General features: G+C 63.4%; 51 protein-coding genes (2 of these 51 cut by a window edge). 23 read left to right on the top strand and 28 right to left on the bottom strand.

All coding sequences use genetic code 11. The features are described 5' to 3' along the window. Positions 1-514, bottom strand: partial view of a helix-turn-helix domain-containing protein gene (locus ACMGG8_RS29565; protein ID WP_414158884.1) — the 5' portion only. It extends 380 nt beyond the left edge of the window; 514 of the gene's 894 nt are visible here — the first part of the coding sequence; its start codon is at positions 512-514; its stop codon lies beyond the left edge, outside the window. Positions 515-670: 156 nt separating this feature from the next. Between ACMGG8_RS29565 and ACMGG8_RS29560 the strand changes: the two genes are divergently transcribed. Next, the gene (locus ACMGG8_RS29560; protein ID WP_414158883.1) at positions 671-1,618 is read left to right on the top strand and encodes a DMT family transporter; all 948 of its coding nucleotides are present in this window, start codon (positions 671-673) and stop codon (positions 1,616-1,618) included. A 90-nt stretch (positions 1,619-1,708) separates the two neighbouring features. Here ACMGG8_RS29560 and ACMGG8_RS29555 read toward each other — a convergent pair whose 3' ends face one another. Next, positions 1,709-2,683: a 2-hydroxyacid dehydrogenase gene (locus ACMGG8_RS29555; RefSeq protein WP_414158882.1), complete on the bottom strand. Its 975-nt coding sequence runs from the start codon at positions 2,681-2,683 to the stop codon at positions 1,709-1,711. Between the two features lie 312 nt (positions 2,684-2,995). Next, positions 2,996-3,964: a LysR family transcriptional regulator gene (locus tag ACMGG8_RS29550; protein ID WP_060837620.1), complete on the bottom strand. Its 969-nt coding sequence runs from the start codon at positions 3,962-3,964 to the stop codon at positions 2,996-2,998. A gap of 265 nt (positions 3,965-4,229) precedes the next feature. Here ACMGG8_RS29550 and ACMGG8_RS29545 point away from each other — a divergent pair, with 265 nt between their 5' ends. The 4 genes from ACMGG8_RS29545 to ACMGG8_RS29530 are packed head-to-tail and all read left to right on the top strand — an operon-like array spanning position 4,230 to position 9,021. Then, positions 4,230-5,741, top strand: coding sequence for an efflux transporter outer membrane subunit (locus tag ACMGG8_RS29545; protein ID WP_060837621.1), 1,512 nt, complete (start codon positions 4,230-4,232; stop codon positions 5,739-5,741). An 11-nt stretch (positions 5,742-5,752) separates the two neighbouring features. Continuing rightward, positions 5,753-7,960: an FUSC family protein gene (locus ACMGG8_RS29540; protein ID WP_414158881.1), complete on the top strand. Its 2,208-nt coding sequence runs from the start codon at positions 5,753-5,755 to the stop codon at positions 7,958-7,960. After that, positions 7,950-8,150 carry a DUF1656 domain-containing protein gene (locus tag ACMGG8_RS29535; protein WP_007930063.1) on the top strand — a complete coding sequence of 67 codons (201 nt, stop codon included), beginning with the start codon at positions 7,950-7,952 and terminating at the stop codon, positions 8,148-8,150. Before ACMGG8_RS29540 ends, ACMGG8_RS29535 begins: the two co-directional genes overlap by 11 nt. Positions 8,151-8,160: 10 nt before the next feature. Then, positions 8,161-9,021, top strand: a complete 861-nt coding sequence (locus ACMGG8_RS29530) for an efflux RND transporter periplasmic adaptor subunit (RefSeq protein ID WP_414158880.1) — start codon at positions 8,161-8,163, stop codon at positions 9,019-9,021. Between the two features lie 881 nt (positions 9,022-9,902). On the opposite strand, the gene ACMGG8_RS29525 is transcribed toward ACMGG8_RS29530, so the two are convergent. The 4 genes from ACMGG8_RS29525 to ACMGG8_RS29510 form a co-directional block, all read right to left on the bottom strand. Further along, the gene (locus ACMGG8_RS29525) at positions 9,903-10,928 is read right to left on the bottom strand and encodes a sel1 repeat family protein (RefSeq protein WP_232513201.1); all 1,026 of its coding nucleotides are present in this window, start codon (positions 10,926-10,928) and stop codon (positions 9,903-9,905) included. Positions 10,929-11,199: 271 nt separating this feature from the next. Then, positions 11,200-12,228, bottom strand: a complete 1,029-nt coding sequence (locus ACMGG8_RS29520) for a sel1 repeat family protein (RefSeq protein ID WP_414158879.1) — start codon at positions 12,226-12,228, stop codon at positions 11,200-11,202. A 177-nt stretch (positions 12,229-12,405) separates the two neighbouring features. Beyond that, a complete protein-coding gene (locus tag ACMGG8_RS29515; protein WP_060842529.1) occupies positions 12,406-13,230 on the bottom strand; it encodes an SDR family oxidoreductase in 825 nt (274 codons plus the stop codon). 36 nt (positions 13,231-13,266) lie between these two features. Continuing rightward, positions 13,267-13,731 (bottom strand): hypothetical protein, encoded by a 465-nt coding sequence (locus ACMGG8_RS29510; protein WP_060837626.1) that lies wholly within the window; start codon positions 13,729-13,731, stop codon positions 13,267-13,269. 424 nt (positions 13,732-14,155) lie between these two features. Here ACMGG8_RS29510 and ACMGG8_RS29505 point away from each other — a divergent pair, with 424 nt between their 5' ends. From ACMGG8_RS29505 to ACMGG8_RS29495, 3 genes are all read left to right on the top strand, one after another. Beyond that, positions 14,156-14,635 (top strand): YhfG family protein, encoded by a 480-nt coding sequence (locus ACMGG8_RS29505; RefSeq protein ID WP_108544890.1) that lies wholly within the window; start codon positions 14,156-14,158, stop codon positions 14,633-14,635. Further along, positions 14,628-15,212: a putative adenosine monophosphate-protein transferase Fic gene (locus ACMGG8_RS29500; RefSeq protein WP_108544357.1), complete on the top strand. Its 585-nt coding sequence runs from the start codon at positions 14,628-14,630 to the stop codon at positions 15,210-15,212. The genes ACMGG8_RS29505 and ACMGG8_RS29500 overlap by 8 nt, the downstream gene beginning before the upstream one ends. Positions 15,213-15,600: 388 nt before the next feature. Then, the gene (locus ACMGG8_RS29495) at positions 15,601-15,873 is read left to right on the top strand and encodes a DUF3077 domain-containing protein (RefSeq protein ID WP_108544359.1); all 273 of its coding nucleotides are present in this window, start codon (positions 15,601-15,603) and stop codon (positions 15,871-15,873) included. A gap of 567 nt (positions 15,874-16,440) precedes the next feature. On the opposite strand, the gene ACMGG8_RS29490 is transcribed toward ACMGG8_RS29495, so the two are convergent. The 13 genes from ACMGG8_RS29490 to yaaA all read right to left on the bottom strand — a co-directional run bounded on the left by ACMGG8_RS29490 (position 16,441) and on the right by yaaA (position 34,791). Continuing rightward, positions 16,441-17,892, bottom strand: a complete 1,452-nt coding sequence (locus ACMGG8_RS29490) for a mannose-1-phosphate guanylyltransferase/mannose-6-phosphate isomerase (RefSeq protein ID WP_414158878.1) — start codon at positions 17,890-17,892, stop codon at positions 16,441-16,443. Between the two features lie 211 nt (positions 17,893-18,103). Beyond that, positions 18,104-18,760: an alginate O-acetyltransferase AlgF gene (locus ACMGG8_RS29485; RefSeq protein ID WP_047301872.1), complete on the bottom strand. Its 657-nt coding sequence runs from the start codon at positions 18,758-18,760 to the stop codon at positions 18,104-18,106. Between the two features lie 16 nt (positions 18,761-18,776). Then, positions 18,777-19,952: an alginate O-acetyltransferase gene (locus ACMGG8_RS29480; protein WP_414158877.1), complete on the bottom strand. Its 1,176-nt coding sequence runs from the start codon at positions 19,950-19,952 to the stop codon at positions 18,777-18,779. Positions 19,953-19,963: 11 nt separating this feature from the next. Beyond that, the gene (locus ACMGG8_RS29475) at positions 19,964-21,529 is read right to left on the bottom strand and encodes an MBOAT family O-acyltransferase (RefSeq protein ID WP_414158876.1); all 1,566 of its coding nucleotides are present in this window, start codon (positions 21,527-21,529) and stop codon (positions 19,964-19,966) included. Between the two features lie 211 nt (positions 21,530-21,740). Continuing rightward, entirely contained in the window at positions 21,741-22,865 is a 1,125-nt protein-coding gene (locus ACMGG8_RS29470) for a mannuronate-specific alginate lyase (RefSeq protein ID WP_414158875.1), read from the bottom strand. 8 nt (positions 22,866-22,873) lie between these two features. Further along, a complete protein-coding gene (locus tag ACMGG8_RS29465) occupies positions 22,874-24,334 on the bottom strand; it encodes an alginate O-acetyltransferase (protein ID WP_129405413.1) in 1,461 nt (486 codons plus the stop codon). Between the two features lie 11 nt (positions 24,335-24,345). Further along, positions 24,346-25,920, bottom strand: a complete 1,575-nt coding sequence (algG, locus tag ACMGG8_RS29460) for a mannuronan 5-epimerase AlgG (RefSeq protein WP_414159993.1) — start codon at positions 25,918-25,920, stop codon at positions 24,346-24,348. Between the two features lie 41 nt (positions 25,921-25,961). Continuing rightward, positions 25,962-27,416, bottom strand: coding sequence for an alginate export family protein (locus ACMGG8_RS29455; protein WP_414159992.1), 1,455 nt, complete (start codon positions 27,414-27,416; stop codon positions 25,962-25,964). A 161-nt stretch (positions 27,417-27,577) separates the two neighbouring features. Further along, entirely contained in the window at positions 27,578-29,017 is a 1,440-nt protein-coding gene (gene algK, locus ACMGG8_RS29450) for an alginate biosynthesis TPR repeat lipoprotein AlgK (RefSeq protein ID WP_414159991.1), read from the bottom strand. An 83-nt stretch (positions 29,018-29,100) separates the two neighbouring features. Then, complete coding sequence (locus ACMGG8_RS29445; protein WP_060837634.1) at positions 29,101-30,270, bottom strand: alginate biosynthesis protein Alg44; 1,170 nt, start codon at positions 30,268-30,270, stop codon at positions 29,101-29,103. A 35-nt stretch (positions 30,271-30,305) separates the two neighbouring features. Further along, entirely contained in the window at positions 30,306-31,787 is a 1,482-nt protein-coding gene (gene alg8 / locus ACMGG8_RS29440; RefSeq protein ID WP_375136246.1) for a mannuronan synthase, read from the bottom strand. A gap of 94 nt (positions 31,788-31,881) precedes the next feature. Then, positions 31,882-33,198, bottom strand: a complete 1,317-nt coding sequence (locus ACMGG8_RS29435; protein ID WP_060837636.1) for a nucleotide sugar dehydrogenase — start codon at positions 33,196-33,198, stop codon at positions 31,882-31,884. Between the two features lie 813 nt (positions 33,199-34,011). Beyond that, on the bottom strand, positions 34,012-34,791 hold the full coding sequence (gene yaaA / locus ACMGG8_RS29430) for a peroxide stress protein YaaA (protein ID WP_060837637.1): 780 nt from the start codon (positions 34,789-34,791) through the stop codon (positions 34,012-34,014). A gap of 211 nt (positions 34,792-35,002) precedes the next feature. Between yaaA and ACMGG8_RS29425 the strand changes: the two genes are divergently transcribed. The 3 genes from ACMGG8_RS29425 to ACMGG8_RS29415 all read left to right on the top strand — a co-directional run bounded on the left by ACMGG8_RS29425 (position 35,003) and on the right by ACMGG8_RS29415 (position 38,900). After that, positions 35,003-36,127: a polysaccharide deacetylase family protein gene (locus tag ACMGG8_RS29425; RefSeq protein ID WP_060837638.1), complete on the top strand. Its 1,125-nt coding sequence runs from the start codon at positions 35,003-35,005 to the stop codon at positions 36,125-36,127. Between the two features lie 346 nt (positions 36,128-36,473). Next, entirely contained in the window at positions 36,474-37,868 is a 1,395-nt protein-coding gene (locus ACMGG8_RS29420; protein WP_060837639.1) for a PhoH family protein, read from the top strand. Positions 37,869-37,982: 114 nt separating this feature from the next. After that, positions 37,983-38,900, top strand: a complete 918-nt coding sequence (locus tag ACMGG8_RS29415; protein WP_414158874.1) for a LysR family transcriptional regulator — start codon at positions 37,983-37,985, stop codon at positions 38,898-38,900. Positions 38,901-38,909: 9 nt separating this feature from the next. Here ACMGG8_RS29415 and ACMGG8_RS29410 read toward each other — a convergent pair whose 3' ends face one another. Next, positions 38,910-39,356, bottom strand: a complete 447-nt coding sequence (locus ACMGG8_RS29410) for a DMT family transporter (RefSeq protein ID WP_102878460.1) — start codon at positions 39,354-39,356, stop codon at positions 38,910-38,912. Positions 39,357-39,535: 179 nt separating this feature from the next. Between ACMGG8_RS29410 and moaC the strand changes: the two genes are divergently transcribed. The 4 genes from moaC to ACMGG8_RS29390 all read left to right on the top strand — a co-directional run bounded on the left by moaC (position 39,536) and on the right by ACMGG8_RS29390 (position 41,697). Continuing rightward, positions 39,536-40,009, top strand: coding sequence for a cyclic pyranopterin monophosphate synthase MoaC (gene moaC / locus ACMGG8_RS29405; protein ID WP_060837641.1), 474 nt, complete (start codon positions 39,536-39,538; stop codon positions 40,007-40,009). Next, entirely contained in the window at positions 40,006-40,248 is a 243-nt protein-coding gene (locus ACMGG8_RS29400) for a MoaD/ThiS family protein (protein WP_060837642.1), read from the top strand. Before moaC ends, ACMGG8_RS29400 begins: the two co-directional genes overlap by 4 nt. Position 40,249: 1 nt before the next feature. Continuing rightward, positions 40,250-40,702, top strand: a complete 453-nt coding sequence (gene moaE / locus ACMGG8_RS29395; RefSeq protein ID WP_414158873.1) for a molybdopterin synthase catalytic subunit MoaE — start codon at positions 40,250-40,252, stop codon at positions 40,700-40,702. Positions 40,703-40,920: 218 nt separating this feature from the next. Next, the gene (locus tag ACMGG8_RS29390; RefSeq protein WP_108544380.1) at positions 40,921-41,697 is read left to right on the top strand and encodes an ABC transporter substrate-binding protein; all 777 of its coding nucleotides are present in this window, start codon (positions 40,921-40,923) and stop codon (positions 41,695-41,697) included. A gap of 94 nt (positions 41,698-41,791) precedes the next feature. Here ACMGG8_RS29390 and ACMGG8_RS29385 read toward each other — a convergent pair whose 3' ends face one another. The 5 genes from ACMGG8_RS29385 to ACMGG8_RS29365 form a co-directional block, all read right to left on the bottom strand. Further along, positions 41,792-42,421, bottom strand: a complete 630-nt coding sequence (locus ACMGG8_RS29385; protein WP_060837645.1) for a transcriptional regulator — start codon at positions 42,419-42,421, stop codon at positions 41,792-41,794. An 88-nt stretch (positions 42,422-42,509) separates the two neighbouring features. Further along, complete coding sequence (locus ACMGG8_RS29380) at positions 42,510-43,637, bottom strand: NAD(P)/FAD-dependent oxidoreductase (protein ID WP_414158872.1); 1,128 nt, start codon at positions 43,635-43,637, stop codon at positions 42,510-42,512. A gap of 34 nt (positions 43,638-43,671) precedes the next feature. Beyond that, a complete protein-coding gene (locus tag ACMGG8_RS29375) occupies positions 43,672-44,625 on the bottom strand; it encodes an ornithine cyclodeaminase family protein (RefSeq protein WP_060842544.1) in 954 nt (317 codons plus the stop codon). A gap of 121 nt (positions 44,626-44,746) precedes the next feature. Continuing rightward, complete coding sequence (gene rhlB, locus ACMGG8_RS29370; protein ID WP_060837648.1) at positions 44,747-46,243, bottom strand: ATP-dependent RNA helicase RhlB; 1,497 nt, start codon at positions 46,241-46,243, stop codon at positions 44,747-44,749. Positions 46,244-46,340: 97 nt separating this feature from the next. Further along, positions 46,341-46,997: an alpha/beta hydrolase gene (locus tag ACMGG8_RS29365; RefSeq protein ID WP_060837649.1), complete on the bottom strand. Its 657-nt coding sequence runs from the start codon at positions 46,995-46,997 to the stop codon at positions 46,341-46,343. A gap of 476 nt (positions 46,998-47,473) precedes the next feature. On the opposite strand from ACMGG8_RS29365, the gene ACMGG8_RS29360 reads away from it, so the two are divergent. The 4 genes from ACMGG8_RS29360 to ACMGG8_RS29345 all read left to right on the top strand — a co-directional run bounded on the left by ACMGG8_RS29360 (position 47,474) and on the right by ACMGG8_RS29345 (position 51,632). Beyond that, positions 47,474-48,502, top strand: a complete 1,029-nt coding sequence (locus tag ACMGG8_RS29360; RefSeq protein WP_016965200.1) for an amino acid ABC transporter substrate-binding protein — start codon at positions 47,474-47,476, stop codon at positions 48,500-48,502. Between the two features lie 65 nt (positions 48,503-48,567). Beyond that, positions 48,568-49,749 (top strand): amino acid ABC transporter permease, encoded by a 1,182-nt coding sequence (locus ACMGG8_RS29355; RefSeq protein ID WP_060837650.1) that lies wholly within the window; start codon positions 48,568-48,570, stop codon positions 49,747-49,749. A 10-nt stretch (positions 49,750-49,759) separates the two neighbouring features. Next, a complete protein-coding gene (locus ACMGG8_RS29350; RefSeq protein ID WP_060837651.1) occupies positions 49,760-50,857 on the top strand; it encodes an amino acid ABC transporter permease in 1,098 nt (365 codons plus the stop codon). Between the two features lie 10 nt (positions 50,858-50,867). Further along, positions 50,868-51,632, top strand: coding sequence for an amino acid ABC transporter ATP-binding protein (locus tag ACMGG8_RS29345; RefSeq protein WP_016965197.1), 765 nt, complete (start codon positions 50,868-50,870; stop codon positions 51,630-51,632). Positions 51,633-51,697: 65 nt separating this feature from the next. Here ACMGG8_RS29345 and ACMGG8_RS29340 read toward each other — a convergent pair whose 3' ends face one another. Together ACMGG8_RS29340 and ACMGG8_RS29335 are read right to left on the bottom strand one after the other, a co-directional pair. Then, the gene (locus tag ACMGG8_RS29340) at positions 51,698-52,180 is read right to left on the bottom strand and encodes a type II toxin-antitoxin system MqsA family antitoxin (RefSeq protein WP_414158871.1); all 483 of its coding nucleotides are present in this window, start codon (positions 52,178-52,180) and stop codon (positions 51,698-51,700) included. Beyond that, positions 52,177-52,488 carry a type II toxin-antitoxin system MqsR family toxin gene (locus ACMGG8_RS29335; RefSeq protein ID WP_129405417.1) on the bottom strand — a complete coding sequence of 104 codons (312 nt, stop codon included), beginning with the start codon at positions 52,486-52,488 and terminating at the stop codon, positions 52,177-52,179. The genes ACMGG8_RS29340 and ACMGG8_RS29335 overlap by 4 nt, the downstream gene beginning before the upstream one ends. Before the next feature lie 165 nt (positions 52,489-52,653). Here ACMGG8_RS29335 and ACMGG8_RS29330 point away from each other — a divergent pair, with 165 nt between their 5' ends. The 4 genes from ACMGG8_RS29330 to ACMGG8_RS29315 form a co-directional block, all read left to right on the top strand. Beyond that, the gene (locus ACMGG8_RS29330) at positions 52,654-53,313 is read left to right on the top strand and encodes a FadR/GntR family transcriptional regulator (protein ID WP_060842546.1); all 660 of its coding nucleotides are present in this window, start codon (positions 52,654-52,656) and stop codon (positions 53,311-53,313) included. A 13-nt stretch (positions 53,314-53,326) separates the two neighbouring features. Continuing rightward, positions 53,327-54,619, top strand: coding sequence for a CynX/NimT family MFS transporter (locus ACMGG8_RS29325; RefSeq protein WP_414158870.1), 1,293 nt, complete (start codon positions 53,327-53,329; stop codon positions 54,617-54,619). A 99-nt stretch (positions 54,620-54,718) separates the two neighbouring features. After that, on the top strand, positions 54,719-55,189 hold the full coding sequence (locus tag ACMGG8_RS29320) for a nuclear transport factor 2 family protein (RefSeq protein ID WP_060837655.1): 471 nt from the start codon (positions 54,719-54,721) through the stop codon (positions 55,187-55,189). A gap of 54 nt (positions 55,190-55,243) precedes the next feature. After that, positions 55,244-55,342: the 5' portion of a GIY-YIG nuclease family protein gene (locus ACMGG8_RS29315; RefSeq protein ID WP_060842547.1), read on the top strand. Its footprint extends 222 nt past the window's final position; only the first 99 of its 321 coding nucleotides appear in the window; the start codon lies at positions 55,244-55,246; its stop codon lies beyond the right edge, outside the window.

Below are 55,342 nucleotides of genomic sequence, written 5' to 3'. Positions count from 1 at the left end.
CTTGATTGAGCAGGGCGTGGCTGAGCATCTCGTGGGCCAGGCTGCTGGTCAGCAGGCGCTCGCCGGGCTCGTCCCAGTTCAGGCGCACCAACTGCGCGAAGCGCCGGGTCTGCTCGGGGTCGTCGACGAAGGTGCTCTCGCGCAGGTGCATGTCCCGGGGCTCGCGGTCCAGCAGGGTGACGCAGCCGAGGGCGAACTGCTCGGGGCTGAAATACACGTGGGCCAGGCGGATATCGCCGTTGATCACCCAGGCCGACTGGTGCTCGGCGGGCAGGATGCACAGCTTGCCCGGGGCGCCCTTGCTGCTCGGCTGATCGCGGCGAAAGGTGCCGGTGCCGCCGGCCAGGTAGCAAGACAGGGTGTGGTGGCCGGGCGCCTGATATTCCTGGGCGTCGTGATGGTTGCTCCACAAGGCCGCGGACAAGCCGTCACCGAGCTCGGCACTGTGCTCCAGGCGAGCATGGGGCGAGCGGTTCAAGGCTTGGAAGACTTGCAGGGTATCCAGTGCGGGCATGGTGGGGGCGTCAATCAAAGGTCCGTTTGCCGGTGTTTCGCATGCTACTCCGTCGCCCCTGCGCTGCCAGCCCCGGGCTGATAAAAAGCGCAAGTTTGTGCAAGCGCCCCTGATCTGCCGGGCATGACACTGCACACCTTATAAAGGAGTCGTGCCATGAACCTATCGCTGTACCTGTTGACCGTGCTGATCTGGGGCACCACCTGGATCGCCCTGAAACTGCAACTGGGGGTGGTGGCGATACCGGTGTCCATCGTCTATCGCTTCGCCCTGGCGGCCTTGGTGCTGTTCGTCCTGCTGTTGCTCAGCCGCAAGCTGCAGCCGATGAACCGCCGTGGCCACCTGATCTGCCTGGCCCAGGGCCTGTGCCTGTTCTGCATCAACTTCATGTGCTTCCTGCACGCCAGCCAGTGGATTCCCAGTGGCCTGGTGGCGGTGGTGTTTTCCACCGCGACCTTGTGGAACGCCCTGAATGCGCGAGTGTTCTTCGGCCAGAAGATCGCCCGCAACGTGTTGCTCGGCGGCGGCCTGGGGCTGCTCGGGCTGGGGCTGCTGTTCTGGCCCGAACTGGCGGGCCACAGCGCCAGCCCGCAAACCCTGCTGGGCCTGGGCTTGGCCCTGCTCGGCACCCTGTGTTTCTCGGCGGGCAACATGCTCTCCAGCCTGCAGCAGAAAGCCGGGCTCAAGCCGCTGACCACCAATGCCTGGGGCATGGCTTACGGCGCGACGATGCTGGCGGTGTATTGCCTGGCCCAGGGCATTGCCTTCGACCTGGAGTGGAGCACCCGCTACATCGGCTCGCTGCTGTACCTGGTGATACCGGGTTCGGTGATCGGCTTCACCGCCTACCTGACCCTGGTGGGGCGCATGGGCCCGGAGCGGGCGGCGTACTGCACCGTGCTGTTCCCGGTGGTGGCGCTGAACGTCTCGGCCTTTGCCGAAGGCTATCAGTGGACCGCCCCGGCATTGGCCGGACTGGTGCTGGTGATGCTGGGCAACGTGCTGGTGTTCCGTAAACCCAAGGCTGTGCCAGCCTCTGTAGCCGCTGCCGAGCTCGCGAGGCTGCGAACGGCGGCGCAGCCGTCGCAAAACCAGGCGACCTGATGCTGCCGGGCTATCGCTGAAGGTCCTGCGGACCTTTTCGCAGCCTCGCGGGCTCGGCAGCGGCTACAGGGAGTGATAGGCAGTGGGTGGTCAGCCCTTCCACACTTGCGGGTTGACCAGGTCCTGCGGGCGTTCGCCCAAAAGGGCGCTGCGCAGGTTGCCCATGGCGCGTTCGGCCATGGCGTCACGGGTTTCATGGGTGGCCGAGCCGATGTGCGGCAGGGTCAGCGCGTTCTTCAGCTGGAACAGCGGCGATTCTGCCAACGGCTCTTTCTCGTACACATCCAGGCCGGCGCCACGGATCTGGCCCTTTTGCAAGGCGTCGATCAACGCCGGCTCATCCACCACCGGCCCGCGGGAAATGTTCACCAGGATCGCGCTGGGTTTCATCAGGGCCAGTTCACGGTGGCTGATCAGGTGCCGGGTCTGTTCGCTCAACGGCACCACCAGGCAGACGAAATCCGCCTCGGCCAAGAGTTGCTCCAGGCTGCGGAACTGTGCGCCCAGTTCCTGCTCCAGGGCCGCCTTGCGGCTGTTGCCGCTGTAGAGGATCGGCATGCCGAAGCCCAAACGCCCACGGCGGGCGATGGCCGCGCCAATGTTGCCCATGCCGACGATCCCCAGGGTCTTGCCGTGCACATCGCAACCGAACAGCGCCGGGCCGACGCTGGCCTGCCATTGCCCGGCCTTGGTCCAGGCATCCAGCTCGGCCACCCGGCGAGCGCTGCCCATGAGCAGGGCGAAGGCCAGGTCGGCGGTGCTTTCGGTGAGCACGTCCGGGGTGTTGGTGAGCATCAGCCCGCGTTCGTTGAAATAGGCCAGGTCATAGTTGTCGTAACCCACCGAGATGCTCGACACCACTTCCAGCTGCGCGGCGTTTTCCAGCTGCGCGCGCCCCAGCTTGCGGCCGACGCCGATCAGGCCGTGGGCCCGTGGCAGGGCTTCATTGAACTGCGCGGCGATGTCCCCCAGCTTGGGGTTGGGGACGATGACCTCGAAGTCCTGTTGCAGGCGTTCGGTCATCTCGGGGGTGATGCGGCTGAAGGCAAGTACCGTCTTTTTCATTGCGGGAAGACTCGTCAGGCGGGAGAGAATGCCAAGCAAGCTAACATTTTTGCCGCCGCCGCCAAAGCCTGCCGGCGCTGGCCTGTGTAGGCGCTGGCTTGCCAGCGAAATCGGTTTCCAGATTTGCGCAGAACTTGCGGGCCTCTTCGCCGATGAGCCGGCTCCTACGGGGGGCGGGCGTCGTTCGTGGGAGCCGCGTACATCCTGTAGGAGCTGGCTGGCCAGCGAAGGCGGTGCTGAGGCTGGCGGGCCTCTTTGCCGGCAAGCCGGCTCCTACAGGTGGGGACGGTGGTTTGGGGAGTGCCCCGGCGGTCAATTGGCCAGGCGTGCGCCGGTGAGGCTGCCGCTCAGTTCATAGGCCGCCAGTTCCGCCTGGTGCGCGGCAAGGATCTCCGGCAGGGAGCCGCGCAGGTATTCGACCCAGGTCTTGATCTTGGCGTCCAGGTACTGGCGCGACGGGTAGATGGCGTACAGGTTCAGCTCCTGGGAGCGGTACTGGGGCATCACGCGCACCAGGGTGCCGTTGCGCAAACCTTCGATGGCGGCGTACACCGGCAGCACGCCAATGCCCATGCCGCTGATGATCGCGGTCTTCATCGCGTCGGCGGAGTTCACCAGGAACGGCGAGCTGTTGATGGTGACCATTTCCTGGCCTTCCGGGCCGTCGAAGGCCCATTTCTCCAGGGGAATCACCGGGCTCACCAGGCGCAGGCAGGCGTGGTTCAGCAGGTCGCTGGGTTTGTGCGGGCAGCCGTTGGCTTTCACGTAGGCCGGGGAGGCGCAGACGATGCTGTAGGTGATCCCCAGGCGCTGGGAGACGAACCCCGAGTCCGGCAGCTCGCTGGCCAGGACGATGGACACGTCGTAGCCCTCGTCCAGAAGGTCCGGCACGCGGTTGGCCATGGTCAGGTCGAAGGTCACGTCCGGGTGCGATTTGCGGTAGCGGGCGATGGCGTCGATCACGAAGTGCTGGCCGATGCCGGTCATGGTGTGCACTTTCAACTGGCCGGCGGGGCGGGCGTGGGCGTCGCTGGCCTCGGCCTCGGCTTCTTCGACGTAGGCCAGGATCTGCTCGCAGCGCAGCAGGTAGCGCTTGCCGGCTTCGGTCAGGGCGATACGGCGGGTGGTACGGTTGAGCAGGCGGGTTTGCAGGTGAGCCTCAAGATTGGAGACTGCGCGCGAGACGTTGGCCGTGGTGGTATCCAGTTGCACTGCCGCGGCGGTGAAACTGCCGGCTTCGGCCACACAACTGAAGGCGCGCATGTTTTGCAAAGTGTCCATGGGGTGCTCTCTGGGGAGATGGCAAATTGTGACACGAAGTTACGGGGGCTTGGATAGGCGACCAAGGGATTATCGCGTTTACGGTAACAAAGATTCACAGGAATCCCAGCTTATCGCCGCCCCGGCCGCCCCCTAGAATTGCGCCGATCCGTAGGAGTCGGCTTGCCGGCGATCCGCGCAACGCGGTGTAGCAGGCGTATCGCTGCGCTGGCCGGCCGACTTCCACGAGAGAAATACTCCCCCCGATCTTCAGGAATTCGCAGCAGTGCCGCGTCGCATCAGCAGAGGGTTCAAGACCCTCAGTGTTTGGGCTTTATCGTTAGCAATCAGCGGCTGCATCGGAACCGGAGGCATTGCCCCACAAGGCAAGACACTTCCCGCTAATACACTGGCCACCGACGAGGCGATCCAGAGCGCCGCGCAAGAGGCCCACTGGCCCAGTGCCCAGTGGTGGCAGGCCTACGGCGACCCGCAGTTGAACCGCTGGATCAGCCTCGCCGTGCAAGGCAGCCCGAGCCTGGCCATGGCCGCCGCCCGGGTGCGCCAGGCCAAGGCCCTGGCCGGTATCGCCGAGTCGGCCGAGTCGCTGCAGATCAAGGGCGACGCCACCCTCAAGCGCCACAATTGGCCCACCGATCAGTTCTACGGCCCCGGTGCCCTGGCCAACACCACCACCTGGGACAACAACGCCGCCCTGGGCTTGAGTTATGCCCTGGACCTCTGGGGCCGCGAGAGCAACAACACCGAGCGCGCCGTCGACCTGGCCCACATGAGCGTGGCCGAAGCCCGCCAGGCCCAGCTGGAACTGGTGAACAACGTGGTGCGCAGCTATATCCAGCTGTCCTTGCACTTCGCCCAGCGCGATATCGTCGCCGCCACCCTGAAGCAGCAGCAACAGATTCTCGAACTGGCGCAACGGCGCCTGGACGGCGGCCTGGGCACCCATTTCGAAGTCAGCCAGGCCGAGGCGCCGCTGCCGGAAACCCATCGCCAGCTGGACGCCCTGGACGAAGAAATCGCCCTGACCCGCAACCAGCTGGCGGCCCTGGCTGGCAAGGGCCCGGGAGAGGGCGCGCAACTGCAGCGGCCGAGCCTGTCCCTGGGCGCCGCGCTGAAACTGCCCTCGGCCCTGCCCGCCGAACTGCTGGGGCAGCGCCCCGACGTGGTCGCCAGCCGCTGGCAAGTGGCAGCCCAGGCCCGAGGCATCGATGTGGCCCACGCCGGCTTCTACCCCAACGTCGACCTGGTGGGCAGCATCGGTTTCATGGCCACTGGCGGCGGCGCCCTGGAGTTCCTCACCGGCAAGAAGCTCAACTACAGCGTCGGCCCGGCCATCAGCCTGCCGATCTTCGACGGCGGCCGCCTGCGCTCGGAGCTGGGCGAAGCCGCGGCCGGCTACGACATGGCCGTGGCCAAGTACAACCAGACCCTGGTGGACGCGCTGAAAAGCATTTCTGACCAGCTGATCCGCCGCGAGTCCATGGACAAGCAGCAAGTCTTTGCCGCCGAGTCGGTGGCCGCGGCGCAGAAGACCTACGACATCGCCACCGTGGCCTTCCAGCGCGGCCTGACCGACTACCTGAATGTGCTCAACGCCCAGAGCCTGCTGTTTCACCAGCAGCAGATCCAGCAGCAGGTGCAGGCCGCGCGCCTGACCGCCCAGGCGGACCTGGTGACGGCCCTGGGCGGCGGGCTGGAAGCCGGCCGCGACGTCCCCGCGGAAAACCGCACCCAGGCACCCAAGACCCCCGCGGCCCTGGCCGTGTTCGACCACTGAAGCAGGCTCCCATGACTTCCTTGCCCGCCCCTTTGCGCTGGCTGTACTCCCTTGAATGGCGCCGGGGTTTCTTCGACTGGGCACGCAGCGACGGCGTGACCTGGGTCTACATCTTCAAGGTGCTGGCCGCCGCGTTCCTCACCCTGTGGCTGGCCATGCGCCTGGAGTTGCCGCAACCGCGCACGGCGATGATCACCGTGTTCATCGTCATGCAGCCGCAGAGCGGCCAGGTGTTCGCCAAGAGCTTCTACCGCTTTCTCGGCACCCTGACCGGCTCGGCGGTGATGGTGGCGCTGATCGCCCTGTTCGCCCAGAACACCGAGCTGTTCCTCGGCTCGCTGGCGATCTGGGTCGGCATCTGCTCGGCCGGTGCCGCGCGCTGCCGCAACTTTCGCGCCTACGGTTTCGTCCTCGCCGGCTACACCGCGGCGATGGTCGGCCTGCCGGCCCTGGCCCATCCGGAAGGCGCCTTCATGGCGGCGGTGTGGCGGGTGCTGGAGATCTCCCTGGGGATTCTCTGCTCGACCCTGGTCAGCGCCGCGATCCTGCCGCAGACCGCCAGCGCTGCGATGCGCAACGCCCTGTACCAGCGCTTTGGGGTGTTCGCCCTGTTCGTCACCGACGGCCTGCGCGGGCGCAGCCAGCGCGACAGTTTTGAAAGCAGCAACGTGCGTTTCATTGCCGAGGCCGTGGGCCTGGAAGGGCTGCGCAGCGTTACCGTGTTCGAAGACCCGCACATGCGTCGGCGCAACGGCCGCCTGAGCCGCCTGAACAGCGAGTTCATGGGCATCACCACGCGCTTCAACGCCCTGCACCAGTTGCTCGAACGCCTGCGCAGCAGCGGCGCCGACCATGTGGTGGCGGCGATCAAGCCGGGCCTGCAGGACCTGGCGGAACTGCTGGACGGTTTCTCCGGTCGGGCCCTCACCAGCCCCGACGCGGCGCGCCTGGCCACGGCCCTGGCGGCCTACAAGAGCGAGCTGCCGGCGCGGGTGCGCAGCCTGCGCGCGGCCTTCCAGGAGAGCGGCCCGAGCGACGCCGAGCAGCTGGATTTCCACACCGCCTACGAGCTGCTGTACCGCTTCGTCGACGAGATGCACAGCTACGCCCAGACCCACGCGTCCCTGGCCGACCACAGCCACGAACGCGAGCGCTGGGACGAGCCCTACACCCCGCAGACCAACTGGCTGGCCAGTGCCGCTTCGGGCATTCGCGCGGCCTTCGTGCTGCTGGTGCTGGGCAGTTACTGGGTGGCCACCGCCTGGCCCAGCGGCGCCACCATGACCCTGATCGCCGCCGCCACCATCGGCCTGTCCGCCGCCACGCCGAACCCCAAGCGCATGGCCTTCCAGATGGCCTGCGGGACCTTTATCGGCGCCCTGGTGGGCTTCGTCGAAATGTTCTTCGTGTTCCCCTGGATCGACGGCTTCCCGCTGCTGTGCCTGATGCTGGCGCCGGTGATCGTGCTCGGCTCATTCCTCGCCTCGCGGCCCAAGTACGCCGGGGTCGGCCTGGGCCTGCTGATCTTCTTCAGCACCGGCTCGGTGCCGGACAACCTGACGGTCTACAACCCCTACACCTTCATCAACGACTACATCGCCATGGTCATGGGCATGCTGGTCTGCGCCGCGGCCGGGGCGATCATCCTGCCGCCCAACAGCCGCTGGCTGTGGCGGCGCCTGGAGCAGGACCTGCGCGGCCAGGTGGTGTACGCCATCAGCGGCAAGCTCAAGGGTCTGGCGTCGAGCTTCGAAAGCCGCACCCGCGACCTGCTGCACCAGGCCTATGGCCTGGCGGTGGGCCAGCCCAAGGTGCAGAGCGAACTGCTGCGCTGGATGTTCGTGGTGCTGGAAGTCGGCCACGCCATCATCGAGCTGCGCAAGGAGCAGGCGATCCTCCCGGTGCACCCGGCCTATGCCGAATCCCAGCCCTGGCGCCAGGCGATCCGGGTCATGGGCCGCTCATTGGTGCGGCTGTTCCTGCAACCGAGCCAGAGCAACCTGGAACGCGGGCTGATCGCCGTGGACCACGCCATCAGCCGGGTCCAGGCCACCGACGAGCCCTTTGCCCCGCACTTCGACACCTCGGCCCTGCGCCGGGTCAAGAGCTACCTGCACTTCATCCGCACTTCACTGCTCGACCCGCAATCGCCGCTGGCGGCCTATGCCGTGGCCAAGCCGGCAGCGCCTGCACCCCAAGGACTTGACCATGCCTCGTGAAATCGCCTTCCACGGCGTTTACATGCCCACCATGACCCTGATGTTCTTCATCGCCGCGGCCCTGGCCTGGGCCCTGGACCGGTTCATCTCCGGCTATGACCTGTATCGCTTCTTCTGGCACCCGGCGCTGCTGCGCCTGAGCCTGTTCTGCTGTCTGTTCGGCGCCATGGCGCTCACTGTCTACCGTTGAGACCCCCGCAATGAAAAAGTTTTTCAGCCTGCTCGCCACCCTGCTCGTGCTGGCCCTGGCCCTGTGGATCGGCCGCACCCTGTGGGAGCACTACATGTACACCCCCTGGACCCGTGACGGCCGGGTGCGGGCGGACATCATCAACGTCGCCGCCGACGTCACCGGTGAAGTGGTGGACGTGCCGGTCAAGGACAACCAGCTGGTGCACAAGGGCGATCTGCTGATGCAGATCGACCCCGAGCACTACCAGATCGCGGTCAAGCAGGCGCAATCGCTGGTGGCCTCGAAGAAGGCCACCTGGGAGATGCGCAAGGTCAACGCCAAGCGCCGCGCCGACATGGACAACCTGGTGATCTCCAAGGAAAACCGCGACGACGCCGGCAACATCGCCGACTCGGCCCTGGCCGATTACCAGCACGCCCAGGCCCAGCTGGAAGCGGCGGAACTCAACCTCAAACGCACCCAGGTGCGGGCGGCGGTGGACGGCTACGTCACCAACCTCAACGTGCACCGCGGCGACTACGCGCGCATTGGCGAAGCGAAGATGGCGGTGGTCGACATGAACTCGTTCTGGGTCTACGGCTTCTTCGAGGAAACCAAGCTGCCCCGCGTGCGCGTGGGGGATAAAGCGGACATGCAACTGATGAGCGGTGAAGTGCTCAAGGGGCATGTGGAAAGCATTTCCCGCGGCATCTACGACCGCGACAACCCGGAAAGCCGCGAACTGATCGCCGACGTCAACCCGACCTTCAACTGGGTGCGCCTGGCCCAGCGCGTGCCGGTGCGCATCCACATCGATGAAGTGCCGGAAGGCGTGCTGCTGGCCGCCGGCATTACCTGCACCGTCATCGTCAACCCCGAGCCTCTGTAGCCGCCGGCGGTTGTAGGTGCTGGCTTGCCAGCGAAGGCGTCGTCACAGGCGGTGCAAGGCTTGCGGGCGCCTTCGCCGGCAAGCCGGCTCCTACGGGGAACTGCGCGGTGCACCTGACTGCTGTAGGCGCTGGCTTGCCAGCGAAGGCGTCGTCCCAGGCGCTGCAAGGCTTGCGGGCCCCTTCGCCGGCAAGCCGGCTCCTACGGGGAACTGCGCGGTGCACCTGACTGCTGTAGGAGCTGGCTTGCCAGCGAAGGCGTCGGCCCAGGCGCTGCAAGGCTCGCGGGCCCCTTCGCCGGCAAGCCGGCTCCTACGGGGAACTGCGCGGTGCACCTGACTGCTGTAGGAGCTGGCTTGCCAGCGAAGGCGTCGGCCCAGGCGCTGCAAGGCTTGCGGGCCCCTTCGCCGGCAAGCCGGCTCCTACGGGGAACTGCACGGTGTATCTGACTGCTGTAGGAGCTGGCTTGCCAGCGAAGGCGTCGGCCCAGGTGGTGCAAGGCTCGCGGGCCCTTTCGCCGGCAAGCCGGCTCCTACGGGGAACTGCGCAGTGCACCTGACTGCTGTAGGAGCTGGCTTGCCAGCGAAAGCGTCGTCACAGGCGCTGCAACGCTCGCGGGCCCTTTCGCCGGCAAGCCGGCTCCTACGGGGAACTGCGCGGTGCACCTGACTACTGTAGGAGCTGGCTTGCCAGCGAAGGCGTCGGCCCAGGCGCTGCAAGGCTTGCGGGCCCTTTCGCCGGCAAGCCGGCTCCTACGGGGAACTGCGCGGTGTATCTGACTGCTGTAGGAGCTGGCTTGCCAGCGAAGGCGTCGGCCCAGGCGCTGCAAGGCTTGCGGGCCCTTTCGCCGGCAAGCCGGCTCCTACGACAGTGGGGGGGGCGGTTATTTGTAGGTTTTCTGCATGATCGCCAGGGACTTCTTCGCCGTGGCTTGCAGGCCGTCGTTGACGTGGTTGATCGCGGCCACCAGCTTCGGGTTCTGCAGCACGTCGACACCGGGGTAACGCTGCTGGGCCAGCCGCGAGACGATGACGTACTGGGTTACCGCGTAATGCAGCTTGAACTGGCCGCTGTCCCGGGCCTTGGCGATGGCCGCTTTGACAAAGGCCTGGCGCTCGGCCGTGGTCATGCCCTGGAACAGGTCGGGGAGATCGAAGTGGATCTCGGCGGAGAAAATCGCCACCTCCTCATCCCGCGCCTCGTCGTACATCACCTGTTTGCTGGTCACGCGCTTCTTGAGGTCGGCAAAGCGCTGTTCGCCTTCGGCCAACTGCTCCGGGCTCATCTTGCCTTTCAGGGCATCCAGCTGGCTGGTGTCTTCGGTGTTGTCGATAACCTTCAGCCAGGCGTAGGCCTTCACCAAATCGCCGGACTCTTCGGCGGCGTCGGCCAGGTTCTGCTGCGGCTCCGGGTTGCCGTGCAGCGCCGAACGCTCCAGCCAGCGCAGGGCCAGGTCCCGGTCCTTGGGGATGTCCTTGTCGCCGAACCAGTAGGTGGCGTACATGCCGTACTCGGCGCACCAGTCGTTCTGCGAGGCGGAGTAGGCGATGTAGTTGAAGGACTCGCGGTCGCGCTCGGCCTTGGGCTTGTCGGTTTCCTGGTCAGTGGTGGTGGACAGGAAGCAGAAGGCCCGGGTGTAGTGCGGCGCGGCCATGGCGAAGCAGCCCTTGGCGTTCTTGTAGTCCTCGATCTCGTTCAGCTTGTAACCGATGCCGTACAGCAGATCGGCCTCCATGGCCGGGTTGCAGTACTCGTTGGCGCTGACCTTGGGCAAGACACTGTCCAGCGTCAGCTTGGGCAGGGTGTCATTCAGTTCGGGGACTTTCGGTTCGGTGTTTTCCGGAGCCGTGGAGGCGCAGGCCGCCAGCAAGACAGCCAAGGCCAGTGGCAGCGCGTTGAACAATTTCAATGGGTATTCCCTGATCGGCGAATGAAAAGGCGCGCATGAAATCAGGCTGGGACGGGGGAAGGAGGAGCGTTAGCCATTCCGTGCTTGGGTGTCGACGCCAGCGATTCCATGCTGCATGAGCCCTAAGGGCTCAAGGTCGCGCATTCTACGGGGTTTGAGAGGGCGTACAACCCAAACCGCGGCATCTGGTTGACCGCGGCAAGGGGCCCTGAGGTCTTGAGCGGATGACACTTCGGCGACGGCTTTAACAGCGCTAGCGCCGCCGCTCCCGTTATGACTTGCGCTTGGCCAGAATGATTTTGGCCTTGGCTACGCTGTCTTCCACGCTGAGGTCATCGTCCTCCAGCACGGCCTGCAGCGCCGGGTCTTGCCACAGGTCCACGGCCGGGCCGGTGCTTTGCACCAGGCGGGAAATCAAGGCGTAGGCCACCAGTTGGCCGCGGGTGTGGAACTTCGGGTGGCGCTCCTGCATGTCCACCAACTGGGCGACGAACGCATGCCGTTGCTCAGGCGACATGCCCGCGAATACTTCCGGGTAGCTGAAGTACAGATCCCCTGTGCCCAGGGCGATGAGGTCCTGGCGCAGCGCCTGCTCAATCTCCTGTTTCGGCGTGAGTTGACCGAGTAACCGGGTGTAATGCTGCTCGCCTTCGGCCAACTGCTGAGGGCTCATCTTGCGTTTCAGCGCTGCGAGCGTTTGGGCGTCATCCAGGGTTCGGGCCCAGGCGTAGGCCAGCGGCAAATTGTCCTGTTCGTTGCGGCGCACCATCTCCTGTTGCGAGTCCTGGTCGCCGTGCCGAGCGGCGCGTTCCAGCCAGGCCATGGCCAATGCCTTGTTCGGGGGCTGGTCCAGCTTGCCGACGTTATAGATGTGGTACAGGCCCGCTTCCGCGCAGGATTCATTGTGCTGGGCGGCGTAGGCGATGTAGTTGAAGGCTTCGCTTTTGTCATAGTCCTTCTGCCTGGAGCCGACGATCCCGCCCAGGATGCACAGGCTCATGGTGTTGCGGGGGGCGGCCATGATCAGGCAGGCGCGGGCCATCTGTATGGCCTGGCTTGCCAGCAGGGTACGGCTTGCGCCATGCCGCACCTCGTCCTCATCGATCAGTCGGATGCCGAGGCCGACCAGCCGTTCGCTGTCCATCTCCGGTGAGCAGTACGGGTTGGCCTCGACCTTGGGCAGGATCTGTTCCAGGCTCAGGTCCGGCAGGGTGGCATTGAGTTTTTCGTCCGGTGACGAGGCATTGCAGCCCAGCAGCAGAGTGAGGATGGTCAAGGGCAGCAGGCTGCGAGATATCAATGGAGAGTCCCTGAGGTTCAATCGTAAAAGGCAGGACGCCAAGAGGGCATGAGCAGGGGCGGGGGGCAGCCGTTGCGTGCCTGAGGTGCCGCTTCCCTGGAATTTGAGTGCGGGCATTCTATGGGCATCGGCGCGGCATACAACGGTGTCATGCAACGGATGCCCTGCGTGGGGTGCTCAGAGCTTGGCGTTCAAGCCAAACCGCTTCATCAGTCCCTTCTCCAGCAAACCCTTGGGCAGCAGGTTGGCCAGCAGCGGCAAGGCGCGGCTGCCATTGCCCAGGCGCACCAGGCGCGGCGGGTTGTCCTGCTGCACGGCCTTGAGCAAGCCGGCGGCAAATTCGCTGGCCGGGGTCGGCTTGTCCTGGGAGGCCTTGGCGCGGGCGCGGATGCCCTCGCGCAGGGGCCACCAGGGCGATTGTTCGTTGAGCAGCTGTTCGGCTTCATGCCCGGCGTTCTTGGCGAAACTGGAGGCAATGGCCCCGGGCTGCACTTCCATGACCCGGATGCCGAACGGCGACAGCTCCATGCGCAGGGCGTCGCTCAAGGCATGCACCGCGGCCTTCGAGGCGCAGTAGGCGCCGGCAAACGGCGTCACCAGCACCCCGGACACACTGCCGATATTCACCACCAGGCCACGGCTGCGGCGCAGCACCGGGAACATCGCCCGGGTCACCCCGACCACCGAAAACACGTTGGTTTCAAACTGGCGCTGCATGGCTTGCACACCGCCATCCAGCAGCGGGCCCATGGCGCCGTAGCCGGCGTTGTTGATCAGCACATCCAGGCCGCCGTATTGCTGGTTGATCTCCTCGCCCAGGGCGCTCAGGGCCGGGGCGTCATTCACGTCCAGTTGCACGGCCTTGAAACCGGCGGCTTGCAGGGTGTTCACGTCCTCGGCCTTGCGAGCGGTGGCGAGCACGGTGAAACCGGCGCCCTTGAAGGCATCTGCCAGGGCGCGGCCGATGCCGCTGGAACAACCGGTGATCAACGCTACGGGCATGGCGCGGTCCTTGTGCTGGGTGAGGGGAGGGGCGAGTCAGTCGGAGAAACTACCCTGTAGACGCTCGGCGCGAAACTCCAGGGTTTGCGGGCGATAGCCGGGGCGCAGGGGCGGCAGCGGCAGGCAGTCCTGCCAGTTGGCGCCGGCCTGCAACTCGCCGGGGCCACGGTAGCGCGGGGCGCTGTACTGGTTGTCGGCGAGGTTGACGGTATCCCCCGGGGCATAGGCGGCGACCCGCCAGCGCAGTTCCACCAGGGGCACCTTGTTGCCGTTGTTGAGCTTGACCTGCAGCGGCCGGTCGGCGGGGCAGTGGTCCGGCGCGTAGCTCAGGCGCAGCTCCAGGCGCGCCAGTTGCTGGGCTTCGCGGTTGTCCAGCCAGACCACCCAGCAGGCCACCAGGGCCAGGCCGAACGCAGCGGCCAGGGACACGGGAAGGGCCTTGGCGGGATAGCGCAGAAGCAGGATCAGCCAGGTGACGACCAGCAGAACGCCGATGAACATGACGCGAGCCTCGGGGAAAAGGAGGGGGACATCCTACCTAAGCGTAGGTGGGGTTGGCGATGGAGGAGGGCTGTTGTGACGTTATCCACAGGTCTGGTTTTGATGGGTGTGTTAGGGACAACAGACGGTCTGTTAAAGCGGATTTATGCCGATAGTGGACATCATGTGGTCCACTCTGGTGCCCGCCCGAGCGGGTGGCTGGCATGCTCCCGGGGGGCTCTATTCACTCCTGGAACACCTTTACCGGGACTGGAAAGTGCTCAGGTTCTCAGGGCTGCAAACATCGAACGAGGCGAATGCTAGCTGAAGGGGTGGACTCCGCTTTCTACTGTGAAGAGTGTTGGTGCCAAGGACGAGACATGCCCGTGGTGGCGATCTATGAGGTGTATAATCTCCGGGCTTTGGCATCAATCATGGGGCGATGATGGACGTATCACTGCAGCAGATTTTGCAAACTGCACAGATCAGCGATCTGAAGAAGCTGGGGACGTTTCTTGAGGTCAAACGCTTTGTCGAAACTCAGCTGTATTTGAAGTTAGGGGCAAATGGCTGGAGCTCTTTATCTTTGAAGTTGAAGCGCCTCAGTGCCCTCGCAGAAGAGGGGCGAGAGTGCGAACGTGCGCTCAGTGATGCCTTGCCCTATCCGGTTGTGCGCAATGAAGTTTCAAAAAGAATCGGCTTCAGGATGTGCGCCAGGAATGTTGCAGAACTTAGAGGCGCTTTGTCCCTGTTGTCGAAATGCGCTGTTCGTCCTAGGTTTGATCCTTATGAACGTTTCGAAAAGAACAAGCTTAAAAACTTTGTAAGCAGTTCAAGACTGGAAGGCATAGACATACCGATCTTCGACGAAAAAGCCTCGTTGGAAAAAATCTTGGCCAAGCATGGAAGACCGTTGGATGGATAAATACGACGCTTCTCATGATCATTACTGCTACCCCGCCTCCTCAGTGCTTAAAAACAAGCTGAATATCCAGGAAATGGCCGCCCTTGAGGCGGCGGAGAGGGACATCACCGCGCTGACCGTCAGTCGGGTTCGCTATGTTGCTCCGCCCTACAGCCTGGAGAATCTCAAGCTGCTGCATCGACAGTTGTTTTCCGACCTCTATGCCTGGGCGGGAGAGATAAGAAATGTTGATATCTCCAAGGGCGGGACGCGTTTCTGTAACTGCGGAAGAATCGAGGCGGAAGCCCTGAAGATTTTTTCCAATCTTCAAGAAAACAACTGGCTGAGTGGACTTGAGCGAAACGATTTCTGTGAAAAGCTGGCGGAATTCTACTGCGAGCTGAACATGATTCATCCGTTTCGCGAGGGCAATGGCCGAGTTCAGCGGATCTTCTTTGAACACCTCGCGCTATCGGCAGGTTACGAACTGGACTGGGAAGAGGTCAGCCAGGATGAGTGGCTTGAAGCGAATATCAATGGCGTCTATGTGAACTACGCGCCCATGGCAGAGATCTTCAAGCGCATCGTCACTGCCTAAAACCTCCTATCGAAGTTGGCCGCAATGGCCTGCTTGTTCTGGCGTGCTACGGCGTGCCGCCATCCTGAATGTTCCCAACGCCAGCGGCTTGGACATAAACTGCGACGCCTTTGTCGTTGCTCTGTATCGAACCCGGGACTAGCCTTTGAGCGTCGCTGCCAACTCAGCGGCTGGGCTTGGTAACCCGTGTTGATACAGGCGCAACAGCGCCCCTTGACGATTGCAGGCGCTTTTTTTGCGCCCGCATTTCCGTGCAATGGCGGCTGTGCGTGGGAGGGCTCGTCCCTGCCGGGTTCCTGTATCTCCGGTTTACCAACCTGCGCACGGCTGCCACCCATTCGCTTGGTAACGAACGTGGCAGCTCTCACTTTGATATGGGGGTTCAACCATGTGCGCTATCAAGACCTCGGGCTTCGTCACCTTTGGTTCCTGTGGTGACGCCGATCAGTCTCTGTTCCGCGTCAATGCAGATGTGCCTTTGCAGCAGGCGCTGGAGCACGCGTCGACCCTGCTGTACTACGCCAAGAAACTCGCCCTGGATGCGGCCATGGAAGACCAGGGCGAGCGTTACGCCTGGGCCGCGCATTTCCTGGCGGAGATGGGCAAGGCGCTGATCGATGACGTGGGATTGGGAATGAAGGAAGAGGTGTTGCACGCCTGATCGATGTTTCCTGATGGAGGGAGTCGAAAGAGCGCTGTGTCTTCGTGGGAGGGACGCAGCGCTTTTTTGTTTCTTGTAGCCGCTGCCGCAGGCTGCGAACGACCGCGTAGCGGGCGCAGGGGGCTTGAGATCGCTGAAGGTCCTTCGGCCCTTTTCGCAGCCTGCGGCAGCGGCTACAAAAATCCCCCTGTCCAAGCACCTGCGGATAGGGGACGCCGGCACCTGGACAGGGGGAGCACAAAGGTCTTGCTAGCACGGCTCCCTGCTTTTACTTGCAGCTTGCCGCTTGAAGCTTACGGTTGCTCCTATTTATCGCTGCTTCTTGTAGCCGCTGCCGCAGGCTGCGAACGACCGCGCAGCGGGCGCAGGGGGCTTGAGATCGCTGAAGGTCCTTCGGCCCTTTTCGCAGCCTGCGGCAGCGGCTACAAAAATCCCCCTGTCCAAGTGCCTGCGGATAGGGGACGCCGGCACCTGGACAGGGGGAGTACAAAGGTCTTGCTAGCACGGCTCCCTGCTTTTACTTGCAGCTTGCCGCTTGAAGCTTACGGCTGCTTCTACTTGCCGCTGTTACTGAGCGATAGTTTTCACCGAAACACCACGCTCCACCGGCGTCGAACGGCCATAGATATCCTCAAACCGCTCGATATCGTCCTCGCCCAAATAACTGCCCGATTGCACTTCGATGATCTCCAGCGGAATCTTGCCCGGGTTGCGCAGGCGGTGCACCGAGGCAATCGGGATGTAGGTGGATTGGTTCTCGGTGAGCAGGAACACGTTCTCGTCACAGGTGACTTCGGCGGTGCCGCTGACCACGATCCAGTGTTCGGCGCGGTGGTGGTGCATCTGCAGCGACAGGCAGGCCCCCGGCTTGACCGAGATGTGCTTGACCTGGAAGCGCCCGCCCATGTCCACCGAGTCGTAGGAGCCCCACGGGCGGTAGACCTCGCAGTGGTTCTGGGTTTCGCTGCGGCCCTGTTCGTTGAGGGTGTTGACCATCTGTTTCACCCCTTGGACCTTGTCCTTGTGGGCGATCATCATGGCGTCCTTGGTTTCGACGACGACGATGTTTTCCAGGCCGATCACCGACACCAGCTTGCCGTTGCCGTGGATCATGCAGTTGTGGCTGTCCTGGATCACCACATCGCCCTTGCTGACGTTGCCGTTGGCGTCCTTTTCATGCACGTCCCACAGCGACGACCAGCAGCCGACATCGCTCCAGCCGGCGCTCAGTGGCACCACGCAGGCGCGTTGGGTCTTTTCCATCACCGCGTAGTCGATGGAGTTGTCCGGGCAGCAGGCGAAGGTGGCTTCGTCGATGGTCACGGTGTCCGCGTCCTGCTGGCTGCGTTCCAGGGTCAGCAGGCAGGTGTCGTAGATGTCCGGGTCGTGTTTCTTCAGCTCTTCGAGGAAGCGGCTGGCGCGGAACAGGAACATGCCGCTGTTCCAGAAGTAGCCGCCAGCCTGGACGAATTCGTTGGCGCGTTTTTCGTCGGGCTTCTCGACGAACTGCGCGACCCGGCTGATGCCCTCCGGCAGCAGCGCATCGTTGCTGGACTTGATGTAGCCGTAGCCGGTTTCCGGTTTGATCGCCGGCACGCCGAACAGCACCATTTCGCCCCGCTCGGCGGCCACGGTGGCCAGGGCCAGGGCCCGTTGCAGGGCTTTCTGGTCGTCCAGGACGTGGTCGGCGGGCAGCACCAGCATCAGTTCGTCACGGCCTTCGTTGACCAGCATCATCGCGGTCAGGGCCACGGCCGGGGCGGTGTTGCGGCCGAAGGGCTCCATGAGGATGCGCTGGGATTCGAGCTTACGGGCTGCCAGTTGCTCGTTGACGATGAAGCGGTGGTCCTTGTTGCAGACCACGATCGGGGTGTCCATGCCTTCGAACACCAGGCGCTCCAGGGTTTGCTGGAACAGGGTGTGTTCGCCGGTCAGGGCGAGGAATTGCTTGGGGAATTGCTTGCGCGAAAGCGGCCAAAGACGTGAGCCGCTACCACCTGACAAGATCACCGGAATCATGTTGTTACTCCTTCAAACATCGTATGGGTTAGAGCTACTGCGTTCTGTCGTTTCACTCTTGTTTTTGTGGCGTGCCCGGATGCCCTTGCTCGCCCCCTGCAGGAGCCGGCTTGCCGGCGAAGGGGCCTGTTAGCCTTGTGTCGGGCTTGAGGACGCCTTCGCTGGCAAGCCAGCTCCTACACAGGGGGAGCGGCGGCCGTCCGGAAATTCGTTAGCGGGTCGAGACGGGGCGTTTCACCCACACCGGCGACAGGTTGCTGCCGTTGCCGGTGACGTAGAGCACCGCCGCTTCGCCGCGCTCCAGGGCCACGGGCTTGAGGTCGCTGACTTTTTTATCGCCGTCGTACAGGGCGAAGCTGACCTTCACCGGGTTGATTTCGCGCTCGCCGCGACCTTTGGCGGCCACCGCCTTGACCACGTCGGTCTTGCCGTCGGCGGTCTTCAGGGTCAGGGCCTGGTCGCTGAGGTTCTGCACCCGCACCAGGGATTTCTGCTTGTTCTTGAATGGCGGTTCTTCGATCAGTTGCGGCTGGCCGCTGGCGTTGTTGACCAGGGTGTAATAGTGATCGGCGGCCAGTTTCACCGGCACGCTCTGGCTGCCCACCTTGGCGGTGTAGTCGCCGCCGGGCATGAAGCTGAAGTCGCTGCTGGCCAGAGGCGCGACGTCGTTGACGTTGGTGCTGCCCACCGTGGCGCTGACTTCACTGTTGCTGGCGTTGTACAGGCGCACGAAGGTCGAGCCCTTGGGCGCGGTGGGGCCGTACAGGGCGGCGTCGCCACCGGCGAAGGCGGACAGGGACAGGACGCTCATGCCGGCAGCCAGGGTGATTGCTTGGGCGAGACGGCGAGGAGTAGTGATGAAAGTCATGAGTGTTACCTCTTTTTCAGTTTTGCGCCCGGTCGGGCGTCTCGGATTTGGCGTTAACAGCTAGGTTCTGTTGGCGTGCACCGGCTTGCTTGAGTTCTGCGACCCACTGCGGGTCGGCGTCGCCGATTTCGTTGTTCACAGGCAGATAGCGTTCAGGGAATTCCCAGATCAGCACCTGGGGCGGGTGGTTCTTGAAGTCGTCGCTTTTCAGGTAGCTGAGCATCGGCAGGATCGGGCCGTGGCCGTCCTCGGCGTAGCTCAGCACGTCGCTGTGCAGGGCCTGTTTCAGGGCGCCGACGAAATTCCAGTTGGGGTTGGCGCTGTAGCTGGTGCCCACCAGGGTCACTGGCACTTCGTGGTCGGCGAACAGTGCGTCGTCGGCGGCCGGCTGTTCCTCGCTGGCCCGGGTCACGCGCTTTTGCAGGGGCTCTTCGGCGGGCATCAGGCTCTCGAACAGCGGGTCCAGGGGCAGGAAGCGCCGCAGGTCACCCTGGTGCTTCACGGTCTCTTGGGTTTGGGTGACGAAGCGTTGTGGCTGACCGCTGAGCGGGGCCTTGGCGGCGATGGCTGTGGCCAGTTGCCGGGCGACGACTTCGGCGCCGGCCGGGGTCCAGTGGGTGTCGGTACGCAGGAACACTTGCTGGCCCTGTTGCTTGGCCTGTCGCAGGGGCCCCAGCAGGTCAGGGGCGAGGATCTTGTTGGCGGCGACCCGGGCGTGGAAGTCCTGGTAGAGGTTGGCGTGGATCCGCGCCGGACGTACCTCGTCCAGGTGCTCCGGGTACAGGCGCGCCTTGGCCGGAATGATGGCCATCACCAGTTTCACTCCGTGCTCTTTCAAGGTCTGGCGCACGCCTTCCACCAGGGCGTAGTTGCCTTGCAGGTTGAGCTCCTCGTTGACCACCGGGTTGAACTCTTCATCGCTGTACAGCCACTGGTCGCGGCCCAGCACCACCCCGGGGCGGCCTTCGTTGAACAGCTTGAAGTCCAGGGCGGCCCACAGGTTGGTGCCCAGGCGCTTGATCGGGAACTGGTCGTCATAGTGGGTTTCCACCGCCTTGGCCCAGCGTCCGTTGAGCACGGTGGCGTCATTGTTGGTGCTAAAGCCGAAGAAGCTGCGCACCGACCACAGCCCCAGCGCCAGCAGGGTCACCAGGAACAGGGCGATGTAGAACACACGTAATGAGCGGGTCATGGGCAGATCCCTCAGAACTGGAAGTAAAGGAACGGCGAGAAGCTTTGCGCCGAGAGTTTGAGAATCGAGGCGATGAACAGCAGCAGCACCAGGGCGCGCATCACGTAGCGCGACCAGTCGGCGCTCCAGTAGGCCGGTTGCACCTGGGCCTCGGTGCCGACGATGTAGCCCGGCTGGTGAATGCTGCCGGGGGTGTCCCCGGGCACTGCCTTGATCAGGCCGGGCTGGGCGCTGGCCGGGCCGTCGGCGGGGGTAGCGACGTCGGGCTTGGCCTTGACCGGTGCCGGGTTGCGGTACAGGTCACGCAGGCCGAAGAACGCCAGGGTGGCGTAGGCCAGGACCAGGGTCGCCACTTGCAGGCCGGTGAGGCTGGCGCGGTTGAGTTCCGACAGCGACCAGTCGCCAAAGCTGAACATGGCGCCGTACATGCGCCCGGCCACGTGCAGGTTCTCGGCGCGGAAGATCACCCAACCCATCACCACCAGCAGGAAGGTCAGGGCCCAGCGCACCGGGTTCAGGCTGCGCGGCGTGGTGTTGATGCCCAGGGCCTTTTCGATGGCCAGCCACATGCCGTGCCAGGCACCCCAGACGATGTAGGTGAAGTTGGCGCCGTGCCACAGGCCGCCCAGGAGCATGGTCAGGAACAGGTTGCGGTAGGTGATCAGGGTGCCTTTGCGGTTGCCGCCCAGGGTGATGTACAGGTAGTCGCGCAGCCAGGTGGACAGGCTGATGTGCCAGCGCCGCCAGAACTCGGTGATCGACTGGCTGATGTAGGGCTGCTTGAAGTTTTCCATGAAGCGAAAACCCATCATCAAGCCCAGGCCGATGGCCATGTCGCTGTAGCCGGAGAAGTCGAAGTACAGCTGCGCGGTGTAGGCCAGGGCGCCGAGCCAGGCGTCGCCCGTGGTGGGGTTTTGCAGGGCGAAGCAATGGTCGGCGACCACCGCCAGGGTGTCGGCGATGAACACTTTCTTGATGAAGCCCTGCATGAAGCGGGTGCAGCCTTCGGAGAACTTGTCCAGGGTGTGGGTGCGGTGGTTGAACTGCTCCGCCAGGTCGCGAAAGCGCAGCACGGGGCCGGCGATCAGGTGCGGGAAGATCGCCACGAACGCCGCGAAGTCGATCAGGTTGCGGGTGGCCGGGGTGTCGCCGCGGTAGACGTCGATGATGTAGCTGATGGACTCGAAGATGTAGAACGAGATGCCGATCGGCAACAGCACGTGGGTCAGGATGAACGGCTCCAGGCCCATGGAGGTCATGATGGCGTTGAGGCTGTCGACGCCGAAGTTGGCGTACTTGAAGTAGCCGAGGATGCACAGGTCCACCGCCACCCCCAGCAGCAGCCAGCGCTGGGCGGGTTTGGTGCGCACACCGGCGGCGCCGACTTTCAGGCCGATCCAGTAGTTCCACAGGGTGACCCCGGCGAACAGCGCCAGGAAGTCCACGCGCCACCAGGCGTAGAACACGTAGCTGGCGATCAGCAGCAGCAGGTTGCGATAGCGTTGCCCGCTCAAGTAGTACAAGCCGAGAAAGATCGGCAGGAACAGGAACAGGAACACATTGGATGAGAAAACCATCCCGATCTCTCCATGTTTAACCAATAGTCAGAGGCCGCAGCCCCCCCCAAACCCCCCCGTGAAAAACCGCGGGGGCGTATTGCATGCATGACGCTCTCTGTCGCCGCTGCCGAGGTACGAGGCGGCGATGGGCTGCGAAGCGGCCCCCTGGTGGCGGTCCTTTGGACCGCGTCGCAGCCTCGTGCCTCGGCAGTGGCGACAGGTGTTGCTGTTACGGGCCCTTGTTGCCTTTTTCGTGGGTCGGGTCGTAGACCTTGGTCAGGTCGCCCCCCAGGCGGAAGGTCTTGAACGGCTGCATCTTGTGCTTGCGTTCCAAGACATCCGGGGCGCAGGTGTAGAGGCTGCAGTAGGGTTCCAGCCAGGCGAATTTGGAGTCGACCTTGAGGTCGGTCATGTCCTGCTGCTTGCCGTTTTTCTGCTCGAAGGTGTCCGGGTCTTTCACCCCTGCCAGCACTCGCTCGCCCAGGCGCTTGAGCGCGCCGTTGTTTTCCTGGCGCAGGTCGACGCCGTTGACCTGGGCGAAGCTGGCGATCATCGCCAAGGGCGGCAGGGCGTAGTTGTGATAGGCCAGGGCCCGTTGCTGGCGCTTGAGTTCGTTGGGCAAGAAGCCGTCGGCATCGACCTGATTGGCGCCGACCTTGTATTCCTTCACGGCCCAGTCGAACAGGTCGCGGCGGTTGGTGGCCACGGCGGTGGCCATCACCGACCAGGCGGCCCAGTAGGAGTGGTTGTTGGTCTTGTCCAGGGGCAGGTTGTCCCAGTCGCTGACCACCTGGTCGGCCATCTTGCTGAACCAGGCCTCGATCTTCTGCGCCTGTTCCTGGTGGGTGGCCAGGGGGTGGGAGTCGGAGAACTTCAGCCGCAGGTAGGCCGAGGCCATGCTGCCCAGGGCCCATTTGCGCATCGACTTGCCGGTGTGGTTGAAGTCCTTGGACATCAGCGCATCGGCCTGGGCCCAGGCGCTGAGCCAGGCGAGGGTGCAGTCCAGTTGCTCCGGGCGGCCGTCGCGCATGAACTGCATGACCCGCTTGCTGGTGCCGCGCTCGATCTTGGTGATGTCCGCGGTGGTGTCGCGAAAGGCCTGTTCGGACTGCACGTTGAGGGTGGCCCGGGCCTTGTCCGAGCCTTCGTACTTGCTGCGAAACTGCAGGGCGCCGGTGTAGGGCGCGGGCATGGCGTCGCAGCCTTCGCTGTCGTCACCGCTCTTGAACTTGTCCACCGGGGCGTAATAGCCCTGGGGCGGACGCAGCGGCGCGGCGGCCTGGGCGCTGCCGGTGAACATGGCGAGCCCCAGCAGGCTGGGTATCAACAGGCGTTTCAGCTGTGTGCTTTGCATAGGTAACCTCATTGCCCGATCTGCGCGGTGCGTTGCTCGGCGCTCGGGAATACGTTGCGTTTGCAAATTTTCGCTTCGACCTTCTGCCCGGCAGTGCCCGCTTCCGGACCCTGGATCTCCACCGCCAGCAGGTTCTGCGAGGCCCAGTCTTCATCGGTGCGCAGTTCGAAGGCGAAGCGCCCGTCGGTGTCGGACGTTTCCGGTTTTTCGATCTTGATGTCCTCGTGGCGGCCGTTCATGTACCAGAGGGTGGCTTGCAGGGTTTTCACCGAAGGGTCGGCGAAGCGGATGTCGACCTGATGGCCGCTGTTGCGCAGGTCCAGGTTCTTGCTGTTGACCAGCAATTCGTTCTTGCCCGGCTTGAGGGTGGTGCTGGCGCTCATCTGCGGGTTCTTGCCTTCGCAGCCGTTGTCCAGCAGGGCCATCATCTGCCGGTAGATGGTTTCCTGGTCCAGGCGGTACAGCGGCGAGAATTCCCAGATCAGGATCTTCGGCGGGGACTTCTGGAATTCGTCGCTGCCCAGGTACTGCAGCATCGAGCCTTCCAGGCCACCGCCGGGGAAGGCGACGTTGAGAATGTCGGCGCCGATGGCCTCTTCGAGGAAGCCGGCGAAGTTGTAGTTCTTGCCGCTGTGGCTGGTGCCCACCAGGGTGATCTGCGGGTTGCCGGAATCACCGAACAGGTCGCCGTCGCCGGCCTCGCCCTTGGGCTCGGTGGTGAACTGGTCCATGTACTGGATGGCGTAGCTGGTGCCGCACAGCTGCCCGGCCATGTTGTGCAGGGTGCCGGTCTTGCCCATGCGCCCGGACTTGTGGGTCTCGAATTCGCGCCGGGGAATGTCGGCGAAGGCCGGCAGTTGCTTGACCTTGTCGGCGACGATCTTGGCCGTGCGCTGGGCGCCGTAAGGGGTCCAGTGCTGGTCGCCGCGGAAGTAGAAGTCGTGGGCCGGCAGGGTCTCGGGCAGTTGTTCGTTGGTCAGCGGCGACAGGTCCGGCACCACGTAGCCCATCTGGGCGAAGCGCCCGAGCATGGCCTTGTAGTTGTTCAGCGCCTTGTCGTAGTCGAAGCGGGCTTTCTGTTCCGGGTTGAGCTTGTTGCGGTTCACCAGGCCGCGGGTCGGCTGGTACACCAGCACCAGTTCCACGCCCTTGCTCTTGAAGGCTTCGTGCAGCTGCTTGAGGCGGCGGTAGCCTTCAGGCGTGGTGTTGAACTCGGTGCGCAAATCTTCCTGGGTACGGAACAGCCAGTCGCCCTGGGCTTGCACCAGGGTGGTGAAGTTCTGCTGGTAGCGGGTCACGTAGTTCTTCGCGTCGTGGGCGGCCGGGCACAGGTTGCAGCACGGCTCGGCCTTGAAACTGGGCGCGGCGCTCGCAGCGCTGGCCGCATCGGCGCGGGCGCCGGCGCTGGCGGCGAGTATCCCCGCGGTCAGGGCCGACAGGCCCAGGAGTTTGATCCAGTGTGGGTGCATGCAAGTCATCCTCAATCGCGCATTTCGGTCTGGCGTTCGACGGGGTCGATCAGCACGGCCTTCTGCTGGCGCACCAGCAGGTCGAGAATTTCGTCCTGGCGCTCGCCCAGGACCCCGGAGAAGCTGATGCCGCTGCTTTTGGTCGGCGCCAGCATCGACACCCGGTACAGCTCCACGCTCAGGGGCGAGTCGATGGACATCGGCCCGCTGCCGTTGGCCGCCAGCTCGCCGCCGACCACGATCAGCGACACCTGGGCGTCGAACGGGTCGAGCTTGATGTCGCGGTCGGTGTCGGACAGGTCCTTGATGTGGCCGTAGACCCCGGTCAGGCCGTTGGCCATGGCGATGTTTTCGTACAGGCGGATGTTCACGCTGTTGCGAATGCGGATGCCGTGGCGGCGGTTGCTGATCACCTTGTTGGCGTAGATCAGGTTGTCGGCACTCTCGTAGAGGGTGATGCCGTCGCTGTGGTTGCGGTAGATCTCGTTGTAGGCGATCAGGTTGTTGACGCTGTTACGGTCGATCACCAGCCCCGAGAGGTGGTTGTCGTAGCTGCGGTTGTTGAAGATGAAGCTGTCGTTCACTTCCCGGGAAATGATGATGCCGTGCTTCTTCTTGGTGCCGTGGACGGTGTTGTCGGCAATGATCAGGCCGTGGGAGCGGTCGTGGGGGTCGATGCCGTAGACGATGTTGTCCTTGTAGGTGTTGCCCTTGAGCACGAAGTCCCGGGTTTCGTAGCAGTAGAAGCCGTACCACATGTCGGAGAAGGTCGAGCCGATGATCCAGCCGGTGGGCTCGGGGCGCTTGAGCACCTTGGCCATGTTCGGCGTGTACTGGGAAATGCTCACCCCGTAGGACTTGGAATTGGCGTAGCCGAAGCTGGCCATCGTGCTGTTGACGATGTAGGTCTCGGTACCGCCCCAGGCCAGCAGGAACGGGCGGAATTCCTTGGGCGAACGGAAGCTCGCCGGGCCGTTGTCCTGCTCGCGCCAGCCGGTGACTTTGGTGTCACGCACGAACAGCTGGCCGTCGTTGACCAGGAACGCGCCGCCCTCCTGGGACAGGCGCAGCTCCTGGGTCTGTTTGTCGATGTCGAGGATGCCGTGGCGGCCGACGACGATCGGCACCCGGGCCAGGTAGACCCCGGGCGCCGTCTCGCTGATGTACTGCTTGGGCAGCTTGCCCACCAGTTGCTTGAGGTTGATGTAACCGTCGTCGATGAAGATCGCCTGGGGGATGCCGTGCTGGCGCACCACCCATTCGGCCATCTTGTTGTCGCCGCCGATGAAGTCTTTCAGGGCGTCTTCCTGCATCATCCGGCGCACGCTGATCTTGCCCGGCTTGCTGCGCACGATCTTCGCCGCGACGGCTTCGGCGGTGTAGCCGGACAGGTCCGGCAGGGTCGGCTTGGCCAGGGCCAGGGGCTCGGTGGGCGCGCTGCTGACGGTGTAGGTCTTGGCCTGCTGCAGGCCCTTGGCGATGATCGGCGCCTTGGCCGGCTCGGCACTGGCGAACGCCGAGCTGCTGGCCAGCAACAGAGCGCCCGCCAACAGGCTGATGGCGCCTTTCGCAGCGGGGCTGTTCATGGGGTAGCAGTTCATTTCGGGCACTCCCTTCGCGGTTCGCATCAGAAGCGCCAGATCACGTCGATAAAGGCGCGGTGCATGTACGAGTCGACGTCTTTGCCATAGGCGTCGCCGGGCTTGAACACGCCGCCACGAAAACGCACCAGGGCCGACGGCTCATCGATGGACTGGCTCAGGGCCGCCGGCAACAGGCCTTGCTTGAAGTACTTGGTGACCACCAGGTCCATTTCCTGCCCCAAGTCTTTCTTGCCGTCCTGCAGGGGCAGCGCGGTGCTGGAGAGCAGGTTGCCGTTGCCGTCATAGTCGTTGTCCACGGCGTTGATGCCGTTGCTGCCCACCGGCTTGTTGCCGTCCACGCGCCAGAACTTGTGGTAGATCAGGCTGGCGTCGTATTCATCGTTGAGCATCCAGGAGCCGAACAGGGTGGCGCTCTGGGTGTTGTTCATTTCGCCACGGAAGGCTTCGCCGAAGCGGTGCACCCGGGAGCGGGTGCCGGTGTAGTTGGAGCGGTTGCTTTGCAGGCCGTTCTGCTCGTAGTCGCCGCTGGCCCGGGCGTAGGCCGCGCCCACTTGCCAGTTAGGGTCCAGGCGCAGGCGCACGCCCAGGTCGGTGGCCCAGCCGTCGAGGTTGTCGCCGCGCTTGGCCTGGGTCGGGCGGCTGCCGTCGGCGTTCAGCGGGTTGACCGTGTCGCGGTCGCCGCGCATGCCGGTGAGGCTGGCCCAGTAGTTGACGGTATTGGTGTTGCGCCAGTTAAAGGCGTCGCTGTTGGCTTCCAGGCCGAGCCAGGTCAGGTCGCCGTTCTGCTTCTTGTCCAGCGGGTCGCTGGCCACGCCGGGCTGGGCGTAGTCGAGCTTGCCGTCGTCATGGGTGTGGTGGGCGCGGATGCCCACCCATTGGCCGGGCGTCCACTGATAGGCGGCGTCGGCGTACAGGTGCAGGCGGTCCTTGTCCTTGGGCGCCAGCTCCTTGAGGTCGGTGCGGTATTCGCTGAAGCGCTCGGCAACGCCGACGTTGGCCCGCAGCAGGGTGGTGTCGAAGGTCCAGTTCAGCGCCTCGATGTTGGTGTCGCGCCATTGCCCGTCGTCGTTGCGCAGGCGCTGGCGACCGAACTTCAACTGCTCGCCGGGGTAGGCGGTGAAGCCGCTGTATCCGATCCAGAACTCGCGCATCGCCAGGTAGCTCTTCTTGGTCTTGCGGTCGTCGTTGCTCGATTGCTGGCTGGCGTCGTCGCTGGACTGTTGCAGGGTGTCGGTTTCGATCACGTCGCTGGCGGTCACCGCCTGGCCCATGGCGTAGGCGCTCCAGGCACCGCTTTCGCCGTAGACCCAGGGCCGCAGGTCGAGGCCGACGCCGTTGACGTCGCCACCGCGCTGGGTGCCCAGGTCGCGGTCGTCCTCGGACTGGCCGGTGATCTTCACTTCCAGGCCGAAGTTCCTGGTGTCGGTGAGGGCGGCCAGGGTCGGGTTGGACCAGAGCATGGCAAAGCCCAGGGCCATGCCCAGCTTCGACAGGCTGAAACGCTTGCCTGTAGCCGCTGCCGCAGGCTGCGCCCGGTCGCGCAGCGGCCGCGATTGGCGGGGGCTGGAGTGGCGAGCGCTTTGCGCTCGATGGCAGCCTGCGGCAGCGGCTACAGGAGTTGGATTGAGTGGGGGGAGCGTCATAGGGTTTCCTCGCCGTCTTCTTCTTGCAGGGCGTGCAGTTGCAGCGCGTTCTGGCTCAAGGCCCCACGCACGGCCTGCTCTTGTTGCAGCAGGCGTTGGGCTTCGGCGCGCTGTGCAGGCGGCAATTGGCTTTCCAGTTGTTGCGCCAGTTCGTTGGCCTGCGGTGTGTCCTGGACCTTCGCCAGTTGGCTGAAGACGTAGGCGTTGACTGGGTTGGGCTGGGTGCCGCGGCCCTGGGAGAACAACTGGGCAATGGCGAAGTCGGCGCTGTTCTGGCCGTTGCGCGCGGCGGTCAGCAGGTGGTCCAGGGCCTTTTGTGGGTAGACCTGGCCCAGGTAGCCACGGCGGTAGATCTGGCCGAGGTAATAGTCGGCAGCCACTTCGCGGCCCACGGCTTTCTGGAAGTGTGCTTCGGCGACCTTGGCGTCGGCCGGCACCCATTTGCCTTCGTAGTAGAGCTTGCCCAGCAGCAGTTCGGCGCGGGGCTGGTCGGCGGCGCGGCCGTTGTCCAGGTACTGCATCATCTGGTCGACGTCACCCAGTTCGGGGAAGTCGTAGAGCAGTTGGGCCAGGCTGACCCAGGACGCCGGGTAACCCGGAGCGACCTGTTCCAGCAGGGCCTGGGCGGTTTTTTCATCCGGCTTGCCGAGGCTGGCATCGCCCAGCACCCGGGCCACGCTGTCGACGCGCTGGGCGCTGACCGTGCCACGGCTGTAGCCGGCCTGCAGCTGCTTGAGCAGCTCGGCCTGTTGCTCCGGCTGGCCGCGTTTTTGATAAACGGTGGCCAGTTCCACGTAGCAGATGTCGGTGCTGTTGAGCGCGGCCTTGCAGATGCTTTCCACCTCGGCCAGGTGCTGGTCGTAGGTGCCTTGGGTGCGGTACAGCAGCACCTGGGCCAGGCCGGCTTCCGGGTAACCGGCGCTGCGCCATTGGCTGATCTGCCGCTGGGCGTCGACGTTGGGGAAGCTGTGGGGGTATTGCAGGTACAGCATCGCCAGGGGAATCAGGGTGTTGCCTTCACCGTTGGCAAAGGCTTTTTTCAACAGGCCTTCGGCTTCGTGCTGCTCGGCCTCGGTGGAACCGGGCTTGGCCACCAACAGGCGGCCCAGGCGTGCCTGGGCCCGGGGCGACACATCGGCTGCGGCGCGATAGGTGGCCTCGGCCTGCTTGATCTGCGCCGGGTCGCGGCTTTCCACCTGGATGTCGGCCAGGCCCACTTGCGCCTCGCTGTAGCCCAGGTCCGCGAGTTGCCGGTAGTTCTGCTGGGCCAGGGCGGTGTCGCCGCGCTTCAGGGCTTCGTTGGCCAGGCGCTGGTCCGGCAGGCCGGCGCAACCGGCCAGGGCCAGGGCGGCGACCAAGGGCAACACCGAACCCTGTAGCCGCTGCCGCAGGCTGCGATCGAGCGCGCAGCGCTCGTGCTGGTTTTCGGGGGGCATCGAGCTGGCCGGGTTGCGTCCGCTGCGCGGCCGGGCGCAGCCTGCGGCAGCGGCTACAGAGAGCTGGGTAGGCACTGTCATGGTTACAGACCCGCGGCCATGGCTTTGTCGATCAGCCAGTTCATCGACGGGCCGCGGTCGCTGCTGACTTCCACCGGGCGACCGGCGAAGGCGCTGCTCAGAGGCGCGTCGGGCTTGATCTGCACGCGGATGTCGGAGGACAGGTCATCGCTGTTGAGGCTGGTGCTGCTGACGATGGTGCCGGTGCGCATTTCATCCTCGCCGGCGATCTGGAAGTTGACCTGGGTGCCCGGGCGCACGTCGCCGAACTGGCGATAGGAGAAGCGTGCCTCGACGTTGGCCTGGCTGTTGCGGGGCACCAGTTGGAAGATCACGTCGCCCTTGCTCGCGTACTGACCGTCGGCCACCCGTTGCTGGGCCACGGTGCAGTCGCAGGGGGAGGTCAGGGTGCCGGTCATCTGCTTGCCGAACAGTTCCTCGACCTTGGCCGGTTGCAGCTGGTTTTCGTCCAGGTGGCCCTTGAGCACGTCGAGCATGCTGGTGCTGAAGCTGGCCAGGGGCGCGCCCTTGGCCACGGCGCCATCGATCTGCACCAGGCTTTGCACGGTGCCATCGCGGGGCATGGTGACGTTCATCCCCGGGACGCTGACCAGGCCGGCCTGGGCGTGGCTGACGAAGTACATGCCGTACACCGACTTGAGCACGAAGCCGAAGGCGGCCAGGCCCACCACGAAGATCCCGGCGCTGAAGGTCACGGCCCGCAGGCGGCCCATGGCGCTCATGCCGCTGCCGCTGTCCTTGACCTTGCGCGCCTTGGTGAAGTTGTCGCGCTGCAGGGTGGCGAGCACGTCGCCCATGCTGACGATGTCGCCGGCCAGGTGCGAGGTGATCAGGTGGCGCAGGGTGGAGATGTCCTGGGGCTCCAGGTTCTGGAACTGGCAACCGACGCGGCCGCTCTGGCGATCGAAGGAGCGGATCTGCAGCTCCACATCCATGGCCAGGCCGAGGTTGTCGATGACAAATTGCAGGCGGCCCTTATGCACGGCACCCACGGTCAGCATCTGCTGCCCGGCGTTGAAGCTCAGGCCGCCGGCGGAGAGATCGTGGACCCGCACTTCCAGCGGCTTGGCCTCGTTGCCGAAGAAGCGCAGCTTGGCCGGGATCTTGACCCGGGCGTGCTGGCGTTGGGCTTCGGATTCATGCACTACGTTGACGTTCACGGCGGTGTTCATAGAGTCGATTTCCTAGTTAATTCAGGCAAGTCGGGTCAGACCATCAGCAGCAGCACGGCGACGAATACGCTGCCGGCGGAGAAGGTCATGGTTCGAGACGACCAGGTGTTGAACCAACGTTGAAAGCTGGCGAGATCACGGGTCAGTTTGGTGTCCTGGCGGGTCCAGGATTGCTGGTCGAGGCGGAAGAACACGTAGATCTTCACCAGCGCGCCGACGATCTGGTTGTAATAGAGAATCAAGGGGTAGGCCGGGCCGATGTGGTGCCCCGAGCAGGACAGCAGCAGGGTCAGGATCAGCCGGGTGATGCCGATCCACAGCAGGTAGGCCAGGAGGAAGGCGGTGCCGTACTTGACGCTGGCGATGATGGCCACGGTCAGGCCCAGCAGCGAGGTCCACATCGACACGCGCTGGTCGAACAGCACCACGCTGGTGAACAGTCCCAGGCGCTTGATCCCCAGGCCCAGGGCCCGGGCGTTCTGCCGCAGGTTGTTGCCGTACCAGCGGAACATCAGTTTGCGGCTGGCCTTGATGAAGCTCTTTTCCGGCGGGTGTTCCACAGTGTTGATCGCCGCGTCGGGCACGTAGAAGGTGTCGTAGCCCAGGCGCATCAGGCTGTACCAGCTGGACTTGTCGTCGCCGGTGAGGAATTTGAAGCGGCCCAGGCGCCAGTGTTGCAGGGAGTCGCTTTCGACGTCGGCGATGAAGTCCGGGTCGGTGACCACGCTGGCGCGGAACACCGACATGCGCCCGGTCATGGTCAGCACGCGCTTGGACAGGGCCATGGAGCACATGTTGATGTGGCGCTGGGCGAAGCGCAGCTTGTGCCATTCGCTCATGACGTAGCCGCCGCGCACTTCGCAGAATTCGTTGGTGGTCAGGCCGCCGACATTGCCGAACAGCTGGAACCAGGGCACGGTCTTGCGCACCACGCCTTCGCCGAGCACGGTGTCGCCGTCGATCACCGCCACCACGGCCCGGCTGTCCGGCAGGTGGCGGGAGATGGCGCGGAAACCGAAGGCCAGGCCGTCACGCTTGCCGGTGCCGGGGATGCGCACGAAGTCCAGCTTGACCCGCTCCGGCGGGTTCATCCGCGCCCACAGGCTTTTCACCAGCAGCTCGTCGGACATCTCCACGATCGAGCAGACCACGGTGGTGGGGAAGCCGCAGTCGATGGCTTCGCGGATCACCGAGCCGTAGACCTGGGCGGTGGTCAGCGCGTCGATGCGAAAGCTGGTGACCATCAGGAATACGTGGGACGGGTCGGCCGCGCTGCCGAGCTTGCGCACCTTGCGCCGCAGGTGCGGGTAGACCACGTAGAGAAACAGCATGCCGCGCACGAAGTGCGTGGCTCCCATGGAGTAGCGCCAGATGCCCACGGCGCCAATCAGGAAAATGAAGTCCTTGGATTGCGAGTCGAAGGTCGAGGCGGGCAGGAGCAAGGCCATGCCCATCAGCAAACTCGAGTAAAACAGCCAACCGGCGGCCTGAAGCAGGCCGTGCTTTAGCCTGTGCATAATCTGCATCCTAAAATCAGTTGCAAGCTCCAAGCCGCAAGTTCCAAGCGTGGAGCTCTTGCTTACGGCTTGAAGCTTGAAGCTTGCCGCTGCTTTACCAGCAGATGCCTTCGGTACGGCCCTTGCTGCTGGTGGCCTTGGCCATGAAGCCCACCAGGTCTATGACCTGCTTGCCGTCAGGCACGTGTTCGGCCAGGGCGCGGAACTTCTCGTCGCGGTTGCCGAGGATGATCAGGTCGGAGTTGCCGATCACCGCGTCGAAGTCCGAGTTGAGCAGGGACGAGACGTGGGGGATCTTCGACTCGATGTAGTCCTTGTTGGCGCCGTGGACCCGGGCGTACTCGACGTTGCTGTCGTAGATGCTCAGGTCGAAGCCCTTGCCGATGAGCATTTCCGCCAGCTCCACCAGCGGGCTCTCGCGCAGGTCGTCGGTGCCGGCCTTGAAGCTCAGGCCGAGCAGGGCGACCTTGCGCTTGTCGTGGCTGGAAACGATGTCGAAGGCGTTCTGCACCTGGGATTCGTTGCTGCGCATCAGCGAGTTGAGCAGCGGCGCCTCGATGTCCAGGGAGCTGGCGCGGTAGGTCAGGGCGCGCACGTCCTTGGGCAGGCAGGAGCCACCGAAGGCGAAGCCCGGGCGCATGTAGTACTGGGACAGGTTGAGGGTCTTGTCCTGGCAGACCACGTCCATCACTTCGCGGCCGTCGACGCCCACCGCCTTGGCGATGTTGCCGATCTCGTTGGCGAAGGTGACCTTGGTCGCGTGCCAGACGTTGCAGGTGTACTTGATCATCTCGGCGACTTCGATGTCCTTGCGGATGATCGGTGCGTCGAGTTCTTCGTACAGCGCTTGCAGCACATCGCCGGAGGCCTGGTCGAACTGGCCGATCACGGTCATGGGCGGGAAGTCGTAGTCCTTGATCGCGGTGCTTTCACGCAGGAATTCCGGGTTCACCGCGACGCCGAAATCCACCCCGGCCTTCTTGCCCGAGCAGTCTTCGAGAATCGGGATCACCACGTTCTTCACCGTCCCCGGCAGCACCGTGCTGCGCACCACGATGGTGTGGCGGGTGGCCTTGTCGCGCAGGACGAAACCGATCTCGCGGCACACCGATTCGATGTAATCCAGTTCCAGGTCGCCGTTCTTCTTGCTCGGGGTGCCGACGCAGATCATCGACAGGTCGGTATCGCGGATGGCTTCGGCGAAGTTGGTGGTGCCGCGCAGACGAGCGGTCTGGATACCTTGCGCCAGAAGTTCACCCAGACCCGGTTCAACGATCGGCGATTTACCGGCGTTGATCAGGTCGATCTTCTCTTTCGAAATATCTACGCCAACCACTTCGTGGCCCCGTGCGGACAGGCAACCGGCACAGACTGCACCGACGTAACCCAAACCAAATATGCTGATGCGCATCGCATTTACCTCTGTGTTATTCACGCCATTAGATGGCCGGAGTTAATGTTTGCCAGCTGTTTTTGCGCACTCGGAAGTACAACGAAGTACGTTGTAGGGCCGCGTGCAGGCAGACTAAGTTCCGAGTGTCTAAATAAGTGCACTCAAGTTGTGCGCAACCGATCCTTGTTGTTCTGATTTGCCCTTGAATGTTGCCGGCGGCTCCTGCTGCAGGGTTCGCGAGAAAAACCATCCGCTATCCTTGGGATGGCTGAAGGCCACGTAATACGGGCTTTTCAGTTGGTTCTCGCGGCCCTTGAAGGCCAGCTGTTCCTTGGCTCGTTAGGGGATAGTTGTGCTGCCTTATCTCCTGTTGTTTACCTTTTAGTTCAAGTTTGTGACTCATTGGTCAAAGGGGGACGCAACTTGATTAGTTTCAGCTGAGTCCGTGTAAGTCATCTCTTACAAGCTCGTTGAGAATCGTTACCGGTGGTATGAGCGGTGTCCGCGGGCATAGTTCCGGCCCGCTCATCCTGTTTTGCGAAATTTCTTGAAATATTGAGAAAGATGGCACTGCTTTCAAACTGATAGCACTTAAGGTTTGGGCCTTTAGTTGTGGGGAGTTGAACTGCGTAGATAGTTTTGTGCCACTACCGAATAAAAAAAGTGGTGCCACTACTGAAAAAATTCAGCGCTGTCGAGTGAAATAAAAGTTATGCAAAACGCGGAAAGTTCTGTCGCGCCAAAAAAATGGCTTATCGAAGGCGGGGAATGTGCGGGTGATCACATTCTGGCGCGCTCGCCAGGTGGTAACGAGCGCGGCAGGGGAACGCTTTATTCCGGTGCGTGGTCGCGCAGGAACACCAGGTTGTCGGCTTTGGATTGCTCCGCGCTGAAGCGGTAGCCCTGGACGTCGAATTGCTTGAGCTGGGCGGGGTCGTTGATGCGTTCCTGGATGACGAAACGGCTCATCAGGCCCCGGGCCTTCTTGGCATAGAAGCTGATGATCTTGTACTGGCCGTTCTTCAGGTCCTTGAACTCGGTGTTGATGATCCGCGCGTTCAGGGCGGTGCGCTTGACCGCCGAGAAGTACTCGTTGGAGGCCAGGTTCAGCAGCAGGTCGTCGCCCTGATCGGCCAGGGCCTCGTTCAGCCATTCACTGATGCGGGTGCCCCAGAAGGCGTACAGGTCCTTGCCCCGGGCGTTGGCCAGCTTGGTGCCCATTTCCAGGCGGTAGGGCTGCATCAGGTCCAGGGGGCGCAGCAGGCCGTAGAGGCCGGAGAGCATGCGCAGGTGCTGCTGGGCGTAGTCGAAGTCCGCTTCGCTCAAGGATTCGGCATTGAGCCCGGTGTAGACGTCGCCCTTGAACGCCAGCAGCGCCTGCTTGGCGTTGTCCGGGGTGAAGGCCGGGGTCCAGCTGCCGAAACGCGCGGCGTTGAGCCCGCCGATCTTGTCGGACACGTGCATCAGTTCGCTGATCTGCGCCGGGCTCAGTTCCCGCAGTTGCTGGATCAGTTCCTGGGAGTGGTCGAGGTATTGCGGCTGGGTAAAGCGCTGGGTGACCGGCGGTGTTTCGTAATCGAGGGTCTTGGCGGGTGAAATCACCATCAGCATGGGGTCGTCTCCTTTAAGCGTCGGGGGATTCTAGGGGCTCGGGCGCCGGGACTCCACCTATGATGGCGATAGCCATGACCGCTGATCGCGGTTCGCCGGCAAGCCGGCTCCTACATAGCCCTGTAGGAGCCGGCTTGCCGGCGAAGGGGCCCTGATTCCTGGCCCAGATCGGCTATAGTGCCGCGCGGGTTTTGTTCTGGAGGCATCCCTTTTGCGTATCGCGTTTCTCTTCTCGGCCTGGCTACTGAGTGTCAGCGTGCTGGCGGCGCCCAATGATCCGGCGACCCTGGATCGCAGCACCTGGCCGGAAAAGCTCGACAATCCGACCCTGTTCGACGTCGCCTCGCGGGCCGAGATCCTGACCTTTGCCCGTGCCCTGCTGGTCAGCGAGGCCTGGGACGAGGCCTCGCTCAAGCAGCGCCTGGGCTTGCGCATGATCAACATGGGGGCGATCAACGAGCTGCGCGAGCATCTGTGGGCGCGCCTGCTGGAGAACTACGACTTCGCCCAGCAAAGCTGCGATCAGGACGCTTCGTTCTGTTTCCTGGTGGAAAACATGCAGCAGTTGCGCAAGCAGGCCGGCAAGTTCCAGCTCGGCGAGGATTCCTATTACGCCCGCTGGGGCGAACCCAGCCGCAGCTTTCACGAGCAGTACCTGGATGAGTTGCTGCGCAAGGCGGCGCTGTCACCGCAGACCAGCAGCGAGGTGCTGCGTTTCGGCGATTACGAGCGCAATGGCGACGAACTCAATGACCGGCTGTTTCTGCTGACCTTCGACAGCGCCGCCAACCTGGCGCCGGACAATACGCCCTGGCTCACCAACTACCTGCGCAAGGCCAACCTCAGCGGGACGTTCTTCGTCCTCGGCAACGACATCCAGAACCGCCTCGACAAGGCTTCGGTGGCCAGCCTGCAGTCGCTGTATTCCCGGCAGTGCGTCGGGGTCCAGGGCTGGGAGTTCCGCTCCCACAGCCATTGGCAGGACTGGCAGTACTCGATCCAGCGCAGCGCCGACCTGGTGAAGAGCAAGCTGCCGGAAAACTACGTGCCGCTGTTCCGCCCGCCTCTTGGCCAGCGCCGCGCCGACGCCGAGGGTTTCTTCAATGCCCAGGGCATGCAGGTGGCGTTGTGGGACATCGACGCCCAGGATGGCGCCGGCAAGCTCAAGGCCGAGGACAGTGGCCAGCGGGTGCTGACCCTGATGCTGTTGTGGCGGCGCGGGGTGATTGCCTTCAATGCCAAGCAGGACGGGGTCAAGACCAGCCTGCCCTGGTTGCTGGCGCAGACCGCGCAGAGCGGGATTGGCTGGGAGGATTGTCAGGACGCGTTCCGCTGAAACGGCCAAGTGCCCGGAAACACGGGGCGTGGGCGCAAAAGGGGGCGGATTTCAGCGGGGTTTCGAGGCAGGCGGACTTCCGACTTTAACGGTGAGCGGGCAGTGCGCCAAGGGCTTTTCGTCACTCTGAAAAATAAACATCAAAAAAGCGTCAAAGTGCGTTTTCCTGTCACGGTTTTTGGAGTATTACGAACTCAGACCGCCGAAACCTGCGACACAGGTGGCGTCTTCCAAGACTCCTCGTGTGCAGCTCACCTGACCCCCCCTGCGGGTGAATTCGGTGGTCATTCGAGGCGCGATACCCCATGGTATTGCGTCGACTGGCTCCCACATAAGGTGACCGAGTATGGATGACCACGGACGTAGCTCTTCTTCCAACCAGCCAATCCTTTATGTACTCGATACCAATGTATTGATTCACGATCCCAACGCCTTACTGAATTTCGAAGAACACCACGTCGCCATTCCCATGACCGTCCTCGAAGAGCTAGACAAGCTCAAGAGCGGACACCATAGCGTTGCCGCGGAATGCCGCCAGGCGATCCGCCTGATCGACAAGACCCTGGGCGAGGCTTCGCCCGAGGATGTCGAGCTGGGCGTGCCGATCCAGCGTGGCAAGAGCGGGCCCAAGGGCTTGCTGTCGATCCTCATGAGCAAGCGCAACGAGCCCAACAGCCTGTTGCCGGAGAACCTCAACGACAACATCATCATCAACCAGTTGATCGACCTGCACGCGCGCAACAAGGACCTGCCCGTGGTGCTGGTGACCAAAGACATCAACATGCGCCTCAAGGCGCGGGCCTGCGGGATCGCCGCCGAGGACTACAGCACCGACCAGCTGGTGGACGACGTGTCCCTGCTGCCCAATGGTTTCCACAACATGAGCGGCTCGTTCTGGGACCGCGTAAGCAAGGTGGAAACCCGTCAGGATCACGGCCGTACCTGGCACCAGGTGCAGCTGATCGACAACCTGCCGGCGGTGCATATCAATGAATTCATCATCGACGAACAGGGCTTTGTCGGCTGGATCAAGGAAATCCGCGCCGATGTGCTGCTGATCCTCGACCTGCATCAGGAACCCCTGTTGCACCAGGAAGCCTGGGGCCTGAAACCGCGTGACATCTATCAGGGCCTGGCGCTGTACGCGCTGCTCGACCCGGACATCCACCTGGTCAACCTGTCCGGCGCCGCCGGTTCCGGCAAGACCATCCTGGCCCTGGCCGCGGCCATCGAGCAGACCATGGTCAGCAAGCGCTACCGGCGCATCATCGCCACCCGCAGCGTGCAGGGGCTGGACCAGGAGATCGGCTTCCTGCCGGGCACCGAGGCGGAGAAAATGGAACCCTGGCTGGGCGCCATCACCGACAACCTCGAAGCCCTGCACATGGATGACGAGAACACCCACGGCAGCGTCGACTACATCCTCAGCAAGGTGCCGTTGCAGTTCAAATCCCTGAACTACATCCGCGGTCGCAGCTTCCAGCAGAGCCTGATCCTGATCGACGAATGCCAGAACCTCACCCCGCACCAGATGAAAACCATCATCACCCGTGCCGGCGCCGGTTCCAAAGTGGTGTGCCTGGGCAACCTGGCACAGATCGATACCCCTTACCTGTCGGCCACCAGCTCGGGCCTGACCTACCTCACCGAACGCTTCAAGGACTTCCCCAACGGCGTGCACATCACCCTGCAAGGGGTGCCGCGCTCGATCCTGGCGGAGTACGCGGAGAGCCATCTGTAACGGCAATGCCTTCCAGCACGGGCGGCCTTCGGGTCGCCCGTTTTGCATCCAGGCCCCGGCCCCGGGTTATCCTGCGCTCCCGCCGCCGAGCGTTCCCCAGTTGGAAAACACCGGATGACCCGCGTTTCCCTGCGCAATATCGACCTGAATCTGTTGGTAATCCTCGATGCCTTGCTGACGGAAAAGCATGTGACCCGCACCGGCGAGCGCCTGCACCTGAGCCAGCCGGCCATCAGCCATTCCCTGGGCAAGCTGCGGGTGCTGCTGGATGATCCGCTGCTGATCCGCCAGGGCAACGAGGTGCTGCTCAGCCCGCTGGCCCGTAGCCTGCAGGCGCCCCTCAAGGAAGTTCTCAGCCAGATCGAGACCTTGCTCGGCAAATCCCTGGACTTCGACCCGGCCACCTCGCAGCGGATCTTTCATTTGGCGATGTCGGATTACGCGGCGGCCATCGTCCTTCCCCGGCTGCTGGTGCGCTTGCGCGGTGAGGCGCCGTTGATGCGCCTGGTGGTGACCCAGGGCAGCCGCCACGAGATGTCCGAGCAGATTGCCCAGGGCCAGATCGACCTGGCCCTGGGAGTGTTTCCCAGCCTCGGCGCAGAGATCGCCAAGGAGGTGCTGTTTGAAGAGACCTTCTCTTGCCTGGTGGATGGCAGCACCTTGGGCGTGGAGCAAAACCTGGATTTGAACACCTACCTGGCGCGTCCCCATTTGCAGGTGTCGATGGACGGTTGCTTCAACGGTGAGGTCGATCAGCGCCTGGCCGACGAAGGCCTGGAGCGCCAGATTGCGGTCAGCGTGCCCCATTGGGGGGCCGCGCCGAACATGATCCGTGGCACCGACCTGATCCTCACCGTGGCCAGCCGCACCCTGGACGAGATCCCGCTGCCGCAGGGACTGCTGCGCTTGGCCCCGCCGCTGAACATTGCGCCCTTCAAGTTCGTGCAGATCTGGCATTCGCGTTTCAGTGATGACCTGGCGCATCGCTGGTTGCGCGAGCAGGTCAGGCTGGCCAGCGCAGCCAAGGACTGAGGCGACAGCTCAGCCACGGATGGTAATGACGAAACCGCCGATCACCACCAGCACGCCGATCAGCTTCTGCAGGCTGATGTCCTTGCGTGGCAGACCCACCAGCCCGAAGTAGTCGATGATCAGCGAGATCAGCAACTGGCCGATGATCACCACCATGATGAAGTTCAGCGCCCCCAGGCGCGGCGCCATCAACAGCGCGACGGTGATGTACAGCACCCCGGCCAGGCCGCCCATCCAGATCCACCAGGGACCTTGCAGGGCGGCCATGAGATTGGGCTTGGGCACCTTGATGAACAGCAGCAGGACCCCCAGCACCAGCAGGCTGACCAGCAGCGAAACACCGGTGGCCCACAGTGGATGCCCGAGCAGGGTGCCCAGGCGGGCGTTGGTCCCGGCCTGGAGGGGCACGGCGAAACCGGCGAGCAGGCTGAGCAGGATCGAAACGAACAAGGCCATGAAGCGACTTCCTTTTTTGGATGTTGGCGCTGTTGTACGGTTATCCAGCGCCGGGCTCCAATTCGTTGTTCTGATGCGCCCTATTCGTCGGGCTGATTGCCGTTTGGCGCAGGCAGATGCCCCGTGCGAAAAATTGACCCGCGGGTTTACAATCGGCCCACCTGATCAGGAGTAACGCCGTGCTGACTCATCTCGATTCCCAGGGGCGCGCCAATATGGTCGACGTCACCGACAAGGCCGTGACTTTTCGCGAGGCGGCGGCCGAAGCCCGGGTGCGCATGCTCCCGCAAACCCTGCAGATGATCGTCAGTGGCGGTCACCCCAAGGGCGATGTATTTGCCGTGGCGCGCATCGCCGGGATTCAGGCCGCGAAGAAGACCAGCGAGCTGATCCCCCTGTGCCATCCGTTGATGCTGACCAGCGTCAAGGTCGAGCTCAGTGCCGAGGGCGAAGACAGCGTACACATCGTGGCCCGTTGCAAGCTGTCGGGGCAGACCGGGGTGGAGATGGAGGCGTTGACCGCCGCCAGCGTCGCCGCGCTGACGATCTATGACATGTGCAAGGCCGTGGACCGCGGCATGATCATCGAAGGCGTGCGGGTGCTGGAGAAGACCGGCGGCAAGAGCGGCCATTACCGGGTGGCTGACGCATGAAGATCTCGGTGAAGTTCTTTGCCCGCTACCGTGAGGCCCTGAAGCTCGATGGCGTGCTTGTCGAGGGCGACTTTGCCTGTGTCGACGATGTGCGCCAGGCGCTGCTGTCCCGTGACGGGGCCGCCGTGCTCGCCGAGCAGAACCTGATGTGCGCCCGCAACGAAGAGCTGTGCCAGTTGGACGAACCCCTGGCGGACGGCGATGAAGTGGCGTTCTTTCCCACCGTGACCGGAGGCTGAGATGGCGATCCGTGTGCAAGCCGCGGCCTTCGATCCCGGCGCCGAAGTCAACGCCATGCACGCCGCCAATACCGGGGTGGGCGCGGTGGTCAGTTTTGTCGGCTACGTGCGCGATTTCAATGACGGCCGGGACGTGCACGGCATGTTCCTGGAGCATTACCCGGGCATGACCGAAAAGGCCCTGGGCAAGATTGCGGCCGAAGCCGAGCAGCGCTGGCCGCTGTTGCAATTGCAGGTGCTGCACCGCGTCGGCGCCCTGGAACCGGGCGAGCCGATTGTCTTCGTCGGCGCGGCCAGTGCCCATCGCCAGGCGGCCTTCGATGCCTGTGCCTTTGTCATGGATTATCTGAAGACTCGCGCGCCGTTCTGGAAAAAGGAAAACACCGCCGACGGCCCGCGCTGGGTGGAAGGCCGCGACAGTGATCACGCTGCGGCCGAGCGCTGGAAAGACTGATCCCCTGATGCCTGGCGGCGGGGCCGGATCCCGCCGCAATCCTGCTTGCAATCGACTGCGACTGTTCCCGCCGACCGCTGGGGATAAGTCGCTGCGCGCGCCGTTGACGATATGTACGTAAAAGTCCAGTATGGAATTACAAGTACAAATACAGCGTCTCCCGTTTCACCCCTTCCTTCTGTCTTGCCAAACCAACAACAACCCGCGAGAGAACGAACATGAAAAAATTCCCCCTCATCAGTGGCCTGGCCTTGAGCCTGTTGGCGTGCAGCAGCCTGATGGCTGCCGAGAAAACCCTGCGCCTGGGCATCGAGGCGGCTTATCCGCCGTTCGCCTTCAAGACCGCCGACGGCAAGATCGGCGGTTTTGACTACGACATCGGCAATGCCCTGTGCGCGCAGATGCAGGTCAAGTGCGAGTGGATCGAGGGCGAGTTCGACGGCCTGATTCCCTCGTTGAAGGTGAAGAAGATCGACGCCGCGCTGTCCTCCATGACCATCACCGCTGAACGCCGCAAATCGGTGGATTTCACCCACAAGTACTACTTCACCTCGTCGCGCCTGGTGATGAAGAAGGGCGCGGTGGTGGATGACCAGTACACCAGTCTCAAGGGCAAGACCGTGGGCGTGCAGCGTTCCACCACCACCGATCGTTTCGCCACCGAGGTCTTCGAGCCCAAGGGCATCAAGGTGGTGCGCTACAGCAACAACGAAGAGATCTACATGGACCTGGCGGCCGGGCGCCTGGACGCGATCTTCGCCGACACCATTCCCCTGGACGATTTCCTGTCGATGCCTCGCGGCGCCGACTACGCCTTTGTCGGGCCCGAGTTGAAGGATCCGAAGTACGTCGGCGAGGGCGCGGGAATCGCGGTGCGCAAGGGCAACAGTGAACTGGTGGGCGAGTTGAACAAGGCCATCGATGAGATTCGCGCCAAGGGCGAATATCAGAAGATCCAGGCCAAGTACTTCAAGTCGGATATTTATGGGGATTGAGACATTGCGGTGTTCTTGAGGACGCCTTCGCGAGCGAGCTCGCTCCTACAGGTGTTGTGCAATTGCGTGTAGGAGCGGGCTTGCTCGCGAACCTTTACTGTCCCTTCAATTCCTTCAGGTGCTTGTACACCGTGGCCCGGCCCATGTTCAGCACGTTGGCCACGTAGTTGGAGGCGCTCTTGCCCTTGAAGGCGCCCTCGGCGTGCAGCGCCAGCACCAGCTCACGCTTGTGGTCGCGGGTCAGCAGGTTCAGCCCCAGCTGGCGTTCGCGCAGCCAGTTGTGCAGGAAGGTGTTGATGCGTTCCTGCCAGTCGTCGCGAAACAGCGAGTCGGGCTGGGGAATCAGTTTGCTCGGCGAGAGGAACAGGTCCAGCGCCGCCTTGGCGTTTTCCAGCAGCGAGATGTTCAGGTTGATGCACAGCACGGCCATTGGCTGGCCGTGGCTGTCGCGCAGCACGCTGCTGAGGCTGCGGATCTTCTGCCCGTCCCAGTTGAGCTTTTCATAGGGGCCGATATTGCGCTCCTCGCTGTCGCCACTGAGCAGGTCTTCCAGGGCCGCATCGTCGCCCACTTCGCGCTTGGACAGGTTGTTGGCGATGTAGTCGATCTTCTGCGTGCGCAGGTCGTGGAGCACCACCTCGGCGTGAGGGAAGAACAGCGTGGCAATGGCATCGGCAATCGCCCGGAAGTTGTCCAGGGCAGGGTCCTTTGCGGGTGAGGTCATGGGTCGTACTCCAGGCGGCATCGGCGCCCGCCGTTGGCGGGCGCTGGGAGTGTGCCGCAATCGTTCGGGCGCGTCATCTTGAGGGCCTTCAGCCGAGGCGGGCAGGGGACAGCATGGCGGGCGTGAGGCCGAAGCGGGTCAGCTGTTCCGGCAGCGGCTGGCCCCGCACCAGGGCGGCGCTGGCCTGGCCCATGGCCGGGGAGGTCTGGATGCCGTAGCCGCCTTGCCCGGCGACCCAGAACAGCCCGGGCACCTGTGGATCAAAACCGGCCAGCAGGTCGCCGTCGCTGACAAAGCTGCGCAGGCCGGCCCAGGTCCGGGTTGGACGTCGGATGCTCAGGGTGGTGGCTTCTTCGATCTGGTAGATGCCCAGGGCAATGTCCAGTTCCTCGGGCTGCACATCGTGGGGCTCGACCGGGTCGGCGTTGGCCGGCGAGCCGAGGAACATGCCGGCGTCGGGCTTCATGTAGAAGGATTCGTCCAGGCTGACCAGCATCGGCCACTGGTGAATATCGAGCCCTTCCGGGCCGGCGAAAATGAACGCCGCGCGGCGCTTGGGTTGCAGGCCCAGGCAGCGCGCGCCGGCCATGGCGCCGATCTGGTCGGCCCAGGCGCCGGCGGCGTTGATCAGCAGGGGGGCGCTGAAGGTCTGGCCGCTGGTTTGGACCTGCCACAGCCCTTGTTCATCACGGCGCAACCCCAGCACTTCATGGTCGGTATGGACCTGGCCCTGATGGCGGCGAATGCCCCGCAGGTAGCCTTGGTGCAGGGCGTCGGTGTCGATGTCGCTGGCAGTGGGGTCGTAGAGGGCCCCGTGGACCTTTTCGCGGCGCAGGATCGGCAGGCGGGCGCAGGCTTCGTCGGCACTGAGCAGTTGCATCTCCGGCACCGTGGCTTTGGCGCTCAGGTACTGGTTGTTCAGTTCGGCCGGGTCACCGTTGAAGTCCACGGTCATTTCGCCCCGTGGCGTCAGCAGTGGGTGTTCGCAGAAACCCTCTGGCGGGTGGTCGAAAAAGTCCCGGCTGGCCAGGGTCAGGGCACGCACCTGGGCAGTGCCATAGGCAGCGGTGTAGAGCGCGGCGGAGCGGCCGGTGGAGTGGTAGGCCGGGTGCGACTCGCGTTCCAGCACGATGACCCGGCCGTGGCGCGACAGCCAGTAACCGGTGGAGGCCCCGGCGATACCGCCGCCGATGATGATGAAGTCTGCCTGGGTCATTGATAACTCCGGAAAAGATGCAGGTGACGGGGGCTTAGGGCTGGCGTTGCAAGTGGTACAGGGCATTGGCCAGGGCGATGTCTTCCAGGCCCAGGCCGATGGAGCGGAAGAACACGTGGCGCTCGGCATTGGGGCGCCGGGCCTGGCCGCTGAGCAGCTCCGGCAGGTCGCCGAGGATCGCCGCGCTGTCCCAGCCGTGCTGTTCGCCGGCGATCAGCATCTCGCCGGCCGAGCCCGGGGTGGTGCGCCGGTAGTCGCAGTAGACCTGCAGCTCCGGCAGGGCCGCGGGCGGCACTTCATGGGCCCGTGGTGCGTTGGTGCTGATGGAGGTGATCAGCGCCGGCTTGCCGAGGCGGCGCGGATCGATCACCGGCCCGGCGGAGGAAGTGCAAAGCATGATCACGTCGGCATCTTCGACAGCCTCTTCAAGCTGCGGGACGATTTGCAGGCGCGGATCGAGGGCCTTGAGACGCGCAAGCTCCTCGGCGGATTTGCTCGCAAGGCTTGGGGAAAAGAGGCGGATGCTCTGCCAGGGGCGCAGGTCTTTCACGTAGTGCAGGTGAGCCTGGGCCACCGCGCCGCTGCCGATGATCGTCAGGTGCCGGGCCTCGGGCGTGGCCAGTGCCTCGACGGCGACCGCCGTGGTGGCGGCGGTGCGTGCGGTGGTCAGTTCGGCGGCGTCGCACAGCAGCAGGGGCTGGCCGCTGTCCATGGACATCAGCAGGGTCCAGGCGGTGACCAGCGGGCCTTCGGCGCGGACGATGTAGGGCGAAGTCTTGACCCCGTACACCCGATCTTCAGCCAGCACCCCCAGGTAGTTGATGAAGTCGCCGGCGCCCTGGGGAAACTCCACCAGCTGCTGCGCCGGTTGCACGGCGAGTCCGGCGGCCAGGTCGCGGAACAGTTTGCGCAAAATCTGCGGGACGTCGATTTGCGCGAGCCACTGGCGGGCTTCGGGTCGGGCCATCAGGTAGGGCGTGCTGGACATGCAAGGGCTCCCATCAAATTAAACTAATTTGTCCATTATGGACTTTTAGTTTTGGTGGGCAATATCCAGGCGAAAAAAAACGCAGCCGGTGATGGCTGCGTTTTTTTTGGTGCGCCCGTGATCAGGCTTGCGGGCGTTTGCGCTCTACAGGGCGCAGCAGTTCGGCGGGCGGCATCTCGCAGCTGATCTTGCGTCCCAGCAGGGCTTCGATCGAGGGCAGCTGGTAGGAGTCGTCCTCGCCGGCGAAGCTGATGGACACGCCCTCTGCCCCGGCACGCCCGGTACGGCCGATGCGGTGCACGTAGTCGTCCGGCACTTCCGGCAGGGTGAAGTTGATCACATGGCTGATGCCGTCGATGTGAATGCCGCGGCCGGCCACGTCGGTGGCCACCAGCACCCGGATCTTGCCTTCGCGGAAGCCTTCCAGGGTCTTGATCCGCTTGTGCTGCGGCACGTCGCCGGACAGCTGGGCGGCGTTCACCCCGTCGCGCACCAGGCGTTCCTCGATGCGCCGCACTTCATCCTTGCGGTTGGCGAAGACCATGACCCGTTCCCAGCCGTTGTCGGTGACCAGGTTGTACAGCAGCTTGTACTTGTCGGCCCCGGCCACGGCATAAATGTGCTGTTCGACGTTTTCGCTGGCGACGTTCTCGGCCTCGATCTCGACGATTGCCGGATCGGTGGTCCATTGCTTGGCCAGGTTCATCACGTCATCGGTGAAGGTGGCGGAGAACAGCAGGGTCTGGCGTTCGCTCTTGGGCGGGGTCTGGCGGATGATCTGCCGCACCTGCGGGATGAAGCCCATGTCGAGCATGCGGTCGGCTTCGTCCAGCACCATCACTTCGACCATGTCCAGGTGCACGTCGCCGCGCTGGTTGAAGTCCAGCAGACGGCCCGGGGTGGCTACCAGGATGTCGCAGTGGCGGGCTTCCAGGTGCTTGAGCTGTTTGTCGAAGTCCATGCCGCCGACGAAGGTCATGACGTTGAGGCCGGTGTACTTGGTCAGCGCCGCGGCGTCCTTGGCGATCTGCACCACCAGCTCCCGGGTCGGGGCAATGATCAGCGCCCGTGGCTCGCCCATGTAGCGCTCTTTGGGCGGCGGGGTCTGCAGCAACTGGGTGATGATCGAGATCAGGAACGCGGCGGTCTTGCCGGTGCCGGTCTGGGCCCGGCCGATGGCGTCCTTGCCCGCCAGGGTATAGCCCAGCACCTGGGCCTGGATCGGCGTGCAATAAGGAAAGCCCAGGTCCTGGATGGCGTGCATCAGTTCCGGTGCCAGTTTGAAGTCGTGGAAACGGGTCTTGCCTTCCTGGGGTTCGACCACGAAGTCTTCAAGTTTCCAGGTGCTGGCGGGCGGCTTGGGTGCGCGCGGACGGCGCGGCTGCTCAGGCTTGGGTTGCTCGGCCTTGGGCTTCTCTTGGCGTGGCGCTTTGGGAGCAGAAGGGGCGGCCGGTGTGTTCACCGGTTCTTTTTTAGCTGCGGTAGCGGGTGCGCTCCGTTCCGGCTGACGGCCGTCATTACGGCTGCTGGAACTGGGGGAAGGGGCACTGGGGCCTGGCGCGAGCGGCTCAGCCTCGCTTTTACCGAAGATTTTCTTGAGTGCTTTGAGCACGGTCATCTCATCAATTGGTTAAGGAATGTACGCCGGCCAGTGTAATGCAAGAAACGGGCGCGGCGTAGTCTGTTGCTCTGGCCCCCGGTTGGAGGCGGATTTTCTAGCGCAAACGCTCGTTCAGCCAGGTGCCGATATCGCTGATTTCTTCTGGTAACACCTCGTGCCCCATTGGGTATTCCTGCCATGTCACGGTGACACCATGCTGCTTCAGATACTCGTAGGCGGTGCGGCCCATGGCGTTTTGCACCACTTCGTCGTACTGGCCATGCAGCGACAGCACCGGAATCCGCTGTTGGCTGGCGGAAAGTTGCAGTTCGTCGCCAAAGGTCGGTGCGTAAGTGGAGAGGGCAAGCACGCCACCCAACGGACCCTGCCACTTGAGGAAGGCGGTGTGCAGTACGACGGCGCCCCCCTGGGAGAAACCTGCCAGGAAAATTCGCGAGGCGTCTATTCCGCTGGCGCGTTGCTCTTCGATAAGTCTGATGACTTCATCGGATGATTCGTCGAGCTGTTCACGACTGATCGCGCGAGCCGGGTTCATGGCCAAAATGTCGTACCAACTGGGCATGGCATATCCGCCATTGATGGTCACGGCACGGGTCGGCGCCTGGGGCAGGACGAAGCGGGTGCTCAAGAGTTTTTCCTGCAGCATCTCGGCCACCGGCAGGAAGTCGTAACGGTCCGCTCCCAGGCCGTGAAGCCAGATCACACAGGCATCTGCGGGCTTGCTGGGCTGAAGAATCAAGGGCTCGGTCATGGCTGCTCCATTTTTGTGCGTGCGCGCTGATTGAGTGCGAGGTCAAGGGGCGCGCCCGGTTGATCGGTGAAGAAGATGTCGCACGGTTGAACGTTTTGCTATTGACCACTGGCTGAAACGCTTTAGCCGAAACTGTGGTACGGGCTTTGCTATGGCTCAGAAAGAGGAGTGGAAGTGATAGCACTCTCTGCCGGCGGTAACACTAACAGGCTACCGCGGGCGATGGCATAGCCAACCTCCTCTGATACAGGTTCGCCAATGGCCGCTACGGGCTTTGCGAACTGCAAAGGGCTACAGCCCGTTCGGCCGATTGGTGAGATGTAGGCCCCCCATTACGTGGATTTCTCCTACTAGACTCATAGCGAAGGTCTTACGCCGCTTGACCCCATAAAAAAGCCTACACGGGTCAACAGCGCCTCATGAGGGTGCGGCAGGACTCAAGCTCCGACACAACAAGAGCAAAACTGGAGGTTTGAATGAAGATGTTGAAATCCACCCTGGCCGCTGTCACGGCGGCCACGGTCCTGGCTACAAGCGGTTTCGCACAGGCGGGTGCGACTCTGGATGCAGTACAGAAGAAAGGTTTCGTACAGTGCGGCGTCAGTGATGGTCTGCCGGGTTTCTCGGTACCGGATGCGACCGGCAAGATCCTCGGGATCGACGCCGACGTTTGCCGCGCAGTGGCCGCTGCAGTATTCGGTGACGCGACCAAGGTCAAGTTCAGCCAGTTGAACGCCAAGGAGCGCTTCACCGCGCTGCAATCCGGCGAAATCGACGTGCTGTCGCGCAACACCACCTGGACCAGCTCTCGCGACGCGGGCATGGGCCTGATGTTTGCCGGTGTCACTTACTACGACGGCATCGGCTTCCTGGTGAACAACAAACTGGGTGTGAAAAGTGCCAAGGAGCTGGACGGTGCGACCATCTGTATTCAAGCCGGTACCACTACCGAGCTGAACGTGTCGGACTACTTCCGTGGCAATGGTCTGAAATACACCCCGATTACCTTTGACACCTCCGATGAAAGCGCCAAGTCCCTGGAATCCGGGCGTTGCGACGTGCTGACATCCGACAAGTCCCAGCTTTACGCACAGCGCAGCAAGCTGGCGACCCCGACCGATTATGTCGTGCTGCCGGAAACCATCTCCAAGGAGCCGCTGGGCCCGGTGGTGCGTAAGGGCGACGAAGAGTGGTTCAGCATCGTCAAGTGGACCCTGTTCGCCATGCTCAACGCCGAAGAGGCGGGCATCACTTCGAAAAACGTCGAAGCTGAAGCCAAGTCGACCAAGAACCCTGATGTGGCACGTCTGCTGGGCGCGGACGGTGAATACGGCAAAGACCTGAAACTGCCGAAGGACTGGGTAGTACAGATCGTCAAGCAAGTAGGTAACTACGGTGAAGTGTTCGAGAAGAACCTCGGCAAGAGCACGCCACTGGCCATCGACCGCGGCCTGAACGCGCTGTGGAACAACGGCGGCATCCAATACGCACCACCTGTGCGCTGATGGTTCTATCACCCGGCGGGCCAACCGCCGGGTGATGTTCTGTTCCATTATTCCTGGGGCACTTCATGCAAAATTCTATCGGCGCACCCAAGCAGAGGCTTAGCCTCAGCGATCCGCGTGTGCGCGCCTGGCTGTTCCAGATCATCACCCTCGTGGCGGTGGTTTCGCTGGGCTGGTTTCTGTTCGACAACACGCAAACCAACCTTCAGCACCGGGGTATCACCTCGGGTTTCGACTTTCTTGAGCGCAGCGCCGGTTTCGGCATCGCTCAACACCTGATTGCCTACACCGAAGCGGACAGCTATGCCCGGGTCTTCGTCATCGGCCTGCTCAATACGCTGCTGGTGACCTTTATCGGGGTAATCCTGGCGACCCTGCTGGGGTTCATCATCGGGGTGGCGCGGCTGTCGCAGAACTGGATCATCAACAAGCTGGCGACGGTGTATGTGGAAGTGTTCCGCAACATTCCGCCGCTGCTGCAGATCCTGTTCTGGTACTTCGCGGTGTTCCTGACCATGCCGGGGCCGCGCAACAGCCACAACTTCGGCGACACCTTCTTTGTCAGCAGCCGGGGCCTGAACATGCCGGCGGCGCAAATGGCCCCGGGGTTCTGGGCGTTCGTGGCGAGTGTGGTGCTGGCCATCGTCGCCATCGTGCTGATGTGCCGCTGGGCCAACAAACGCTTTGAAGAAACCGGGGTGCCGTTCCACAAGTTCTGGTGCGGATTGGCGCTGCTGCTGGTGATTCCGGCGTTGTGCACCCTGTTGTTCGGTTCGCCGGTGCATTGGGAGTTGCCGAAGCTGCAAGGCTTCAACTTCGTTGGCGGCTGGGTGCTGATACCCGAGCTGCTGGCCCTGACCCTGGCCCTGACCGTCTACACCGCGGCATTCATCGCCGAGATCGTGCGCTCCGGGATCAAGTCGGTGAGCCACGGTCAGACCGAGGCGGCCCGCTCCCTGGGGCTGCGCAACGGCCCGACCCTGCGCAAGGTGATCATTCCCCAGGCCCTGCGGGTGATCATTCCGCCGTTGACCAGCCAATACCTGAACCTGGCGAAGAACTCGTCCCTGGCCGCCGGTATCGGCTACCCGGAAATGGTTTCGCTGTTCGCCGGCACGGTGCTCAACCAGACCGGCCAGGCCATCGAGGTCATTGCCATCACCATGAGCGTGTACCTGGCGATCAGCATCAGCATTTCCCTGCTGATGAACTGGTACAACAAGCGCATTGCGCTGATCGAGCGGTGAGGAAGCGCCCATGACAACTCATACTTTCAAGCCCGACATGCCGCCGCCCAGCCGCAGTATCGGCGTGCTGGCGTGGATGCGCGCCAACATGTTTTCCAGCTGGCTCAACACCCTGTTGACCCTGTTTGCCTTCTACCTGATCTACCTGGTGGTGCCGCCGCTCCTGCATTGGGCGATCCTCGACGCCAACTGGGTCGGCACTACCCGTGCCGATTGCACCAAGGATGGCGCCTGCTGGGTGTTCATCCAGCAGCGTTTCGGCCAGTTCATGTATGGCTACTACCCGGTGGAACTGCGCTGGCGGGTGGACCTGACCGTTTGGCTGGCGGTGATCGGCGTGGCGCCGTTGTTCATCTCGCGCTTTGCCCGCAAGGCGATCTACGGCTTGTGTTTCCTGGTGTGGTACCCGGTGGTTGCCTACACCTTGCTGCATGGCGGTTACCTGGGCTTGAGCAATGTCGCCACCAGCCAATGGGGCGGTCTGATGCTGACCCTGGTGATCGCCACGGTGGGGATTGCCGGAGCCCTGCCGCTGGGGATCCTGCTGGCATTGGGGCGACGCTCCAACCTGCCGGCGATTCGCGTGGTCTGCGTGACCTTCATTGAGTTCTGGCGCGGCGTGCCGCTGATCACCGTGCTGTTCATGTCCTCGGTGATGCTGCCGCTGTTCCTGCCCGAGGGCATGAACTTCGACAAGCTGTTGCGCGCCCTGATCGGGGTGATCCTGTTCCAGTCGGCCTATGTGGCCGAGGTGGTGCGCGGTGGCTTGCAAGCTATTCCCAAGGGCCAGTACGAAGCCGCTGCGGCCATGGGTCTGGGTTATTGGCGGGCCATGGGCCTGGTGATTCTGCCCCAGGCCCTGAAGCTGGTGATTCCCGGCATCGTCAACACCTTCATCGCCCTGTTCAAGGACACCAGCCTGGTGATCATCATCGGCCTGTTCGACCTGCTCAACAGCGTCAAGCAAGCCGCCGCCGATCCCAAATGGCTGGGCATGGCCACCGAAGGCTATGTCTTCGCGGCCCTGGTGTTCTGGATTTTCTGTTTCGGTATGTCCCGCTACTCCATGCATCTGGAGCGTAAGTTGGACACAGGCCACAAGCGTTAGGAGTATCTCCATGAGTGAAGCGAACAAAAAGCCTGTGGGCCCTGAAGGCATTATTCAGATGCAGGGTGTGAACAAGTGGTACGGCCAGTTCCACGTGTTGAAGGACATCAACCTCAACGTCAGGCAGGGTGAGCGCATCGTGCTGTGCGGGCCTTCGGGCTCGGGCAAGTCCACCACCATCCGCTGCCTCAACCGCCTGGAAGAGCACCAGCAGGGACGCATCGTGGTGGATGGCGTCGAGCTGACCAACGACCTCAAGCAGATCGAGGCCATTCGCCGGGAAGTGGGCATGGTGTTCCAGCACTTCAACCTGTTCCCGCACCTGACCATCCTGCAAAACTGCACCCTGGCGCCGATGTGGGTGCGCAAGATGCCCAAGCGCAAGGCCGAGGAAATCGCCATGCACTATCTGGAGCGGGTGCGCATTCCGGAGCAGGCCAACAAGTACCCGGGCCAGCTGTCCGGTGGCCAGCAGCAACGGGTGGCGATTGCCCGGGCGCTGTGCATGAAGCCCAAGATCATGCTGTTCGACGAACCCACCTCGGCCCTGGACCCGGAAATGGTCAAGGAGGTGCTCGATACCATGATCGGCCTGGCGGAAGACGGCATGACCATGCTCTGCGTGACCCATGAAATGGGCTTTGCCCGCACCGTGGCCAACCGGGTGATCTTCATGGACAAGGGCGAAATCGTCGAGCAGGCGGCCCCCAACGACTTCTTCGACAACCCGCAGAACGACCGCACCAAGCTGTTCCTGAGCCAGATCCTGCATTGATCCTGATGCACGGCTGGCGCTGACGATAAACCCGGACTGGCTCCGGGTTTATTTTTGCCCGGCATTCAGCTGCCGGCAGCGCCGAGCTGTGGTTCGGGGTGGTCGCCCAAGGCTGAGGGCGCCAGCCGTGGTTCGCCAAGCTCCAGTACGTCCTTCATCAACCGTGGGTGGCGATCCAGCAGGCGCATCAGCACGTACAGCGGTTGGGGCACGCCGACTTCGCCGCGCTCGTAACGGGAAAAGGCGTTGTGCCCGCCGCCGGACAGCAGTTTGACCGCTTCTTTCTGCGAGAGGTGCAGCTTGCGGCGGATGCGCTTCAGGTCGGCGGCGACGTTCTGCCGGTACTCCTCCAGCAAGTGGTCGCCCGCCGCGGCATAGCGCTCTGCACTCTGGGCATCGAATTCGATTTCACCGCACTCCTGGCATTCCCAGCCCGCCAGGCCAAGGATCTGACGCTGCAGGTGCCGGTAGTCGATGAGCTCGCTGCGCTGCTCGAAGGCCAGCATGCCGGTGGGAGCGCCGCAGCTGTAGCATTGTTGTCGTTTCATGTCTCTGCCTCCTTGAAGGAGATCACCGGAGGCCCTGCACCGGGGCGGTAGGTGACCTTGATGTAGAGCGTCCGGTTATCGATGCGGGTGTAATACACGTCCTGCCACAGCCGGTGATCGCCATAGGTGGTCATCGATTTGTAGAACAGGCTGCCCTGCAGTCCGGCTATCACTCGTTGCATGGCAGCCAGGGACAATCCGAGTTCCTGGCCGCAGCGCAATGCGCTTCGAGTGAAGGCTTGTGCTCCATGCCGAACGACCTGTGCCTTGATCAGCGACAGGTCGTAATGAGGTGTTTTCTTTTCCATGAGACACCCTTGAGGCTTGACCGAAATTACCCTTATAGGGTTTTTTGTCAAGACCTGTTTGCCTTGGCGAAAGTGCCTCCTCCAGCCTAAAACGTTGAACTCTCGGAAAAGCCTGAATACCATGTCGGACAATTCATCCGATGATTGGATGATTGAGCGAGTCCCATGAGCGAAACATCCCCCCTGATCAAAAAATCCCTGGTTGACCAGGCCCTGGAACAACTGCGCAAACGCATCAACAGCGGTGTCTGGCGGGTCGGCCAGCGCTTGCCCACCGAACCGGAACTGGCCCAAGAACTGGGCATCAGCCGCAATACCGTGCGCGAAGCCATGCGAGTGCTGGCGTTCTCCGGACTGATCGAGATCCGCCAGGGCGACGGCAGCTACCTGCGAGCGGTGGCCGATCCACTGGACATGCTCCAGGCCCTGTCCCAGTGCTCCCTGGAACAGGCCCGGGAAACCCGGCAGATCCTCGAAGTGGAGGCGGTCGGCCTGGCGGCCCTGCGCCGCACCGACGAGGACCTGCAGGCCCTGAACCAAGCCTTGCAGGCCAGCAGCGGGCATTTTCATGGTGACCTGGAAAGCTACATCGCCTGCGACCTGGTTTTTCACCAGCGCCTGGTGGATGCCGCCCACAACCCGACCCTCAGCCAGCTGTACCGCTATTTTTCCAGCGTGGTGGGCGCGCAGTTGCGCCAGACCTTGACCCAGGCTCCGCGTCGCCAGGACGTCTTCGATCTCCATCAGCATCTGCTGGATGCCATCGAACAGGGCGACCCCGAGCAGGCCAAGCAGTTGTCCCGCCAGTTGATCAACGAATCCTGAATCCGAGACCTTCATGTCCAATCACCAGGTACCCCCGAATACCCCGTCTGCTCCTCGGCGTCCTGCCGAACTCGAAGAGCTGCTGATCGACGCCGAGGCCGATGACGAGGAGCTTCAGCAGGCCCCACCCGCGGTGCGCCGGCCCTGGCTGTTGCTGCTGGGGCTGATTCTGGTGGCGCTGAACCTGCGTCCGGCGCTGTCGAGCATGGCGCCGTTGCTCAGCGATGTGTCGCAGCAACTGGGGCTGTCAGCCGCCAAGGCCGGCCTGCTGACCACTCTGCCGGTGCTGTGCCTGGGCTTGTTCGCGCCTTTGGCGCCGCTGCTGGCCCGGCGTTTTGGTGCCGAGCGGGTGGTGCTGGGGATTCTCCTGACCCTGGCCCTGGGCATTGTGCTGCGCAGTTCCCTGGGGGAGTTCGGCGTCTTTGCCGGGAGCATCCTGGCCGGCGCCAGCATCGGTGTGATCGGGGTGCTGCTGCCGGGCATCGTCAAGCGCGATTTTGCCCGCCATGCAGGCACCATGACCGGGGTCTACACCATGGCCCTGTGCCTGGGGGCGGCGATGGCGGCAGGCGCGACGGTGCCCCTGAGCCAGCACTTCGGTAGCAGCTGGGCCATGGGCCTGGGGTTCTGGGTCGTGCCGGCGCTGGCGGCGGCGCTGTTCTGGTTGCCGCAAGTGGGGCACAAACACGGCGCCCACCATGTCGCCTTCCGTGTGCGCGGGTTGCTGCGTGATCGCCTGGCCTGGCAGGTCACCCTGTACATGGGCCTGCAGTCCTCCCTGGCCTACATCGTGTTTGGCTGGCTGCCGTCGATCCTGATCGGCCGCGGGCTGAGTCCGACCCAGGCCGGACTGGTGCTCTCCGGATCGGTGATTGTGCAACTGGCCAGCTCCCTGGCGGCGCCCTGGCTGGCGACCCGCGGCAAGGACCAGCGCCTGGCCATCTTGATGGTCATGCTGATGACCCTGGGCGGCCTGTTCGGTTGCCTGTATGCGCCGCTGGACGGTTTGTGGGGCTGGGCGATCCTGCTGGGCCTGGGGCAGGGCGGCACTTTCAGCCTGGCCCTGACCCTGATCGTGCTGCGCTCGCGGGACACCCATGTGGCGGCCAACCTGTCGAGCATGGCCCAGGGCATCGGTTACACCCTGGCGTCCATGGGGCCCTTTGCGGTGGGGCTGGTGCACGACTGGACCGGTGGTTGGAACGCCGTGGGCTGGATCTTCGCCGTGTTGGGCAGCGGGGCGATCATCGCCGGCCTGGGCGCCGGTCGTTCGCTGTATGTGCAGGTGCAAAGCGAGAAAATCTGACGGACTTCGCTGTCGGTATTTGCCTGGCAAATGCCGATAGTCTTCCCGAGGCATGGGGATTATTGTGCTGGCATTCCCTTGCCTTTCCGGAGTCTGTCCATGAGTGATGCCCAGCGCGCCCTGATCACCGAGTTCTACCAGGCCTTCCAGCGGCTCGATGCCGAGGCCATGAGCGCCTGTTATACCGAGGATGTGCTGTTCAGCGATCCGGCCTTCGGTGAATTGCGCGGACGTGATGCTGGTGACATGTGGCGCATGCTCACGTCCCGGGCCAAGGACTTTTCCCTGACCTTCGATCAGGTGCGTGCCGATGGGAACACCGGCAGCGCGCATTGGGTGGCCACCTACCTGTTCAGCCAGACCGGCAACACCGTGGTCAATGACATTCAGGCGCGCTTCGTGTTTCGCGACGGCAAGATCTGCGAGCACCACGATCATTTCGACATGTGGCGTTGGGCGCGTCAGGCCCTCGGGGCCAAGGGCCTGTTGCTGGGCTGGACGCCGCTGCTCAAGAACGCCGTTCGCGCTCAGGCCCGCAAGGGCCTCAAGGCCTTCCAGGGCGGTCGCTGAAAGCCATCCTCTGTTAAGATCGCGGCTGGTTATCCACAGGCCCCGATTCTTTTTGTGAGCAGCCCCGATCCAACCCCCGCAATTGCCGCCGAGCGGCCTGCGCCTGCCGGCAAACCCTGGTTTGTGTACCTGGTGCGCGCTGCCAATGGCGCT

The organism is Pseudomonas sp. BNK-45 (assembly GCF_047456255.1).
In the GTDB taxonomy this organism is placed as follows: Bacteria; Pseudomonadota; Gammaproteobacteria; order Pseudomonadales; family Pseudomonadaceae; genus Aquipseudomonas.
This window is presented reverse-complemented; position numbering and strand designations above follow the sequence as displayed.

Bases quoted from the DNA above. Each gene is read 5' to 3' on its own strand.
- ACMGG8_RS29560 (WP_414158883.1), top strand. From the start codon at position 671: ATGAACCTATCGCTGTACCTGTTGACCGTGCTGATCTGGGGCACCACC.
- ACMGG8_RS29555 (WP_414158882.1), bottom strand. From the start codon at position 2,683: ATGAAAAAGACGGTACTTGCCTTCAGCCGCATCACCCCCGAGATGACC.
- ACMGG8_RS29550 (WP_060837620.1), bottom strand. From the start codon at position 3,964: ATGGACACTTTGCAAAACATGCGCGCCTTCAGTTGTGTGGCCGAAGCC.
- ACMGG8_RS29540 (WP_414158881.1), top strand. From the start codon at position 5,753: ATGACTTCCTTGCCCGCCCCTTTGCGCTGGCTGTACTCCCTTGAATGG.
- ACMGG8_RS29535 (WP_007930063.1), top strand. From the start codon at position 7,950: ATGCCTCGTGAAATCGCCTTCCACGGCGTTTACATGCCCACCATGACC.
- ACMGG8_RS29530 (WP_414158880.1), top strand. From the start codon at position 8,161: ATGAAAAAGTTTTTCAGCCTGCTCGCCACCCTGCTCGTGCTGGCCCTG.
- ACMGG8_RS29515 (WP_060842529.1), bottom strand. From the start codon at position 13,230: ATGCCCGTAGCGTTGATCACCGGTTGTTCCAGCGGCATCGGCCGCGCC.
- ACMGG8_RS29510 (WP_060837626.1), bottom strand. From the start codon at position 13,731: ATGTTCATCGGCGTTCTGCTGGTCGTCACCTGGCTGATCCTGCTTCTG.
- ACMGG8_RS29505 (WP_108544890.1), top strand. From the start codon at position 14,156: ATGGACGTATCACTGCAGCAGATTTTGCAAACTGCACAGATCAGCGAT.
- ACMGG8_RS29500 (WP_108544357.1), top strand. From the start codon at position 14,628: ATGGATAAATACGACGCTTCTCATGATCATTACTGCTACCCCGCCTCC.
- ACMGG8_RS29495 (WP_108544359.1), top strand. From the start codon at position 15,601: ATGTGCGCTATCAAGACCTCGGGCTTCGTCACCTTTGGTTCCTGTGGT.
- ACMGG8_RS29490 (WP_414158878.1), bottom strand. From the start codon at position 17,892: ATGATTCCGGTGATCTTGTCAGGTGGTAGCGGCTCACGTCTTTGGCCG.
- ACMGG8_RS29485 (WP_047301872.1), bottom strand. From the start codon at position 18,760: ATGACTTTCATCACTACTCCTCGCCGTCTCGCCCAAGCAATCACCCTG.
- ACMGG8_RS29480 (WP_414158877.1), bottom strand. From the start codon at position 19,952: ATGACCCGCTCATTACGTGTGTTCTACATCGCCCTGTTCCTGGTGACC.
- ACMGG8_RS29475 (WP_414158876.1), bottom strand. From the start codon at position 21,529: ATGGTTTTCTCATCCAATGTGTTCCTGTTCCTGTTCCTGCCGATCTTT.
- ACMGG8_RS29470 (WP_414158875.1), bottom strand. From the start codon at position 22,865: ATGCAAAGCACACAGCTGAAACGCCTGTTGATACCCAGCCTGCTGGGG.
- ACMGG8_RS29465 (WP_129405413.1), bottom strand. From the start codon at position 24,334: ATGCACCCACACTGGATCAAACTCCTGGGCCTGTCGGCCCTGACCGCG.
- algG (WP_414159993.1), bottom strand. From the start codon at position 25,920: ATGAACAGCCCCGCTGCGAAAGGCGCCATCAGCCTGTTGGCGGGCGCT.
- ACMGG8_RS29455 (WP_414159992.1), bottom strand. From the start codon at position 27,416: ATGGCCCTGGGCTTTGCCATGCTCTGGTCCAACCCGACCCTGGCCGCC.
- algK (WP_414159991.1), bottom strand. From the start codon at position 29,017: ATGCCCCCCGAAAACCAGCACGAGCGCTGCGCGCTCGATCGCAGCCTG.
- ACMGG8_RS29445 (WP_060837634.1), bottom strand. From the start codon at position 30,270: ATGAACACCGCCGTGAACGTCAACGTAGTGCATGAATCCGAAGCCCAA.
- alg8 (WP_375136246.1), bottom strand. From the start codon at position 31,787: ATGCACAGGCTAAAGCACGGCCTGCTTCAGGCCGCCGGTTGGCTGTTT.
- ACMGG8_RS29435 (WP_060837636.1), bottom strand. From the start codon at position 33,198: ATGCGCATCAGCATATTTGGTTTGGGTTACGTCGGTGCAGTCTGTGCC.
- yaaA (WP_060837637.1), bottom strand. From the start codon at position 34,791: ATGCTGATGGTGATTTCACCCGCCAAGACCCTCGATTACGAAACACCG.
- ACMGG8_RS29420 (WP_060837639.1), top strand. From the start codon at position 36,474: ATGGATGACCACGGACGTAGCTCTTCTTCCAACCAGCCAATCCTTTAT.
- ACMGG8_RS29415 (WP_414158874.1), top strand. From the start codon at position 37,983: ATGACCCGCGTTTCCCTGCGCAATATCGACCTGAATCTGTTGGTAATC.
- ACMGG8_RS29410 (WP_102878460.1), bottom strand. From the start codon at position 39,356: ATGGCCTTGTTCGTTTCGATCCTGCTCAGCCTGCTCGCCGGTTTCGCC.
- ACMGG8_RS29400 (WP_060837642.1), top strand. From the start codon at position 40,006: ATGAAGATCTCGGTGAAGTTCTTTGCCCGCTACCGTGAGGCCCTGAAG.
- moaE (WP_414158873.1), top strand. From the start codon at position 40,250: ATGGCGATCCGTGTGCAAGCCGCGGCCTTCGATCCCGGCGCCGAAGTC.
- ACMGG8_RS29390 (WP_108544380.1), top strand. From the start codon at position 40,921: ATGAAAAAATTCCCCCTCATCAGTGGCCTGGCCTTGAGCCTGTTGGCG.
- ACMGG8_RS29385 (WP_060837645.1), bottom strand. From the start codon at position 42,421: ATGACCTCACCCGCAAAGGACCCTGCCCTGGACAACTTCCGGGCGATT.
- ACMGG8_RS29380 (WP_414158872.1), bottom strand. From the start codon at position 43,637: ATGACCCAGGCAGACTTCATCATCATCGGCGGCGGTATCGCCGGGGCC.
- ACMGG8_RS29375 (WP_060842544.1), bottom strand. From the start codon at position 44,625: ATGTCCAGCACGCCCTACCTGATGGCCCGACCCGAAGCCCGCCAGTGG.
- rhlB (WP_060837648.1), bottom strand. From the start codon at position 46,243: ATGACCGTGCTCAAAGCACTCAAGAAAATCTTCGGTAAAAGCGAGGCT.
- ACMGG8_RS29365 (WP_060837649.1), bottom strand. From the start codon at position 46,997: ATGACCGAGCCCTTGATTCTTCAGCCCAGCAAGCCCGCAGATGCCTGT.
- ACMGG8_RS29360 (WP_016965200.1), top strand. From the start codon at position 47,474: ATGAAGATGTTGAAATCCACCCTGGCCGCTGTCACGGCGGCCACGGTC.
- ACMGG8_RS29355 (WP_060837650.1), top strand. From the start codon at position 48,568: ATGCAAAATTCTATCGGCGCACCCAAGCAGAGGCTTAGCCTCAGCGAT.
- ACMGG8_RS29350 (WP_060837651.1), top strand. From the start codon at position 49,760: ATGACAACTCATACTTTCAAGCCCGACATGCCGCCGCCCAGCCGCAGT.
- ACMGG8_RS29345 (WP_016965197.1), top strand. From the start codon at position 50,868: ATGAGTGAAGCGAACAAAAAGCCTGTGGGCCCTGAAGGCATTATTCAG.
- ACMGG8_RS29340 (WP_414158871.1), bottom strand. From the start codon at position 52,180: ATGAAACGACAACAATGCTACAGCTGCGGCGCTCCCACCGGCATGCTG.
- ACMGG8_RS29335 (WP_129405417.1), bottom strand. From the start codon at position 52,488: ATGGAAAAGAAAACACCTCATTACGACCTGTCGCTGATCAAGGCACAG.
- ACMGG8_RS29330 (WP_060842546.1), top strand. From the start codon at position 52,654: ATGAGCGAAACATCCCCCCTGATCAAAAAATCCCTGGTTGACCAGGCC.
- ACMGG8_RS29325 (WP_414158870.1), top strand. From the start codon at position 53,327: ATGTCCAATCACCAGGTACCCCCGAATACCCCGTCTGCTCCTCGGCGT.
- ACMGG8_RS29320 (WP_060837655.1), top strand. From the start codon at position 54,719: ATGAGTGATGCCCAGCGCGCCCTGATCACCGAGTTCTACCAGGCCTTC.